We start from the raw sequence: 45767 nt of genomic DNA on the forward strand, positions 1-45767 counted from the left end.
ATTTGTTCTGTTAATAGAAGGCTGGATTGAAAGTATAAAACGTTTGGTTCAGGTTACAAACCTGAACCCGCGCATGTAGTTTCCAGCGCCATTACGTTTCCGAAAAGGAGTTTGGGAGCGAGTTGTGTTCCGGTAGTTTAATAGATTACGCTGAATAGTTACCAATTTACAGCAAATGCTTCACCCCTACACGCGATTATTGGAATTTTTCAAAGAACTAAAGTGTTACCAAAATTCCTGTTTGGAATTCGGAATTTATTTGTCATTTGTTCTGCCAATAGAAGGCGGGATTGAAAGTATAAAACGTTTGGTTCGGGCTTCGTCGTGAGTTCAGCAGAACGGTTACAAACCTGAACCCGCGAATTTAGTTCCTGTACCATTGCCTTCTCAAACAGGAGTTTTGGAGCAAGTTACGGTTCGTTAGTTTAATAGATTACGCTGAATAGTTACAATTTCTTTGCATTTCTTGGCAAAACATTAGATTGTGAAAATCCGAAATGCTAAATCTGAAATCCGAAACAAATTCTAAAATTCAATTTCAAATGTTCAAAACCCGTTTTTTTAATTGGGGTTTTGTATTTGTTTCGGATTTCGTGCTTCGTGCTTCGTATTTTTTATCTCGTACTTGTTTGGTGCTTGCTATGCCAGCTTAGGGTTTGAGATAAAAGAAAAACGATGTTTTTATTGAATTGTCTGGATCAGATTAATGGTCTTATTGCAAAACAGTTGATTGTAAATTTTTATGGAAGAGAGGGGGGTAGGCTATGTCTTTCAAGATTGAAAATCTGACTACGCGGCCAGTGTTATTGCGATTAAACAGCGGCCAGACGTTGCACCTTGCGCCAAGAACAATATCAGCAGAGTTGTTTGATGTGGAAGTAGAGAATAATCCAAAGGTTCATAAACTAAAGGATCTATGCGTTATTGACCTGCATGCATCCGGAGAAAAAAAGGAGCGTTTGCCTGCTGGCGCTGAAAAGGCAAAATATACAAAGGGGAAAAAATAACAGTCTAATCTGAAAGGAGGAGAATAATGGCAACTTTGTCATACCCAGGTGTCTATGTGGAAGAGGTTTCCAGTGGCATTCGGCCTATTGCGGCGGCCAGCACTTCCATTCCCGCGTTCATCGGAGTGGCTGAGAAAGGCTCTTTGAATAAGGCCGTTAAGCTCTTTAACTTCACTGAATACCAGAATCTCTATGGCGGTTTTCTGGACAATTCTTTTCTCAGCCATGCGGTTTTTCAGTTTTTCAATAACGGGGGGAATCAATGCTATATCGTCAGGGTGTCCGGAGCAAATACAAGAACGGCCAACATCGTTTTAAACGATCGGGGAGCAGCCGCACAACAGAGCCTGACGATCTCCGCAATCAGCCCCGGAGTATGGGGCAACAAGCTTGCTGTGGTGATCGCTAATGGCACTAACGATCCTGGAAACGAATTTAACCTGTCTGTCTATTGGCAGGATGAACTGACTCATTTAGAGAAATTTGAGAATCTAAGCATGGTTCCGGGCGCCCCCAACTTTGTGGAGACAGTCGTTGTTTCATCAAAGTTTATCCGGGTCACCGTGAACCAGGCAAATACCAATGTACAGGCCGGCACAAGCCGTGGTGATGCTGCTCCATCATTGCCGTTGCCCGCGGGCAGGACCCGGTTTCGCATCAATATCGATGGCGATGGCTACCAGGAAGTGAACCTACAGGATGCGGTCGGGGCTGGCGCTGGCCAGGTGGCGAATCTTGATACCGACGCCAATGTCGCTGGCGCCATCCAATTCGTGGTAAGGCAACTGACGAAGCTGCGGGCGTCTACGAATCAGAATGCGTTCGATAACTTTCAGTGCACGGTAGATGCGGGGGCGCTGTTGCTTACCTCAGGGGCCGCCGGTTTATCATCTTCTGTCAATGTGGCGCCGGCCTCCAGCAGCAGCCAGGACGCCGCTGGGCTGCTGAATCTTGGAAAGCTTGAGGAGGGACTGGAGATCTTAGGTGCGGCGGTGACACGTCCTGGAAATAATCCCGCCGGCACACCGCCGGCTAATTACTACCTCGTGGGTGACCATGCTGCCCCTACAACTGAAGTGGTGTCTGTTCAGGCGGGATCGGATGGTGATTCGATTACAACGGATCAGCCTTACACTGATGCATTCAGCATCCTGGATGATAAAGAGGATGTCAGTCTGATCGCAGTGCCAGGTATAGGGTCTAAGGATGTTGTAGGAGCAGGGATGAATTACTGTGCCAATCGTTCGTTAAGCGATTGTTTCTTTATTGGCGACATGGCCCAGGACGATGATACTATAGAAGAGGCAAAGACCTTTAGGGATGCGATTACGCCCAAGAATTCTTATGGCGCGGTTTATCTTCCCTGGTTACGTATGCTTGACCCGACTGGAAAGTCCTCTGAGCCTATCCAGGTACCGCCCTCCGGATATGTTGCCGGACTCTATGCGAAAACTGATGCGCAGCGTGGTGTTTGGAAGGCGCCTGCTGGCACGGCGGCAGCTCTGGGTGGCGCGGTTGGCGTAGCTGTAAACTTTACCGACGTTCAGCAGGGCAACCTTAACCCCCTCAATATCAATGTTATCAGGCAATTTGCTGCGTCAGGAATCGTGCTATGGGGCGCACGAACAATCACTTCAGATGCCGAGTGGAACTACATCCCTGTCCGGCGCATGGCAATCTTTTTGCGGGTTAGTATCTACCGTGGCATCCAATGGGCAGTCTTTGAACCTAATGACGAGGATCTATGGGCTGGGCTTCGTTTGAATATCGGATCTTTCATGATGACCTTGTTCCGCCAAGGGGCTTTCCAGGGGTCGACGCCTTCTCAGGCCTTCTTCGTCAAATGTGATAGCGAAACTACGACTCAGGATGACATTAACCTGGGAATCGTCAACGTGTTGGTGGGTTTTGCGCCTTTGAAACCCGCCGAGTTTGTGGTGGTCAAGATCAGCCAGAAGGCAGGGCAGTCTTCGTGAATACCTTGATATATTTGATAAAAAGGAGATAGTGATATGGCAAAGTTTACGGTAAACACCCATCGGTTTGATCCGTATAGGAATTTTAAATTCAAAATTAAAATCGACAATGTCTATGTAGCAGGCCTGAGTAAATGCGGCGCCCTTAAAAAAACAACTGAAATGGCAGAGTGGCGGGAGGGTGGCGATCCAAGCACCGGCCGCAAGCTGCCGGGAAAAACAAAATATGACGCCGTCACCCTTACAGCGGGTGTTACCCATGATGATACGTTTGAAAAATGGGCGAATCTGGTCAACAATTTTCAGGGTGACGCTAACATGTCTCTGAAAAATTTCCGTAAAGATGTCGTAATAGATGTTTTTAATGAGGCGGGTCAGAAGGCGCTATCTTACAAAGTATACCGATGTTGGGTGTCTGAATATCAGGCATTGCCGGAGTTGGATGCAAGCGCTAACGCAGTGATGATCCAGACCATTAAGCTGGAAAATGAGGGATGGGAACGCGACCTCTCTGTGACAGAACCTACGGAAACATAAATAAGTTTTACGGCCTATGGATAAAACAATGTGCCTCTTGCCAGGTGGATATGTAGATAAAGATACCGTAGTTCATCGGGATGTTGAACTAATGCCGTTGAGCGGGCGGGAAGAAGAAATTCTGGCTGACAGAAGAGAGCCAGCCAGTGCGGCTCTTGTAACTGCTATCTTGAATCGCTGTGTTCGGCGTATTGGCACCATCAGCCCGATATCTGAGGAAGATGCAAGGAACCTCCTCGTTGCGGATAGGCAGTATTTACTCCTTAAATTGCGGGAAGTGACTTTTGGGGAGCAGATTTTTGCTACAATTCCCTGCCCCTGGCCGGATTGCGGTAAAAGCGTTGATATCGATTTCTCTGTAAATGATATCCCTGTCAGGGAGTCTGAAGATAAAGGGCCAATATATAAGATGACACTCTCCTCTGAAGCGGCTTTCTTGAGTGATCATGGAGAGGTATATCATGAAATTACCTTCCGGCTTCCCAACGGGGGTGACCAGGAAGTTGTATCACCACTTATTTCCGAAAATGAAGCAAGAGCGTTAACCATGCTTTTTGGACGATGCATTCAGGACATAGGCTCATTGAAAAATCCTGGGTACGAACTTATCAGCAAGCTTTCTCCTGTGGCACGCATGGAAATTGAAAAACGGATGAAGGAGGTTGCGCCAAAGGTGGAATTGACCATGGGAGCGAGTTGTCCCGAATGCGGTCGTGAGTTTTCAGTGCCCTTTGACCTCCAGGAGTTCTTTTTTGGAGAGTTAAGAACCAGTCGCGACCTCCTTTATCGCGAGGTACACTACCTTGCCTATCACTATAAATGGAGCGAGCGGGAGATTATGGAAATGCCAAGAGCAAAGCGGCATAAATATATCGAAGTGCTGGCAGATGAAATAGAGAGATTGAATAATGCAAGCTGATAAACCGTATATTTCTGGCAACTATTTATATAGCATTCTGGCAGATGGCGCCAGGCCATTCCTTTATAGAAGCGGCGTACGCCTCCTGCTGGGTATTCCGGATATGGACAAAAGCAGCCTTGCATTTCCAACATCTATACCTGCTGCCGGCTTTAGATATGCAAATTACCAAGTTATGAGTGAACCATTAAATATAACACAATGTTTACCGCCGATGCTGAACGAGACTGAAAATTCTCTGGATATTATAGAAGAAAGCATTCAGCAAGATATTCCATTGACGGCGGTAACCATAAATAATAGCCTTGAAACTATTCCAGAATCAAAGCAGGAAAAGGTTTCGATTAAACAAGCTGATAAAATGGTGGAATCGGCTGGAGATATTGAAGGGGCAAGAATAGAGATTCCCGGAGTATCAGGAATGAGGCAAAAATTCCCCTTATTATCCCCGTCAAAGAAGAGTGATATCTTATCTAATAAAAATGAAGGGCAATTTCAACAAAAGAGATCTCCGTCAGATTTACAAAGGAATATTTTCAGGACTTCTGTATATGAAACCCGGGAGGGCAAATCTTTAATTAATTCCATAATACAACGGGAAAATTTAATAACCGGTGAGGTGAATGCAGTTAGAAGTGAGATGGCGCCAGGTAGTAAGCACAAATCTTTACCGAAAAGTGGAAATATTTCTGTTGCCACTATAGAAAAATATAAGACTCAACCTAATCAAACTGCCAACGCGCCAGAACATCTTGACTCCGACATCTCTGGCAAAACGAATAAAAATGCATCCGATAGAATCAGGCAACTACGTAAGGCAATACATGAATTATCATCAAAGAAAACTGAACAGCAGGCAAGGACGCACAATGAGACACCGACGTTTAGGGTGGAAGAAACGCCACCTCCGCCTGTTCAGCCTGTTGTTGTCATCAAACGTTATTCCAGTCAGACCAGAACGCCATGTGCATTTTGGGAAAGGAGCTATCTGGGCCGTTTTCGTCTAAGAACTTTACGATGAGGGATAGGAGATATGAGCGCATCAACGGCCATTGGTATGGTAAGCGAATCACTAAGGAATTTGTTAGTAGGGGAAATGACACTAACCCCAGCGGTTAATGTGACGATCCTTGCCCCCGATGAAACAGGAGGTGATCGGCGGATCAACCTTTTTTTGTATAAGGCGCAGGAAAACCCCTCTTTAAAGAATCTGGACTGGCAGGTGAGGCGGGATGAACCTACCCGATTGGTTCCGCCTCCTCTGTCACTGAACCTCTTTTATCTTATGACCTCATATGCACCCAATGATCCACAAACGGGAAACAGTACTGCCCATGAAATTTTAGGGGAGGCCATGCGGGTCTTTTACGAAAATCCCTTTGTTCCTCAGGATTATCTGGTGGATGGATTGAAAGATGCGAGGGAGCGGATCAAGATCATTCAAAATACAGTTAACCTTGATGAACTCAGCCAGGTGTGGAGTACTTTTACACAACCATTTCGCCTCTCTATTTTATATGAAATATCTGTTGTCCAATTAGATATGCTCTCCGAAAGTGAACGGGTCATGGCCACAAGGGTACGCCAAATCGGTATACCAGATGTGCGAGCGCCTTTTAATCCACCTGAAGTTGAAATTATGGACCCTGCAAGTGGTCCGGTAGGGTCAGTCGTTACCTTTCATGGCAAAAATCTTTTAGGCTGGAAGGCCTATGTCACCGTTATGGGGAGGCGGATTTTGGATGGAGGAGATATTACAGGAGATAGTTTTAGCATAACAATTCCAGCATCGGTAATTCCAGGGCAGGCAACTTCCACGGGGTTTCATGAAATAAGGGTAGATATTTCGAACCTGTTTAGAAAGGTATTTTTCTTTGAGGTCACCACATGATGATTCATCAGGATAAAGATAAGGAGTCATCCTTTTATAAAAGCAACTATGATCATCTTGCTGATGAATTAAAAAAGTTGGATCTTTTAATTCAGCAACAGGTCATGGCGTTTCGGCTGAGGACTCAGGTTATGCAGGAAGCAGTTGCCTCACAGAAGATGTACATATCTCATGAAGAAGTGGATTGGATGCTCAACATGAATGGATCTTTTGTGGGTGATCATCCGGAGTTGCAAAAGCTACGAAAGCGACTTGAAACATTGCAGAACCAAATCAGCGCCAGGGTAACAGAAAGCATGAGAAAAGGTGTTTTTCTGGCTTTGCCGCAATTGGCACATTTTTTTGCCCTATCTCCTTTCGAATTACAAACGGTAATTATCTGTCTGGCCCCTGAATTACAACGCAAATACGACAAGCTTTATGCATACGTACAGGACGATATTACCCGCAAGAAGCCAAGTGTTGATTTGGTACTGGATTTGTTATGTGGTGATACGCAAGCGGATCGATGGACGGCCAGAACCATTTTCTCTGACCATGCTCCGCTTTTCCGTGCAGGAATACTACATACGGCCGATGACCTCCAGAGCCCTTCCGGCTCCAGCGACCTGGCACGATTCTTAAAACTCGATCCCCGCATACTAAACTACCTGTTAGGGAATAATAATATTGACGGACGTCTGATTGGCATAGCTCAGGTATATGGCCAACCAACATCAATAGACCACATTTTAGTTGATTCATTGATCAAAACCAGGCTGCTCAATTTAACTAAGCATCATTTTTCCATGCAAAACCCTGGCAAAAAAAGATTGGTGTTGCATTTCCACGGGCCTTGCGGTGTAGGTAAACGTGAGCTTGCCCTGGGAATCTGCGGACAGTTAAACTGCCCACTGTTGTGTCTGGACATGGAGTTGCTCCTGGCGCACGAGTCAGACTTCGAAACATCTTTGCGACTGGCATTCCGTGAAGGTTTACTCCTGCAGGCAGCCCTTTATCTCGACAATACAGATATCTTGTTGAAGGATGATGATAAGATGAAGGCCTTTGTCAAAAAGATGGCTAAGGTGATCGGGGAGTATGGTTGGTTGACCTTCCTTGCCGGAGAAAAGTCGTGGTCGCCCAAAGGGGTATTTGAACGTGTGGTGTTCCATACTGTTAAACTCCCTGTCCCGGATATGCCTTTACGGTTAACAGCGTGGGAAAAAGCGTTAGGAAACCTGTCAGTGGACACTAAAAAAGAATTTGCCGCACAATTAGCAAACCAGTTTCGCCTGACGCCAGGACAGATTGGGGATGCGGCTGAGTTTGCCGAAAATTATCGCGCTTCGAAAAACAGACAAGAAGAAATCAGTTTACCTGACCTATACACAGCTTGCCGCAACCAATCCAATCAAAAACTGAGTGAGATGGCTGTAAAAATAGAATCCCATTATAGCTGGAAGGACATTATCCTGCCTGAAAAAAAGTTATCTCAGCTCAGGGATATCTGTAGCCAGGTAAAGCATCGCTATCGGGTTTTTGGGGAATGGGGATTTGATCAAAAACTTTCATATGGGAAGGGATTGAGTGTGCTTTTTACCGGCCCTCCTGGTACTGGCAAAACCATGGCAGCCGAGGTCATTGCCCATGAACTCCAATTGGATTTATACAAGATCGACCTCTCAGTCGTGGTCAGCAAATATATCGGCGAAACGGAGAAGAATCTCAGTAAGATATTTCAGGAGGCAGAGACCAGCAATGCCATTCTCTTCTTCGACGAGGCCGATGCCCTTTTCGGCAAGCGCACCGAAGTATCCGACGCCCATGACCGGTATGCCAACATAGAGACGAGTTATCTCCTGCAAAAAATGGAGGAGTATGAAGGTATGGTTATTTTAGCCACTAACCTTCGCGAGAACATGGACGAAGCATTTACCCGGAGGATCAGGTTCATCATCGAGTTCCCCTTCCCCGATGAGACGAGCCGTTCGAAGATATGGCAGTCCCATTTTCCGAAAGAGGCGCCTTTGGGCGATGAGATTGATTATGAATTTCTATCAAAGCAGTTCCAGGTTGCCGGGGGAAATATCAAGAACATTGTCCTGAATGCCGCCTTCTTAGCGGCAGAAAACGGCGGTGTGATCGGCATGCAGCATATTCTGGATGGGACCAGGAGGGAGTTCGAGAAAATCGGAAAGCTGTGGGATGAGAAAAATCTATATAAACTTAAGCTGTCATAGCCAGAACCAAACAAGCACGAGATTAAAAATACGAAATCTGAAGCACGAAATTCTAAACAAATCCCAAAAAAATAAAATTTGAAATGACCAAAACCATAAGAGTTGAATTGTTTTGAACATTTAAATTTTGAGTTTCGGTATTGTTTCGAATTTCGATATTCGAATTTCGTATTTAGACGCTTTGACATATCTACAAAATTTTGTCGATGTTGAGCCGCTAAACGCCTAAAAGCATAAGGTGCTGATGGAGAATGGAGGTATGTTATGATAGGGACGAAAGAATGGAAAAAGCAGAATGGAGATACAGCGGTCTCAGTAAAAAACCGCAATAATGATCCCGGGTTTCGTCACAATCCGTGCGGAGGTTGTAACGCTTGCCATACGATGACGAGTATTCACCCTGTCACCGACAACCCGATTTTTGGAGGGAATGGTGATGGAAGCGGAGTCCACTGGCCAAATTTACAAAGGCCCTGCGCAACCAATTTCTTTCAGCGTAATCTGGGAAATAGCGCAATACAAGCAATCGCAGTAAGTCGACAGGCTTCCGGAAAGGAGACTTCCGGGGGTAGCGCCGCCGTAATTCAAAGAAAATGCGCCTGCAGCGGCTCCGGCGCCAGTTGTGCTGACAAAGAAGAGGAACTTGGGGAAATACAGATGAAATTGTCCGTTGGCCCAGCCAATGATGTCTATGAACAGGAAGCTGATAGAGTGGCGGAGCAAATCATGCGAATGCCCGATTCTTTTGGTCAATATGAGGATAATCAATCAAATGTGGGTATCAATATCCAAAGAATAGCAACTGGTGGCGATTCACTGAATACTGATTCAGATATCCAGCTCAACATAAATGATGGACAACCCTTATCGTCCTCAACACGACAGTTTATGGAGCCACGGTTCGGCATGGATTTTAGCCATGTCCGGCTGCACACGGACCATGATGCTCATCAAACAGCCTCACAGATTCAGGCAAAGGCATTTACCTATGGCCACCAAATCTGGCTGGGCAAAGGGGAGAGTGAGCAGGATAAAGGCCTCATGGCTCATGAACTTACACATGTGGTGCAGCAAACCCAAAGAAAGACGCCAGATATTCAACTGCAGGGAGGGGCTGGGAGAGGTGGAGCCGCTGCTGCTCCAGCGTCTCATCGTTTCGCGGCTGAAGGTGTAGACATTGTAGTGCGCCCGTCTTGTGCACCGGCTGTCTTTAGCTTTGCTAACGTGGAGGCAGCGACTCGCACTGCCTTGAATACGATTTTCAATATGGACTGTATTGAGGAGTCGCGTCGTACGAGGATTCAACGTAATTTGAGGTCTCATGGCCTCGACATCCGATGCAGACGTTCTGTGAACTTAAATACTCCAGGAGCTTGCGCAGAATCTACGGGCTTCTCCATTCCGGCAAACATTTTCACGCTTGGTAGCAGATCGTTTCCAGGGCATCCGGATTCTCTTGCAGGCTGCCAACCCTTGGAATCTACCATCCTACATGAGATAGTACATCTTACACGGGGCTTTGTTGAGGAGGCGTTGCCTGCTTCTTGTGAGGCTTCCTGTTTCGGCGCCGGCGGTGGGAATCCCGATTTGTGCAGGAACATTGACGTGTTCGGCCGTCGAATCGGGGGGCCGTAATTTTATGTAATGGAATCTATTCTGCTACGAAAACTAAGATAGCTATTCGATTTGATTTGGAAATTTGAAGGGAGTATGCAATGCCTGGTGGCTTTACGAACAAACCAAAAATCTTGCGCGGTGCATTTGTCGAATACGGTTTAAGTCTTCCACCGTTGGTTGTGGTGTTTCAATTTAATCCGATTCAACTTACCCGTAACCGCAGCCTAACCTTCTCGGTTCCGGGTACCGGGGCATCGGGAGGTGCATCGACCGCGCTCAGGAAGTGCCATGAAAGACAGGACGATCTGACTGATTTGCGGGATGCACAACAAGTACAAGTGCAGGAAGAATCCATCGGCTTAGAAATTCGTTTGGATGCTACTGATAAATTAAATGAAGGAGATGCCATAACGGAACAGTTCGGTATCGCACCTCAGCTTTCAACCCTGGAGTTGATGGTACATCCCAAGGGAGAAAGTCTCATTGGGCAAGCCCTGGGGGCATTACTCGGCTCGCCGGGAGGTTTTAGTTTTACCAAGGGGGAAAATCCCCCCCTGATCCTCTTCATCTGGGGGCGTAAACGGGTGCTGCCGGTGAACATTAACAGCATGAATATTACCGAAACTGAATTTAGTACAGACCTGAATCCCATACGGGCCACGGTTGCAGTAAACCTGACAGTTATTGAAGGTAAAAATATTCCCTATATGTATTCCAAAGCCATGAAGGAAGCTATGTCGGTGCTAAACCTTGCCAACATTACCGATATCGCCGATGTGGTTATACCGGGGTAAAAAACATGTTCTCGAAAATTTCTCGTTATAGAAAATTGCCAGATGTTGTAACTACGGATAATAAGGGCCGGGCCTCGGCATCCAGGGACTTACGGTTGCTTCCTGAGGTATCAGGGGCATTCCTCCACACTGTGGAGGCAGTGGACCGCCTGGACCACCTTGCCTATAAGTACTACAAGCAACCCAGAAAATGGTGGCGTATCTGCGACGCAAACCCTGAGTTCATGTCACCACAGGCCCTGTTGGGAAAGGAACCAATTGTAACTGATCGTTTTCCCCTGACTTTTCAAGGAAATGGAGCCCAGCCGCCATGGGCCGGTCTTTTAAGGGATCTCTCGGAAACTTTGGGCGTTGAGGACGTGAAGGTGGTAGAAAACATTCAGTTGGTACCAGAAGAACAAACCCTTGATGGTCAGCAGGTTACGGTTCACGTGGAGCATTTTGAACGTGCTGTAATTGTCACATACAATCGAATGAATATGTGTGTGGAAGATTTAGCCAGCATCATAACTGATACGGGTTTCGGGGTAAGTCAGCCTGAGAACATCGGTAGGGTAGGAAAGAAGATTATCATTCCACCAGATGTCGTTGGATAAAAAAGTATGGTGATAGCCATTATATTAGAAAGAATTTCAGACAGGATAAACAAGATAATAAAATCCAGTCTATCCTGTTAATCCTGTCAAAAATGTTTAGCTGAATTATTATAAATGTTTTATGGAACACGATAATTTTACTATAGAGATCGAAGGCGAAGATGTGGGCGACCTCTATTGCGACCTGATCAGTCTGGAGGTGGAGTTGGACGACGAGCTGGCAAGTATGTTCAGAATGCGCATTGCCATCTTGCAGCAACCCGATGGGATATGGAGCTATCTGGATGACGACAGGTTAAGGGTCTGGAAGGAGGTGAAAATCTCCGCAGGTTTTGAAAGTGGCGCAGAAGAACTGATTTCGGGCTATATTACCCATGTAAAGCCTTCTTTTGACCCCGATCCTTCACAATGTACGCTGGAAATCTGGGGGATGGACAGGAGTGTATTGATGGACCGTGAAGAGAAATTAAAGGACTGGCCTAATAAGAAGGATAGTGATATCGCCTCAGAGATATTCAGTATTTACGGTTTTACACCAGAGGTAGAAGATACAGAAGTGATTCACGATGAGGCTGTTTCTACGATCATTCAGCGTGAAACAGACATACAATTTCTGAAACGTTTAGCACTGAGAAATGGCTTTGAATGCTATGTTGAGGGTGCAACCGGATACTTCCGAAAGCCGCAGGTTGATGCAACGCCACAGCCGGTGCTGGCCGCACATTTCGGGGACGAGACTAATCTCAACCGGTTTTCTATTGAAGTCAATGCTCTTACCCCGGCAAATACTTCAATGTTTCAGGTGGATCGTACCAATAAAGAGGTACTGGACGCAACTGCAGAGAGCAGTCAACAGACAGCTTTAGGCGATATTGATGCTGCAGGTCTGCTTACCGCCGGCATGGAACCAGGCCAGGTCTATATCGGCATGAACGTAGCCACGGGAAATCCTGAGATGGCTGCCCTTTGCCAGGGACTTTATCATGAAGGAGAATGGTTTGTGACGGGAGAAGGCGAGATCGACGCCAATCAGTATGGACACGTCCTAAAACCCAGGGGAACGGTCACCATCAAGGGAACGGGTGAGACCCATAGCGGCGTTTATTATGTTAAGCATGTCACGCATTCATTTACCGCTGATGGATATACTCAGTCCTTTCGGGTAAAACGAAATGCGATCATGCCCACAGGTGCGGAGGACTTTTCCGCTTCCTCAGGACTTCTGGGCGGGCTGCTGTAGCCTCAAGGGTGGTTTACGGTAGGACAAGCGTCCCCGCTTGTCGTTATGATGTCAACCGAGGACGGTTGACCTACCTTTTAATCCACCCTACGCCTAATTTAATACGTTGAAAAAAAGATCACAATGAATTTAGAAAAAATCGTTGCCAACTTAGTCCAAAAAATTGAATACAGGTTCTACGGGAAATACCGGGGCTTTGTCGTGAATAACGCAGACCCGGAACAGCTTGGCAGGCTTAAGGTCAAAGTCCCTAGTGTCTTGGGCAATGATGTGGTTACCGGCTGGGCAGTGCCCTGTGTGCCTTATGGCGGAGATGCAAATCTTGGATCCCTTTTTATTCCGGAGGTCGATGCCGGGGTGTGGGTGGAGTTTGAGGAAGGAGACCTGGAATTTCCCATATGGGTGGGCACTTTCTGGAGCAAACCAGGTGGTGAAAGCGAATTGCCCAAGCCAAACAAGGCAGATGGGAGCGAAGAAAGCGGCGTTCAAGATCCGCCAACACGGAAGATCATCAAGACCAAAAAGGGGCATACGATCCAATTTGAAGATGCCGATGGGGATGAGATGGTAATTGTTGTAGAAGCTACAAACAGTCACGTCATTAAGATGGATAAAGATGGAATCAAAATCACAGATGGGGCCAAAAACGAAATTAAAATGGATAGCCAGGGTATTGTTTGTAAAGACAAGAACAACAATGTTATTACCATGGATAGTTCCAGCATAACAATTAAGAGCAATAAAATAAAAATCGGTGAGGATGCGGCAGAGCCTTTGGTCCTTGGAACTCAATTGAAGACGGCTCTTAGCAACTGGGTCAATACCGTATTCGCAGTGCATATGCATACTGGGAATCTGGGTGCGCCAACGACGCCGCCTTTACCGGGGGCGCCGCTCCTACTTGATCCGGCGCTATCAAAAAAGCATGCTGTTGAATAGGAGAAAAATGAATGGCTTTACAGATCGGTGATGTGAATGCTACTTCTGGCATGAGCAAAGCTATTTTCGACCACCTCGATAGTATTTTGATGTCACAAGAGGAAAAGAATAAATTGAAACCACAAGATTTAGAAAACATTCGTAAAGGCTGGCGAAAACTCGCTGTAGCCATTGCCGCTGGAGTTATTGAGCACATTACAGCAAACATGGAAGTCTTTGGCGTCCAAACCCAGGGGAATGTGAGTGCTGCCGTTACTGGAAGTACTGCCGTGCAGAATAATGTGATATTCACTCAGAGCAATGACGGCACTGGGCTTGTGCAATAGGAGACATTATGGCAGAAATTACCTCAGTCGGTTTCCCATTCGCTGTTAACGAGGCAGGCCATATCAACGCCACCGGCGGCGATGATGCGATCCGTGGCAAAATTATACAGGTACTTTTTACTGCCCCGGGGGAACGGGTCAACCTGCCCGAGTTTGGGTGTGGCCTCTTTAATCTGGTCTTTGAACCTAACAACACGATTCTGGCGGCAGCAATGGAATTTACAGTGGGACAGGCACTATCCCGTTGGCTGAGGGATGATATCGTGGTAGATGGCGTAAATGTTAAATCTGCGGAGGAAGCCGTTACCGTCGAGATCGCTTATACAAAAAGGCAAGACCTCTCGAAACAGGCAGTCCGAATTCATTTCAGGTAAGTGTAAAGGAGAAACAATGGCTGAGATAAAGGAATTGAATGGGAGCAAGGTTGTCGATTATATGGCCCGCGACTATGGTAGTCTCCTGCAATCTATGAGGGATCTGATCCCTGATAAGCTCCCGGAGTGGAAAGAATTTCAGTCTGAGGCCGATTTTGGGAACGTTCTGTTACAGCTCTTTGCCCACATGGGTGATATCCTGAGTTATTATCAGGATCGCATTGCCAACGAGAGTTTCCTGGGCACAGCCCGGACGCGTCGCAGTATTATTCATCACCTGAGACTGATAGGATACAAACTTGCCACCGCTGCGCCTGCATCTGCCAAACTCAAAATAACCATTACGGCGCCAGACACGAACAATGATATTATCACCATCAACAAAGGAGACGCCTTCGCCACCAAGAGCCAGAAGGATAAACCCAGTGTCCGCTTTGAGTATACAAGTGATCTGCCATTTTCTATAGATTTCAGTACCGTTCCCATAGTCTCAGGCAAAAAAAACTTTGAAGGATTGATTTCTGTCGAAGAAGGACGTCTGGTGAAAAATGAGATTCTTGGCACATCAGATGGCGCACCAAATCAAAAGTTTTCACTGGCGCACCCGGGTCTGATCCTCAGGTCTCTGGGGCAGGGCCAGGCGATTAATAAAGATATTACCCTGATCACCGAACTAGGTGGGACTATCGAAGAGTGGACATTACAGGAAAGCCTTGCCTTCAGTCGTGAGGGACAAAAGGACTATGTTATTGAAATCGACGAAGAAGATCGTGCCACAATCTTTTTTGGGGATGGCGCTTTTGGCGCCATCCCTCCCAGTGGAACTGTCATTAAAGTCACATATCGTGTAGGAGGAGGAAATCATGGAAACGTTGCTGCTAATACCATTCAGACGATTGTAGATGCTTCCCAATTAGCGCTGCTGGGAGCGAAGGTTGCGAATCCAAAACCAGCCACTGGCGGGGCGAATCGGGAGAGCATCGAGCATGCCGTTATGCATGCGCCTGGCGTCTTCCGTTCCCTCAAGCGTGCAGTGACAGCAGATGATTATGAAGCCCTGTCTCTTAACTTCAAAGGAGTTGGTAAGGTACGTGCTGAAAAAACTAACTGGAACACCGTCACGCTGTTTGTGGCGCCGGAAGGCGGAGGACAGGTGAGCGACGTGCTTGAAGCCAACTTGCTGGCCTATTTTGAGGATAAACGGCCGGTTTCAACAATCATCGAAATTAAAGATGTGGATTACGTGAAAATCTATGTTACAGCAACGGTCGGGGTGCAGAGTTTTTACTCCCAGGAGGTTATTAAGGAAAAAGTCAAACAGGCAGCCGGGAAATTACTCGCTTTTGAGAATGTCGATTTTGGGCAGACGATTTATCTCAGTAAATTTTTCGAGGCGATTGAAGCCATCGAAGGCGTGGAGTTTGTGAATATCACCGAATTTCGGCGTGAAGGCAAGCTGCCGAATGAAGGCCAGCCACCTGAAAATTTCGAGAGTTCCGGAAAGCTGTTGTTAGACAGCAACGAAATACCGACTATGCCGGATGAGCCGGCGTATGCTGGCGGGATTAAAATAGAAAAGCTCGAGGGAGGAATCTAACCATGCGGCTGGAAAAAATTACAGCGATACCTCGTCCTGCCGGGAACAGGATAGACCTGACATGGATCAATCCTGAGCTTGTTCAATTTCCTGGTGTGCGCGTTATGCGACGCGAGGATACCCATCCAATATCACCGACAGATGGTATCGTAGTGGCGGAAGGGGTTGGATTGCATTACGCAGTAAATGAAAAAGGTGAAGGGTTGTATCATGCAGTAGACGAAAATCTCAAGGGCGAGACGGTGTATTACTACACCTTGTTTCCCTATCGGGGTGATCCGCCGGAATACCAAATTGATCTTCACAACCGTGCCTCCGCAATGGCTACCGCTCCTTACAATCAGGCCGGGCAAATGATGGAGCTATTACCTGCCATCTATCACCGTTACGATACGGTTTTGCCGAAACCGCCATTCCCCGGTGAGATGCCGGAAGAGGATAAGAAAAGAGGACAGTTGCGCCGTTTTCTGGATCTTCCGGGCAGCCATCTCGATCAGCTTTACAGCTTTGCCAGGGCCATGCTGAACCTGTATAACATTGATCGGGTCGATGGCCGTTTATTGCAACTGCTAGCCCAATGGATAGGATGGGATACCGACTTCAAGCTGGAAATTGCAGGCCAGCGCAATGAGTTGCGCAACGCTCTTGCCTGGTATAAAACGACTGGCATTATTCCCACAGCAGAAGCCACGATAAAGCGCCTCAGCGGCTGGGAAAGCCGCACGAAAGAATTTGTGCACAACGTTTTTCTCTCCAACCAGCCGGAACGGTTGAACCTTTGGGAACAGGAAAGAGATAGCAGCGGAGCATGGTCACAGCCCATTGCACCGCTCTCGCTTAACTTTGCCTACGAGGGCAGGCCAACATCCACCCGGGACGCAGATGGGACCCATTGGCTTTTCTATCATACTCTCCGGAAAGACCGGTGGGATATATGGTATAAAACCTATCGCGAGGATCGGGAACCCAAATGGGCGCCGAGCCAGCCTCTCACCAATCGCGCCCAACTCGATAGGCATCCTGCCGCGGTGGTGCAAGGTGGAAAGCTGTGGGTTTTCTGGGACGTTTATGATGAGGCCGTGCAGAAGACACATATCCATTTCCGCACCCGAACCGGAGAAGCATGGTCTGCGATTGAAACCAATGCACCCTTTACTAACACCACAAATGAATGTAAGACGCCTTGGGCTGTAGTTGACAGTGCGGGCGGCTTGTGGCTGTTTTGGCTGGAGAAAGTGGGGATTCGCTGGCAGTTGCAGTACAACCGGCATGATGGCGCTGCCTGGAGTTTCGCCGTGAGTTTCCCATTGGATGGCGGGAATGATCCAGGAGTTCAAAGCGCCCCGTTTGTGCTTTTTCATCCTACAGATGCCACGCATCGTCTTTGGGTTTTTTGGGCTCGCAGAGAGCCTTCCGGCGTACCTGGTCAAACACGCTGGGATATTGCCTTTCGGGTGAAGCAGGATATTGACCCCACGGTTATAAGTGATTGGAGTACAATCCAACTTTTTCCGAAAACACCGCCGGATGCGAATTATGACGACCGTGAGCCATCTGCACTTGTTAATGCGACAGGGAACATCGAACTCTTCATGAGTTCCACCCGGGATGGGAGCCGGTCAGTATGGCGCAGCACGTTACAGGATTTTGTGGCCAATCTTTGGGAAAGCGCCGGGCAGATCACCAGCAATCCTTACTCTCAACATGATCCCCTGCCGTTCGCGATTAACGATAAGACGGTGCTTATCTACCGCTCCAACGAAAGCTTGACCTATACCAGCAACGTCTATCGCGCCACGGAAACGGTGGATTTTCGTTACGCCGGCAGTACTACCGTGGATACTCACAATATTGCCAGGATCAGCCTGAGAGGCCAGTTCGGGGACTTTCAATCCTATACCTATGATGCCGGGCAGAATGGGCAGCAGACTGATAAAGATTGGTACTCCCGTGATACGGTGGGAATTTACTTAACACCCTTTACCGAAGATAAAGACCTTATTAATCGCAATCAGACGTTGGTTAAAAAGGTCTTAAAGCAATTTTTGCCGATTCAGGTGCGAACCGTCTTTATTATTGAACCCGTAGTATACAAAGAGTTGATTTACACTTATGATTTTCCGAATGCGGAGCAAAAACGCCTTATCGAAGAACAGTTCTTTGATATCATCGCTACCACTGCGCTGGAAGTATATTCAGGATTGGTTGACAGCCATCAGGATACAGTGCCAGACTGGATTTGGTTGCGTTCCTGGAGCGAGGAATATCCTGATCACCAAACGTTAGATTTTTCATCAACACCAATAGACACAAAATTTAGAACCTGGCACATTGGTTTAAAATCAGGAGGGTAATCTATGGAAATAATTGGCGCTGCAATTAAAGGTATCTATCGGGATATACTGAAAGATAAAAATAATGCCATCCTCTTCGATAGTGGCTGGGTCCCGAATACCATTGTAAATACATGTCGAACACTGTTGGCGGGGTTTATGAAAAATGAATCATCGGACGGAATTCAGTACCTGGCCGTTGGGAGGGGGTTGGAAGAGTGGGATACAAATGGAGCGCCCAATCCGGATCCCGCTACAACGACTGATTTGGTTAATCGCCACACCCCGGCAATTCCTGTTTCGAACTTAGCTTTGGTTTATCTGGACGAAAATGATGTTGAAGTACCGGGGCCAACCAACAGATTGCAAATTACTGCTACCTTAGAACCAGGCTATCCTCCACCTCTGGCAGCACCCCTGACTACCTATCCCTTACGGGAATTTGGTCTTTTTGGCGGCGCCGACCAAATGATTAATTGTATCAGGCATCCGGTTATTCATAAAGATGCATCGGCTACACTTATCAGAGTGGTGCGACTGTATTTGTGAGTATTATAAAAACGGTTGACGGCTTGCCAATAAGCGCAGCAACAAAATATATACTATAACTGTGATAGAGTTAAGGAGAAAACCATGGGCAATTTTTCGAGAGACACATTCAAACTAACCAATATAATGCATCAATTGATTACAGGGGAACTAGTTTCGAATCCCGCGCATTATGTTGGCATCAGGCTTCAGCAAGGAGTGCCGGTGTTGGATGCGGATTGGAACGAGTTGGAAGACATACGGCGGACGGAACTTTTGGCCATGATCCGTTACTTTATCGGCAGTGGTGTTCCCGCTGGAAATCAGGGATTTCAAATTTTAACTACGAGTGGACAAAATAACTTTTCAGTTGCGGCAGGAATTGTCATGGTCGATGGCTTACTGGTAATCAACGAGAACATCACTACCTACCAAACCCAATCTGGCGTGGCCGGGCTTCCCACCCTGACAACTCCCGTTGCCGACCGTACCGATATGGTTTATTTAGATACATGGGAAGAGGAAGTCACGGGAAGTGACGGAGGTGATCCCCGCCTTATTGATAATCGCATTGGTATTGAAACGGCGGTTAGAGTTAAGCGCGAATGGGTTGTGCGTGTCAGAGAAAACGCCAACGACCTTTCTTCGATCGTTAGGGAGAATGGACATAGCTACTTGCCTTTGGCCAGACTTAAACGCCGGGCAGCGGTGGCGGGTATTACTTCGGATATGATCATTGACCTGCGAAAAACCGGCATTACACTTGCGGAGCATCTTAAAGTTCCGCTTTTTGTCCAAATGGGCTTAGAGATGCTGGATGTAACCCGTTTCGTTGCGATGCTGACAGGACTTAGAACCTCACTCTTTGCACGACTCCGACAGGCGCAATTACCGCATCAGACCGCATCGGTTCAGGATGAAAATGTTTTACTCATCGCCTTGCAGGAAGTTATGAACCGGGCCCACATAGGCGAAGTGCAAACTGCCTCCCGCAACATGGACAATCAAGATGCCTTACAATTTATGAGCAGACTTTATGATGTACAAAATGATTTTCTTGATGTTTTGGAATCCATAGGTAACGTTGCAAGCGATACCGCTATCCAGGATTTTATCATCCAGTACCGCAACTACCTGGACGGGAGCGCTGCTGATTTTATCAAGGGTCTAAAAATAGCCATGGACAATCAAGATCTGCTGGCAGCGGTTATTGCTCAGGAGGAGCTCAATGGTTTCCTTTCCGCGCCGGTCACCAACTTGCCGGAAGGGACTGTAAACGTATTTTATAATTCGGTTATTCCATTTGAAGCGCTTGCAGCCGGCTCGGCTTATGCCTTTACTTTCGAGGTGGAAAGCCAGGTTACTTCTCCTTTAGGGAGTGAGGAATTTAGTATACAAACAGCTTCTGCTGCTTCGTGGACTTTATCAGTAAGTCAAAATAGCGTGACTTTAACTAATCTTGGCGGCAAGACAAGCATTACTGTTACGGTGACTCCAAACGCAGCCGAAACACAAGCGATCCTCACGGTAACGGCCATTGCAGCTCGTAACCCTCTTGTCCGCTCGCCGCAACCTGGAATCACGCTCCAAATCGGGGTAGAGCCGCCTGTGGGAACTTTCTTTTTCTATGCGGATACACGTCTCAATACTCAGGGTCAACTTGAAATTCGACAGAACCATTTGACCCGAACAACCGGACGTGACATCCTGTTCAAGATTAAAAATGACAACGTCAGTGAAATTCGTACATATGGTATCAGTCATTATATCAGCCCAAGTGTTGCAGATACAACCGGTTGGAGTCCGCTTCAGGCATCTCCCGCTACCCAGAATGTACAGGTGAATCCGAACATGACTACCGACTATTTTGCCAGGGTTGATGGCCCTAAACCTCCGGCATCAGCACCCCCAATAGGAACAACCGGAGAGATTGTTTCAACTGCAACGCTTGTTGAAATCAATGGCAGTCCAGTCGTGGGCGGCGCTGCAGTGGAGATTCGGGTTAATTTTATTGTCATTGCATAACTATCATTTTTGTGGAGGAACGTACATGAAGGCTCAGAGACTAAACTGTATACAACTCGCTTTGTCTCTTCAACGGCCATATTGCTTGATAATTTTTCTGATCTTGTTTTTGACACTGCGAAATGTTCTTGCGGATCAGCCAACGGCAGGATGTCCTTTGACCGCTGTTGGGGGCGCAGGTGCTGCGAATGATTGCTATACTGTAACTCCAATTCCTGGTTCTGTGTCCATTGATGGTATACTTACCGGAATGGAATGGACAGATGCCCCTTCCAAAGACCTCAGCACCGCTGGTTTTCAAGCAAAAGCCCGTTTCAAAAGGAGCGGTAACAACCTGCACTTTCTGATTTCTGTTAACGATACACTTTTAAATGTTTCCGATCGGGTTGAACTTTATTTTGATCCTTTACATAACCATGCCACTACTACGGATGACATAACATTTCGCATTAAACGCGGCAATGCAGATCACCGTAAAATTACCAGTAGTGGAGATGTGCCATGGGCGCCTGGTGCAAACCTGGACATCGAAGATTACTCTACCGGTGGTGCACCACCTGATTTTGCAACAGGCTGGGCTGCAGAAGTAACGATTTCCGCGAGTGATTTGGGGTTATCCGATTTGCCGGCAATTATGGGGTTTTCCTTATTAGTTACAAACCAGGACGCCAGTGATCAGACCTCCTGGCCTGACCCTTTTCCAGCATCGCCGGCAACCTGGGCAAATCTGAAGACACGCTATCCAATCGAGTACATGATAGTGCTGGATCAGTCCGGCAGCATGCTTTCTCAAAGCAAATGGGATAACGCAAAAAAGGCCGCTAATTTTATGGCAAACGCCATGGCGGTTCTTCGCGATGCAACGTATTTTGAGGACAAAATTGGTGTGGTGACATTCTCCTGGAACAATGGTGCTAACACAGATCAAACAACGACTCCAAAGCCACTTGTTCAGATTCCGGCCTTTCCTTTGGGGAACTATACCGATGCTATGCCCGCAGTTTCACCTCCCATGTCGGATTATTATACGCCAATCGGCAAAGGTCTGGATGCGGCTTTTACTGCCCTGGGCACAGGAGTAGAAGAGACACAAAGGGTGGTGCTTTTACTCAGCGATGGCTTACACAACCGGCCCATAACTGATGTGCCACTTCTACCGACTCACTTGAACTATAACCCTTGCGCATTAGGGGCTTGGGGCATCTGTGCAAACTCCCTTGTGCAGGTGAATACAGTTGCCCTGGGTCAAGATTGGGGGGTAGATACTGCGCTTTTGACGAATATCAAAAATGCGTTCACAGGCCAGTTTGGATCGACCTACAACATTACTACAGATGTTGAAGATTTGAAGGAGACCTTTATTTCTTCTTTAGACGAGCTTTACCAAATGAATCTGGCTTCTTCCGATCCTGGTGGCACTCAATTTAGTGTCAATGCAGGTGAGCGTAAACTAGTTGTCATTCTTTCATGGACAAATCCTGCAGGCGCTGTAACTTTTAGTCTGCAGCAGAAAGTTAACCCCGGTGACCCCTGGAACGATGTAGCGTGTGATGTTTCAGCGGTGGAGAATGCCACGGTTGGCTACGCCATTTGCATCGTCAACAACCCGCCAGCGGGGACCTGGCGCACCGTTGACGGAATGGGTAATCCCTTAGCTACAGCAGATCGTCAGTTTGTCATGCTCGATCTTAATCTTCGCGCCAGATTCGCTATTGATCAAAAAGTACATGGAACAGGCATGGACGTCATTTTGACCGCAGATCTGAATGAAGCTGGCGTTCCGGTAATCCATGATCCGGTTAACCACCCGGTAAAGGTAACTGTTACTATTAAGCGACCGGGTGAAGGTTTTGGTACATACGTTTCGGTACACACCCCTGATAGTTGTGAACCGCAGCCACCGTCACTTCCACCCATTCGTTGGGATATAGATTTGATTAAAACAGGTTTAATGACAGGTGTCTTCACAACCGCGGTTACACAGCCACCAAATATAGATGTAAAACCAGACCGTTTTGCGAAAATTGACACACTCTTTAAACTGTGCAATAAAGATAGTCTGGTTTTTATTGAAGATTCTGGCATAGAACTTTACGATGATGGTACGCACGGCGATGTGACACCAAATGATGGCATTTATACCCTGCAATTTTTGAATACCCAGTATGAAGGAAGTTATATCTTTCGGTTTAAAGCGAGCGGGATTTCACCTTCGGGTAGTACGTTCAGCAGGGTTAAGACTCTTGCTGAATATGTGCGGGTTGAGGTTGACCCGAATCAAACGGATTTTGGTTCACGTATCTATCAGCAAAGCGGTAATCTTGTACTAAAAGAGTACTATGTAATACCCCGTGATAAATTTAGCGGGTATCTCGGACCAGGGTATCCCGATCAAATTCAGTTTTACACGACGGGAGGTCAGTGGGCAAGCCCTGTTATCGATTATAACAATGGCATTTATTCCCGCCTGCTTAGCTATGACAAAACTCAAAGACAACCAGATGTGACCCCTGTAATTCAGGGCAAACCAATTAAGCCCGAGGCCATTACCTGTTGGTGGGTCTGCTTAATTATCATAATTATTTTATTAATTATTATTGCGTGGTTGATCATTCGTAGATGTAGGCCCTAAGCTGGCATAGCCAGAACCAAACAAGCACGAGATAAAAAATACGAAGCACGAAATACGAAACAAATTCCAAAATACAAAATCCCAATGAAAAAAACCGGGTTTTGAATATTTGAAAATTGAAATATAGAATTTGTTTGCCCTGCATTTTTGGTTACTCGCTGTCTGACACTAACTGACGCTGCGAAAGGATTTATTGATCATTAACGAATTTACTGAACGAATAGCATTATAAAGGTAAAAAACATGGAACGCCAACAAGTAACCAAAACAAACCAACCAAATAATAAAAGGGAAATGCATCCTACCGCTAAGCCGGTGTTGACGAGCCGGACTCCCGCCCACCCGCTTTTGCAACTCCAACGAGCGATTGGGAACCAGGCTATAGGTCGCTTGATCCAGGCCAAACTCAGGATAGGCCAGCCCAATGATATTTATGAGCAGGAAGCGGACAGGGTGGCGGAGCAAGTGATGCGGATGCCTGAACCACAGCCACAGCGGACTTGCTCCTGCGGTGGGGAGTGCCCCAAATGTCAGGCCGGTCAGCCGGGCCAGGAACATGAGCGCTTGCAGCCCAAGCGCGTCCAGTTAAGCGACCCGGAAGAGACCTTGGTAGTGCCTATTATCAACGAAGTATTGCGCTCACCTGGTAAGCCTCTCAACCCGACGACTCGCGCCTTGATGGAGGCACGCTTCGGGTACGATTTCAGCGGGGTGCGGATGCACACGGATGCAAAGGCGGCGGAGTCGGCGCAGGCCGTTCGTGCCCATGCCTACACGGTGGGCCGCGACGTTGTTTTTGCGGAAGGTCGGTACGATCCAAGTGGTGAGCAGGGCCGAAAGCTCCTGGTCCATGAGCTGGCGCATGTGGTCCAGCAAACAGGAGGAAGTAACAATATTTTAGAAACGGTGACAAAGAGCAGGCAAGAAGGTCTCATTGAAAAGGAGGCGGACGCGACCTCTAATAAGGCAGAAAAGGCGGATGTGGAGATGTTGTACCGAACAAGCACTCCATCCATTCAACTCCAACGCGGGGGAAGCGGTGGCCAGCCACGATGTCGAATACCCCATGCGGAAGCAAAAAGCTGTACTAGCGGGAACACCGGAGTAGCCGATCCGGGTAGCGTCATCGCAGAGGCGCGAAGGCTGGCAGTAAGTTGCGTCAGTAAGGCTATCTCTAAACTAAGAGCCCTACGGTCACAAACCATCCTCCAAGTGGACCGTCATTTCCACTGTCCTTCTAGCTCGCAAATTATAAACATAATAAAGACCTTTGAACAGATACAGAATTATTTACCCAGTGTGTGGGTGCTTTGTTATAACGGCCCTTTATGCAGGGAATGTTATGTGAATTATGTATCATGCCCTACCGGGGCGGATGTTACATTGTGTTCAGGGTCCCAAGCAGGCATGTACGTTTGCCCCGATTTCTTTCTCAACTACTGGCATCTATCCAGAATACGGATGTTCATCGAGGCGGCAGCTTGGCAGACAAATAAAGCAGCCCCAGGCTGCCAGGAAGGAGAAGCTTGCTATGATGATTTTACCAAGCCCACCTCGGAAATGGTAAATAATGCAGCTCCATATGCCAATTTTGCAGTGGAGGCTTCGGGCCTCTTCCCAATTGATAGTTATGAAGTTGCCGTACCATGTCGGCCCATGGAGACAGGTTTTAATGTAGTTGTTCCGCCGGATGCACGGACTAACCCCAGGGCTGTCCGACTGCTGACCGGTTTCGAGCCCATACCAAGGGGTTCTCAAATCGTCTCTGTATTCAAGGACATTGCTGGCAAATATTTCATTTACTACAGCGGACTTCCGGGAGGGCGCGTGTACATGCCCGGAGAAGGAGAGCGCTTCTACCTTCCGGAGGGATTTATGTAGCTTTGTATAGAGGGTACTGCTAATGAGCGCATACACGGCAATCAGGGATGTGGGAGAGACGTTGGTAAAACACTCCTGAGGGTCAATATGAGGGCGGGTAAAGGGGTCGCATCTTAAAAATAAGTATAGATAGGAGACTGTAGATGGCAATGAATATCTGGACAAAAAAAGTATATGTTACGGCCAGTGGCTCATTGCAGGAGCGGGTGCTGAAACAGGCGATAATAAAATGAAAGATATGGCTATGTTGTCAATTGTTACAGCCTCAATCTCTTTTACTGTAACGGAGACGAAGCTGTTTATGCCAGTACGGGAATGGGTAAAAAAGAGAAATGCCTTTCTGGGTGAATTGCTATCCTGCGGCTACTGTTTTAGTCACTGGATAGCATTTGCGTTGGTGGCAATATATCGGACCAGACTCTTTGAATCATGGTGGCTGCTGGATTATTTTCTAACCGCGTTGTCGATGACGAGAAGGACGTGCATACCGTTACCCGATTTGCGTTAGATAACTATGCATATAAGGGAAAAACCCTCGAATTCATCAGCGCTTATTCAGGGAAGGAAGCAAAGAATTTCATACGTGAATATCCCGATATAGCAGTGGTGCTTTTGGATGTGGTAATGGAGGAAGATGACGCCGGCCTAGAGCTTGTGGAATATATACGGAAAGAGATACAGATCAGAATAGAATTATAAAGGTAAAAAACACGGAACGCCGACAAGTAACCAAAACAAACCAACCAAATAATAAAAGGGAATAAGTTCAAATATGTGATAAGAAGTTGCGGCAAGTTCTTATATATATCGAGACAGTCTTTGTTTGCAGTTTTATACGGAGTGTATAGTCATTGTTAGGCAGTAGATTAAGGACATTTAGCAAGTAATTTCAAAACCATTCGGAAAGGAGAAGCCAATGGCACAGGAAAGGAAAGTCAATGGAGTCAACGTCGACCAGTTATTCGACACGATAGAGCAGATTAAGGGAAATCCAGAAATTGCTAAGTTCGAATTTCGTGCTATTAACACATGGGTCGACGGCACACACAATCGTGCGAATGTCAAGGATTTCTATGGTGCTCTAAAGGAAGATACCTCACGGGTGCAATTGGCTTTTGAGATAGATGAACCGCCCGTTCTTTGCGGGCAGAATCTTGGAGCGAATCCCGTGGAGTATCTTCTCGTGGCCCTGTCTGGGTGTCTGACGACGAGCCTTATAGCTCACGCTGCTGCTCGGGGAATCGAAGTAAAGAAAGTGGAATCCAGGTATGAGGGCGACTTGGATCTCCGGGGCTTTCTGGGAATATCAGAGGAGGTTCCCGTCGGCTACAAGAACATCCGGGTGTACTTCAACATCGAGGCAGATGTTTCTGAGGATCAGAAGGAAGACCTCATCAGGATGGCTCAGAAATACTCCCCGGTTTTCAATAGTATCGCAAAGCCGGTACCGGTCTCCGTTCAACTCGACAAGAAATGAACCTTATTCAGGTTAGGTAGACAAAAGCGAAGGGTTGCCCACCGAGACCGCCTAACAAAGGCATGAAATCGGACGGGAAAAGGCTGGTACCTTTTCCCGCAGGTTATTGCCCAGGGTGAGGCTTTGAAGCGAACTAAAGGAGATTAATCATGCGCACTTTCACACAGAAACCGAAGGCCATTCAGCTTAGTTCGGGTAGTGAGTTTCCCGGAACACCGTATTTAATTATTTGAGGATTTAGCGGGTTGCATCCCGGGGGGTGAATTTTGCCTGATGATATAGCCATAAAATTCTTTACCTCATAGTACGCAAAGGGCGCAAATGACGCGGAGAAGATAGAAAAATATTAGGAGCATTCAAATCCCTTTTGAGCAAAAGCTCAGCAACCTTGATGTTGATAATGATATTGCAAAAGTAGGGGAGGATAAAACAAATTCTTTTTCATACTAAAGGTACTTATCTTACGCATGATCTCAAACTGGCAACATACATGATGTTCTTTTAAACTGCGGGAAAAGATAGGCTTTGCTATTCATCAAATAAAGACCAAATATCATATAATTATTTTAAGAAAGGAGTGAATACATGGATGAAATTAAATTAAGAAGGGGACTTCAGGAAGTTACTTTAAAAAAGTTGCCGGGTTATTTTGCGGTGCGTTTGAAACAGGGGAAAGCTGCTAGTGAAAGGGCGCTTGAGGCATGCTGTGGACGCTCAAAAGCAGAAATTGAACATGTAGATTCCGCGGCAACAGAAAATATGGAAATCTTCACAATAAAAGAGACTGCGAAACTCGAAGAGACGATGGACGAGTTACGGGAGGCTCCTGCAAGTGATGTGATAACCCATATGTACGCCCTGGATGATACCCCAGGCGGAGCAGTGATTCCCACAGGCACCATGACTATCCAGTTTAAATCCAATGTCAAGGACGAAGAACGAGAAAAGATTCTGGCCGAATTTGGCCTGGAAGTATTGGAAGAACTTGATTTTCTTCCGCATGGGTACACGGTTAAGCTTACCGACGCCTCTAAAGAAAATCCATTAAAGATTGCTGCCAAACTTCAGCAACGGAAAGACATAGTAACAGCAGAGCCTGATCTGAGTTTCCAGATTTCTTTTAAGCATATACCAATAGATACTCTTTACCGGGAGCAATGGCACCTGAAAAATAGAGGAGACGGGGTAGGATTGGTTGCCGGAGCGGATGTGAAGGCTGAAGAAGCCTGGGATTATACAAGGGGGTCCAGAGACATAATAGTCTGTGTAATGGATGATGGTTTTGATTTGGAACATCCTGATTTTAATGCTCCGGGGAAAATCGTTGCTCCCAGGGATTTTGGACAAGCAGATTTCGATCCCAATCCGGTTTTTGAAGATGACAATCATGGTACTGCCTGCGCAGGTGTGGCCGTTGCCGAAGAGAATGGAACGGGGGTTGTTGGATTGGCCACTGGATGCGCATTTATGCCGGTACGCACATCCGCCTGGCTATCTGATGAATCTATCGTTAGTCTATTTCAATATGCTATTGACAATAATGCTGATGTAATCAGTTGCAGTTGGTCTGCTGCGGCATGGAACTTTCCTCTTTCGACCAAAATGAATGGCATCATACATAAGGCTGCTACCGAGGGGCGCTGGAACAAAAAGGGGTGTGTCATTTTATTTGCAGCCGGGAATGAAGACCGTCCGCTTAATGGACAAAAAGACGGACAAATTTCACATCAGGGTTTCGCTTTGCATCCGGATGTAATTGCAGTTGGAGCCTCCAATAGCATGGATCAACGTTCCTCTTACAGTAACTATGGCGCCGAGCTTACTATATGCGCACCTTCAAGCGGTTCCCCTGGCAGACGCATAGTAACAACGGATAGGCGTGGTACCAAAGGCTATTCTACTGATGACTATACGAATGATTTTGGAGGGACGTCCAGCGCAACTCCTTTAACAGCGGGTCTGGCTGCTCTCATTCTTTCGGTCAACGCAGAACTGGCGTCTGCAGCGGTAAAGCGTATCATTATGGATACGGTGGATAAGATAGATCTGGAAAATGGCCAGTATGTTAATGGTCACTCGCCGCGGTATGGTCACGGACGCATCAATGCTCACAAAGCTGTAGCCCTTGCAGCTGGAGATAGTGAAGAACGATTGCCAGAAGTGCTTTTCATGGAACATCGGGTAAACAAGCCAATTCCGGATCTTGGAGCAACCGAAGACGATATAAAATTTCCTCTGGAAGTTATCAATAAAGAAATCGAAGTCACCCTTGATATTAAACATACCTATCGTGGTGACTTGCGGGTAATCCTCAAACCGCCACAAGGTGATGAAATCATACTTCATGATGGGTCTGGTGGTAGCCAGAAAGACCTTATTCGTAGTTTTCGTTCCAGTGATGAACCAGGACTCTTCGCATCTGTTATAGGAACTTCTGCCAAAGGAAATTGGCATCTCAAAATAATGGATATGGCCAAACAGGATGTAGGGAATCTTAACAAATGGGGGATAGCAATCACGTATACCTAAGCTGGCAAGGAACCAAATAAACGCAAAATACTAAAGGCGGAACCACAGATTACACAGATTGCACAGATTAAAAAATTCATCACAAACTTTCCAATGACCAATGACCAATGACCAATTCAGAACTTGTTTCGGATTTTACCATTAAATATCTTGTCAAAAAAATGCGAATAAATTACCGATAAGATAAGGTACTAAAAAGAGGGTTTAAGACATGGCAAACAAAATTAAATCTGTAAAGGAGTTGGATTTCAAACCGCAGGGCAAAGTCTTTCCTTCACCCCACGATTGGCGGGATGTATTTATTTATTTTATGCTGGTGGACCGGTTCGATAATAATCAGCAAAACCTTCCTGCATATGATCCCGCTTCTGCGGCCAAAGGCCGGGACGCGGAACAGGGCAGGTTATTCCAGGGAGGAAATCTTAAAGGCATCATTCGCCGTCTGGATTATATTCGGGGCCTTGGCGCCAATGCGATATGGCTGAGCCCTGTCTTTAAAAACCGCCGGGAGAAAAATGATACCTATCATGGGTATGGCATTCAGGATTTCCTGGAGGTGGACCCAAGGTTTGGTACAAAGGAGGACCTTCAGGAACTCGTTAGGCAGGCACATAAAAGGAGTATGTATGTAATTCTGGACATCATCATCAACCACACTGGCGATAACTGGGCGTATCCTGGCGATCTTCCCTTTTACTATTGGAAAGAGGCACCATACCCATTTGACTTCGGTTTTTGGCGAGAGGTTAATCCGGCAGCGGGATTTCAGGAAGACGACGCCATCTGGCCAGAAGAACTTCAGAACCTTGAATGTTATAAGAGGAGGGGGCAGATCAGGAATTGGGGTGATCCTGACGAAGCCATCAACGGTGACTTTCTTAGCTTAAAGGAGCTGGATATCAAAAAACCTGATGTATTGGATACCCTGATCAAGGCCTATAAATACTGGATTGCAATTGCAGATATCGATGGATTTCGGGTTGACACGGTAAAACATATGGAATCGAGCGAAACAGCCATCTTTTGTAATGCAGTACGTGAATATGCCAAGCGCATTGGTAAACAGAATCTTTTTATATTTGGCGAGATAGTGGGAGAAGACCAGACTATACAAAGTTATATCGGACGTAACAGCCGTGTAGAAGGGACGAATGAGCGCTTCCCCTCACTTGATGCCGCCCTGGATTTTCCCCTGTATTTTATTCTGGAAGAGACCATTAAAGGCTTTGTCAAGCCTTCTGCCCTGCGAGAGCGGTACGAACAGTTCAGGACGCAGTATGCAGATCACGGAGCGGCCGGCCGTTACTTTGTCACATTCGTGGACAACCATGACCAGATGGCCAGGCCATACCGTCGTCTTATGCATCGTAACCCTTACCCTGCACAGGCCGTCCTTGCTATCGGATATTTACTGACCTGTCAGGGTGTGCCCTGTATTTACTACGGTACGGAGCAGGGCTTTGATGGTGGTGGAGATAATGATAGCTATGTCAGGGAATGTATGTTCGGCGGTCAATGGGGGGCATTTGATAGCACAGGACATCACTTTTTTAATCCGGGAAACCCCATATATCAAAGTATTGCAAAAATAGCTGATATAAGACGAAGAGAACCAGCGCTCCGTTACGGCAGACAATATTTCCGGGAGATTTCGGGGAATGGAATTGATTTTGGTCACCCTTTTGATGGAAAGTGCACGCTGGCATATTCAAGGATACTTGACAACACTGAGGTCATTGTCGCTATGAACCTGGACGCTAATGCCAGGAATGATTTTATTACTGTAGACGCAAAATTAAATCCGTCGGGACTGAAGATGTTCAATCTCATGGGTCCCAAAAAGCAGGTGACTGTGGAGCAGATAGGTTCAAGGCATGCAGTCAGGATTTTGCTCGACGGTCACGAGATGGCTGTCTTAAAACGGCCAGAGTCTTCCTGACGTCTAGCGGGTTCCTTAACAACAGTTCGGTTAAGGTATTTTGAAGATAATAAAATTATACGGGAGGCTGCTGTGTTTATTTGGACAAGAAGACTTACTTGTGTACTGTGCACAAACACCGCTTGTGCCCTGCCGGGGTTTTGATTATCAGGATAATGAAAAATGGAAGGTATGGTCGGGCTATGACAAAAAAATCCTGAATTCCGATTTGAATTGTAGTCAAAATGTACGCATTTAAAATTCAGGGATGGAAAATTTATAAAATGTTTCATTGTTTATGCGAAAGGGCTCTGGTATGGGAAAAAATAGCAAACCGCTCTGGCTGGAAATTTGTGGAGTAATTTTGACACCTATAGTAATTGCGGGGGCAAGTTATTATGTAACAGTCGGAGTCAATGAGCAGTAGCAGGCGAATGCAGAAAGAATTGCGAAAGCTCAAATAAATAATGCAATCGGAATTTCAGAGGGCGAGGTTAAGGTTGCTCAACTCAATCAAATCAAGGATCTGTTTACGCAGATTTTTATTGAAAAACCAGACCCCCTAAAGAAAGAAATCATACTATCGCTCTCTGCATATGGTATGACATCTCTTCCATTTCTTACTCATTCATTGGATTACGCAAAGGAGAAAAAAGATGAAGATTTAATTCAAGCGTCAGAAGAGGCGATAAAGATTGCCTTGGGTTCAACGCAAATCAACCCAAAGGATGTAGACTTAGCCGGGAAATCTTTGCGCAATGCAAATCTAAAGAATCTGGATCTTGAACGTGCCGATTTTCAAAAATCAAACCTCTATAGTGCAAATTTAAGTTATTGTAATTTATTAGGCGCTAAATTTGCTCACGCAGATTTATATCTCAGTGATTTTACGAATACAAATCTTACTGACGCTGATTTCTCTCAGGCTAACCTACGGCGAGCTAATTTTAAAATGGCAAAGCTTGATAAAGCAAATTTTAAATATTCACGTAACGTTGAAGATGCCGAATTTACACCAGCAAGCCTAAAAGATGCTGATTTTAGCAACGACGACATAATAAAATTATTAAAAAAATATAAGGGTGAAATTGAGCAAGATAGATACGGTGAAAATTTATTTGATAAATTAATAGAAAAATACTCTTTAAAACCATTGGTCTGATGCTATCTTTACCTTATCGTTAGTGCTGGGTATGGGTGTGTTGGTAAAATTTTATAATACCATGGCGAGTTTTGTAATAATGTCAATTTTATTATTTTTTGGAGCCTGGCTTGGAATGAGGATAGCAGCACGCATGAGAACCCTTCCTCTGGCGAGTGATTAAAGCGAATATGTTTAATATTGCTATCGTAAATATTTACCGAAAATAACATCCAGTTTCTTTTTTGTTTCTTCCGGGACAAGGTTTTTATTGGTAACAATAGCATCCTTTGCCGCAGTAGCACAAATACATGTCCTACTTTGCTTAATTTTGGGAATAGCTATTTTGAGTATTTTTTTTGCCATTTCCGCATTTTTGTTAAGATTTGAGATGACCATTTCTAATGTAACGGGCTCTTCTTCCTCATGCCAGCAATCATAATCTGTCGCCATTGCAAGTGTACTGTAACATATTTCAGCTTCGCGGGCTAATTTTGCCTCCTGGAGATTAGTCATGCCTATAACGCTTACACCCCATTGGCGATACACATGTGATTCAGCGCGTGTAGAAAAAAGGGGTCCTTCCATGCATAAATACGTGCCGCCTTTATGTACCCGGGCGTTCACGGATTTTGCTGATTCATGTAATAGTGTGGCAAGGTTATTGCAAACAGGATCGGCGAAACTTACATGACCTACAATGCCATTGCCAAAGAAAGTACTTATTCTGCCACGGGTTCTGTCAAAAAACTGGTCAGGGATGACGATATCTAAAGGTTTTATTTCTTCTTTCATACTTCCTACAGCGCTTACTGCAATAATATGCTCAACGCCCAGCCTTTTCATTCCATAGATATTTGCCCTAAAATTGAGTTCAGAAGGCAATATGGTATGTCCCTTTCCATGTCGTGGTAAAAAGGCGACCTTTTTCCCTTCTAAAATTCCTAAAGTAAAATTATCGGAGGGTTTGCCGAATGGAGTATCAATAGACAAAGATTCTACGTCAGTGATGCCTTCGATATCGTAAAGGCCACTCCCACCAATTATTCCAATTGTTTGTTCCTGCATTTAATATTTCTCCTTATACATTACCTGTGTAAAGTAAAAGAGAGATTATGCTAAAATTATGTTGCCGGTGTCAATACATAAAATTTAGGAATAATTGTTCTGCGTCGAATATTTTTGGCATAAATTTGACATAAATAAAGATTCTATTTTCTCTGAAGGCTATTACATCATTGCGTTATTTTTAGGGGACAAATTACTAAAATACTATCAATGCGTTGGAATAACGCTGCATTATTCATTTGCGTTAAATAAAACAATAGAAAACACTTGAAAACTAAATATGAAATCAATTAAACTATGAAAGTTTTTGCGACCGATGGCACTGGCAATCGGTAAAATTGGGTAACTACATCTTATGACATGTTATTTTTTTGAAAAATAGCCCTTGGAGGGGTTAAATATTAATAGCTTACGTATTATTTAATTTGTTGTAATCGTAACATTTTTATTAGTAATGTATTAAGTTAATTCTTTGCTTTAAAAAATAAAATAGAAAATATGGTTAAAGTAACATTACCTGACGGGACGAAAAAGGATTTCGAAGATAATATAACTATTGGTGAAGTCGCAAGTAGCATAAACAGCAAGATGGGAGGGATCGCATTGGCTGCCAGGGCGGACGGAGTTCTGGTAGACCTTAATTATCCTATAAAAGATGATATTTCTCTTTCTGTTATTACGGAAGAAACACAGGATGGCCTGGAAATAATCCGCCACAGCGCAGCGCATATTATGGCGCAGGCGGTTTGCAGACTTTTTCCTGGGGTAAAGCTTGGCATAGGTCCTACTATCGAAAACGGATTTTATTATGACTTTGATTGTCCTCATCATTTTACTACAGAAGATCTGAAAAAGATCGAAGAGGAAATGTTAAAGATCTTAAAGGAAGATATTTGTTTTGAGAGAACAGATGTGCCCCGGGAGTTAGCAGTAAAAGAAATGGAAAAAAACGGGCAACCTTATAAAGTGGAACTTATAAGAGACATTGAAGGCGATACCGTTTCTTTCTACCGCCAAAATGAATTTGTTGACTTATGTCGTGGTCCTCATATTCAGAAGACGGGCAGGGTGAAATCTTTTAAACTACTCAGTGTTGCAGGCGCTTATTGGCGTGGGAAAGAAACGAATCCTATGTTACAGCGTATTTATGGCACAGCGTTCTTTACCAATGAGGATCTTAAAAAATACTTAAAGATGCTGGAGGAGGCTGAAAAGCGTGACCACCGGAAAATTGGCAAAGATTTGGATCTTTTCAGCTTTCATGAAGACGGCGGAGCTGGGCTTGCGTTCTGGCACCCTAAAGGCGCTAGAATGAGAAGCATCATTGAGGATTTTTGGAGACAAGAACATTTCAGGAGAGGATACGATATACTTTACAGTCCTCACATAGCAAAGATTAATCTGTGGAAGACGAGCGGCCATTGGGATTTTTACCGGGAGAGCATGTATTCACCTATCGATGTCGATGGACACGAATACATATTGAAACCAATGAATTGCCCTTTTGCAGTGCTTATATATAAAACAAAGCTGCACAGTTATCGCGATTTACCATTACGATGGGGTGAATTGGGGACGGTATACCGGTATGAAAGATCCGGTGTATTGCATGGTTTATTACGTGTGCGGGGTTTTACCCAGGATGATGCGCACATATTTTGTACCCCTGATCAGTTAGAACAGGAAATTATAGAGGTAATTAAGCTGGCCCAATTTATGCTGTCGAGTTTTGGGTTTAATGAGTATGAGATCGAATTGAGTGTCCGCGGGAAAGGGGAAAAAGAAAAGTATATCGGCAGGGATGATGTATGGGATCATGCAGAAGATGCGTTAAAAATTGCGCTTGAGAAAATAGGGTTACATTACACACGTATGGAAGGAGAGGCGAAATTTTATGGTCCGGCAATTGACATAAAGGTAAAGGATGCTATCGGAAGAGGATGGCAAGGCCCTACGATACAGGTAGACTTTAATCTTCCGGAAAGATTTGACGTCAATTATGTGGGATCCGATGGTTATCATCACAGGGTTGTGATGATCCATCGTACGGTCATGGGTGCGATGGAGCGATTTATTGGCTGCTTAATTGAACATTTTGCAGGAGATTTTCCTCTGTGGATTGCGCCGATACAAATGAGAATATTATCGATAACAGACGCCCAAATAGATTATGCGAAGAAATTGCAAACGGAGTTGCTTTTAAAGAATTTTAGGGTAGAATGCGATATTGGTAACAACAAAATTGGTTATAAAATCAGAGAAGGCACGTTACAAAAAATTCCTTACTTATTGATTGTTGGCAATAAAGAAATGGAAGAAGGATTAGTAGCTGTTCGCAGCAGGAAGAATGGGGATGAAGGGGTGCTTCCTGTTCGAGACTTTATCAGCAAGGTTGAGGAGGAGGTACGGGGGAAAAAGTAATCTTAATTATGGAGGAGAACATATATTTCACAGATATTAAGGATTAACGAGCGCATCCGTGTTCAAAAAGTGAGGCTGATTGACGAAAATAGTGAGCAAGTTGGGATCGTCAGCATAGATGAAGCGCTTGGACGGGCAAAAAGTGTGGAGATGGACTTGGTAGAAGTTGCTCCTGAAGCAGACCCTCCTGTTTGCCGGCTCATGAATTACGGCAAATTTAAATATAAGCAAAAGAAGAAGAAAACGCAAAAACAGCGAGTGGTTCAGTTGAAGGAATTACGAATCAGACCCAAAACAGGTGAACACGATATACAGACAAAAATCCGGCAGGCACGCAAATTTTTAGAAAATAAAGATCGGGTGCTTGTGATGATGCTTTTTAAAGGGCGTGAACGGGCGCACTCCGATATGGGTGATAGTGTTTTAAATCAATTTGCCGTAGAACTGGAAGATATTGCCAAGGTAGAGAAAGACCGCATTTCTGATGATAGAAGGATGGGGATTATTTTATCTCCAAAGTAAAATAAAAAAGGGTATATACTGTGAGGGTTTACAAGTAGAGAGTTCCCGATTCGCATATTTGGCTTAACCTTGACAGGTTGCTACGCGCAGGCAGAGATATATTTTGTACAGGGAAACTTCTTGTCCGTAGCTACAACCGTATTTTTTTGCGATTTTTCAAAAAACTAAAGCGTTAAAAAAACTTTAATAGAGAAGAATGGGATTCTTAGTATTTGATAGGGGAAAGCACACATGCCAAAATTAAAACCACACAAAGGCCTTAAAAAAAGGGTGAAAATTACTGCAAATGGTAAAGTAAAAAGGCCAAAAGCCGGGAAGAGCCACTTAATGTCTGGAAAATCGGGAAGAAGAAAACAGCGGCTAAGAAAGAAGATTGAAGCATCTCCGGGTTTTAGCAAGAATATAAAGAGAGCAATGTTAGAAGAATAAATTACACGTTTTATTGTTTTTTTTGAAAGAGAAGTAATATGAGAGCTACAAATGGAAGTGCAAAAAAAAGATCCAGAAAGAGGCTGTTAAAAAAGACAAAGGGATACTGGGGAGGCAGGGGTAATTTATATAAAAAAGCCATCGAGACGTATATTCGCGCGATGGCATACTCTTTCAGAGATAGAAAAGTAAGGAAGAGGGAGTTTCGGAGTCTTTGGATTACAAGAATTAATGCGGCTGTCCGTGAGCATGGGATTTCATACAGCCGTTTTATCCGAGGGCTAACGGTTGCGAAATTGGATATAAACAGGAAGATGTTGGCGGAGATGGCGGTTAATGATAAATCTGCCTTTGCTAATTTAGTGGAGATGGTAAAAGGAAAAGTAGGGGCGTCTCTATAGTTTCCCAATACATTCACAGTTTAAAACCGCACATTATAACTCCAGGAAACATTTCTTCCACAATACAACAGAAATTAGTGTAAATAAGGCACGCTTATTCCTTGCGAAATACAATGAATGGGCGTGCCTGTGTTTTTTATAAACATTAGGAAATTATTCATTATGCCGGAAAAAATACAAGATGCTCAAAAAATGTTTCATAATGAAGTTGGCAAGATAAAAACACGGCAAGAGGCAGAGCAGCTTAGTGTGAAATATATTGGCAGGACCGGAATAGTCAGTGAATTGATGAAAGTCATACCAAAACTACCTATGGATAAACGTGCCTCTTATGGAAAACAGGTTAATGCTCTAAAAGATGAAATGTGCAGGACGCTTGATGGTTTAATAAACAGCTTGTCTTTGGATAAAAAACCTGCTAACAAAAAAGAGTTTTTTGATGTTACATTGCCGGGAAAGCCGGCGGATGTGGGCAAAAAACACCCTATCACCCAAACTATCGATGATATCAAGGACGTTTTTGCCAGATTGGGGTTTGAGGTCGCTTACGGACCTGAAGTTGAGTTGGAGTATTATAACTTTGATGCACTGAACATTCCTTCCGACCATCCTTCCCGAACGGATTTTGATACGTTCTATATAAAAGAAGATGTATTGTTGCGGAGTCAAACATCCACTGTTCAAATCCGCATTATGGAGAAGCAAAAACCGCCTGTTCGTATCATTGCGCCTGGCGTCGTTTACCGACCGGACACGGTAGATGCGCGTCATTCTTTTATGTTTCACCAGGTGGAAGGCTTGTTGGTGGATGAAAGCGTAAGCTTTGCCGACCTGAAAGGCACGCTGAACCAATTTATAAAATCTTATTTTGGACAGAATGTTCAAATGAGGCTTCGCCCTTCATTCTTTCCTTTTACGGAACCTAGCGCTGAGGTGGATATTTCCTGTTCTCTATGCAATGGCAAAGGATGCAGCGTATGCTCATATAGCGGATGGGTGGAAATCTTAGGGGCAGGAATGGTAGACCCTAATGTGTTTGAAGCCGTTCATTATGATGCAGAAAAATATACGGGTTTTGCGTTTGGATTGGGAGTGGAAAGAGTCGCCATGTTAAAGTATGGCATAAATGATATACGTTTGTTTTATGAAAATGATATGCGTTTTCTTTCTCAATTTTGAATAGGATTTATACCTTTTTTTATAAGATTAAAATGAGAAAAAAGTGTTATGAAGATTAGCTATAGTTGGTTAAAAGAGTACGTTTGCTTTGATTTGTCTCCCAAAATGCTTGCAGATAAATTGACCGGCGCTGGATTGGTGGCGGCAAGCATTGAAGCTTTTGAGGATGACTACTGCATTGACCTGGAAGTTACGGCTAATCGTGCTGATTGCATGGGAATTATCGGCATTGCAAGAGAAGTGGCAGCTATTACAAAAGGAAGCTTGCAATTGCCATGCACGGATATTTCCCGCGAAGGTGATGGTGATATTTCTCAAAATGTTAAAGTAGAAGTTAAAGAGCCGTTGCTGTGTTCACAGTATACAGCTCGTGTGATACGTAATATAACGGTGAAACCGTCTCCGGAGTGGCTGCAGAAAAGACTTAAATGCATTGGGCTTCGTCCTGTTAATAATATTGTGGATATAACAAACTATGTAATGATGGAGTCGGGACAGCCCCTTCACGCATTTGATTTGGATAAGGTGTCAGGCGGACAAATACACGTAAGGAAGGCGAAGAGCGGAGAAGAGATCGTTGCAATCAATGGCGCCAGACGTGTACTATTTCATGACATGCTTATTATTGCGGATGAAAAGAGGCCGATCTCAATAGCCGGCGTAATGGGGGGAAAGGAAACGGAGGTAACAGATGCTACAAGAAATATTCTTATTGAATGCGCCCGATTTGAGCCGCGACAGGTGCGGCGTACTTCCAAAGCGTTGGGAATTGTTTCTGATTCTTCCTGTCGTTTTGAAAGAGGTGTTGACCCATTGGGCTTAGATTTTGCGTCAAAAAGGGCAGCAAAACTAATCATTGAGCATGCAGGCGGTGAAATGTGCAAAGGTATTATAGACGTTAGTGCAAATCGAAATGAAGCGAAAAAGGTAGCGCTTCGTATTGAAAGCATAAAAAAAATTTTGGGAGTGGATATAAACAGAGACGTAATACTGGATATTCTAAGGAGTTTGCAGTTTAAAATTCTTAATTGTGCTGATACCTTTGTTGATGTTGAAATTCCAGGTTTTCGCGGTGACGTGTCACGTGAAATTGATCTTATAGAAGAAGTGAGCAGGATTTATGACTATAATAATATTCCTGCCAAAACAGCAATAGGCATTCGCGGCAGTAAAAAGAGTAAATACGAGATTGTAGAAAATCTTATTCGCAATAATTTAACAGGATTAGGATTTTATGAGACGAAGACATTTAGTATCGTTAATCATGCTTTTTTGAAGGGAGTGAATCTCTGGTCGGGTGAAGATGTTGTTGAAATAGCAAATCCTTTGCGGCAGGAGGAAAGTATCTTACGTACCTCGTTATTGCCCAGCCTGGCAAAGGTCAAGATACATAATGCAAATCATGGGTGCGAGAAGGTAAAACTCTTTGAAATTGCAAAAATTTATCTGAAAGGGGAAAAATTACCACACGAAAAGGTCTGTTTGTCGTTATTAGATTCCGCAGGGTTTTTTGAGGGAAAAGGGATTGTTCAATCGCTTTTAAAAAATCTTGAAATACATGAAAAATGTGAGTGGGTAACGTTCCATGAAAAAACGAGGTTATTTAATAATGAAAAGACAGCGAAAATTTTAATGGACGGCAAAACCCTTGGCTATATTGGTGAGGCAAGTAAGGAATTAGGTTTTAAAACATTGTGTACCCTGATAGAACTGGACGTAGATGCCTTGGTTGAAAAAGCGCATTTTGATAAAAAATATTGCGAACCTTCTCCTTATCCAATGGTTAAGAGGGATTTTGCGATAGTTGTTGATGAAGAAAAAACGTGGGCGTCCATAGAAGATTGCATTAATGGCGCAAATATTTCCATCGTAAAAGAAGTAAATTATTTTGATATATACCGGGGAAAACAAATTCCCGAAGAGAAAAAAAGCATTGCGTTTAATCTCTGTTTCCAATCTTACGAGAGAACTCTAAAGAGCGAAGAGGTTGATGATGCGTCGGCTGTAATACTTGACGCTTTGTATAAAAAATTAGGGGCTGAATTGCGCACACAGTAAAATGTACGCAGGGAAGAACTGCTAAATTGATAAAAAGTCAAGCACAGTAGCTTATACTTTATGTAGACTTTCAAGTTTCGCTTTGCTAAAAGGTAGAAACTGTGTAATAACTTGTTAAGCGTAATAGGATAGATCGTCGTCATGCCTACAATCTCGATGTTCTATGGCATCCTTATCCGGATGTTTTTCTATGATATGGATAAGCACAACGTGCCGCATATTTATGCCGAATATCAGGGACAAGTAGCGGTCTATTCGATTCATGATGGAACTGTCTTGGCTGGTGAGCTTCTGCCAAAGAAGCACAAGTTAGTCGTCGCATGGATTGAAATACATCAGGATGATTTACTTGTTGACGGGCAATTGGTAGTTAATGGTAAAAAGCCGTTTCCAATTCGAGGACTTGGCCAATGAACATTGCAGAAATTGTTCCCAAAGACAATTACACGCTGTACGTCAAAGCAGAAGATGGAAGAGCAGGTTTATTTGACGTAAAACCTTACTTGGAATCAGAGGCCTTCGCGCCACTAAACGACAGAGTTGAATTCGAACGAGTTCACAACAGGGGGTACTTCGTCGAGTGGGACTGCGGAGCGGACCTTTCTGCCGATACGATACAGGCGCGATGGAAAACATCGTTAACAGAAAACGCCCAACAAGGCACTCCAGCCAACGCCAAAAAGCGGTGCGGTTGAGCTCAGTTGTTAAACTGCTGAAAATATGGGAATACGTTGATGCCTCCAAAGGTAAGGGAACTGATTGCTGAATTAGAAAAGGAAGGCTTCGTAAATAGAGGTGGTAAAGGCAGCCATAGGAATTTTGTTCACTCAAACGTGCCTAAACCTATTACAATTTCAGGTAAACATGGTGACGATGCAAAGCAATATCAGGTGCGAGCTGTACGCTTGGCCCTGGAGGAGTTAAAAAAATGAAAGACAGCGCAAAATACGCGAAAATCGTCGAATGGTCCGAAGAAGATCAGTGTTATATAGGGAGTGCACCGGGACTGATTTACGGAGGTTGTCACGGCGATGACGAGCAACGGGTCTTTGAAGAACTTTGTCAGATTGTTGAGGAAGCCATCGAACTGTATCGGAAAGAAGGAATACCTTTGCCTCCTGCTACTTCCAGCCGTGACTTCGCAAACCGTATGCAAAGCATCGCATAACACGGCGCTCCACCGGAAGGCGGCGAAGTAGTTGCTGGTGAGCTTTGACATTAGGGGCTTTTCGTATAATGACGGTGCAACATAACACGGGTTTTTGAGGGGTACATTCCCGATTTTTTGTAAAAAAGCAATTAGGGGGGTAATAGTAACTCAAGCTTCCAGCTTGAGTTACAAATATCACAAGCAGTATGCTTGTGGTACAGTACTAGTGTGCCGAAAGGCAGGTGTAAAGAGTTACAAAAAATCGGGAATGCTCCTGTTTTGAGAATTGCAAAGCAATGAATAAAGCCTGTTTGTCCCGTAATGCACCACATATAAAAACACATATTCTCTGATAAATATCCTTAAATCCCACCCTTCATAGTGGTTCTTTTCAAATGCTTCTAGTAATTTTTCTGAATCTTCAATACCAAGTCCTTCGTCAACCGTGTAATAATAATTTAACGCAAGATCCCATTCCGGATTCTTATAGTAGGTAATGCCAAAGGTATCATTTTCTTTGGTCACTGGCGCATACTTGCAGAGATCAAATGTGCCGAATCCTATCGAATGCACAAATTCTTTATTTTCCTCCAGAAATTGTATTGTTTGTTGTGCGTCTTCATAGGACTCTCCCGGAAAACCGAAAAAGCCCATTACATGGTTCCATATGCCGGCGTTAGAAGAGATTTTAAGCATTTTGCTCATAATATTTGTGGTTGTTGACTTATCCATTCGTTTTAATATCCGTTCGCTTCCTGACTCAAAGCCTAAATGTAAATACTTGCAACCGGCATTTGCCGCAGTTTCCCAGATTTCTTCATTTGTTAAACTATTTTCAAATCTTAAATGGGTCATCCATGCAATGTTCATGTTGTTTTTTATCAATGCATAAGAGAGTTTTTTAAATAAAGCCGGGGGGTATGATTCGTCTGGAAAGTGAAAATTATGCGTGTGATACTTGTTTTGAAGATAATGGATATCATCAATAATCTGACTGATCTTTTTTGCCCTGTAGCCGGCGGTATATCCCTCTCCATGATCACAGAATTTACAACGCCCCCAATAACAGCCCCTCGTGGCAACGTAAGGGAGGATTAATTCAGGGACAAAATATTTCTCTAATGGCAAACCATCGAAATCAGGAACAGGCAGTCTTGTTACATCTTCTGCCATTATTAATGGAGAAGTATGTATGCCTGACGCATCTCTGAATATTACGTTTGGAACGGTTGCAAGATTTCGCGTAGTACCGATTGTTTCAACAAGCTTAAGCAACGCGGTTTCTCCTTCAAAGACTATGGCACTATCGAAAACAGCAAACAGATCAGGCTTTTCCGGCAATATGTCACGAAGCCGCGTTACCGTATTTCCGCCAATGGTGATGTGAATATGTGGAAAATCTTCTTTGATAAGTGAACAAAAAGTCAATGAAGATATAAGCTGTTGCTTAAGAACGATTGAAATTCCAATAATGTCCGGATTTTCTGAGTGTATAGACGGCTGCAAAATCTGCTTATAAACATCCCTGTAAACGTTTACCTGAGCATCTTTTATTGCCTTCATAAGCTCTGTGGAAATAAAAGTGTTATAGGGCAGTGTTGTTTCCATTGGTGGCAGGCGAATAATTGCAGGGGCGTATACAAGTGAGATTACAGAAGTCACTTCGTGGAAAATATTGATAGCCCATTCAAGTTTTTTAACATCAAAAAAGTCATGGGAAGTTACGATCTTTTTTGCTTCTTCAGCATGTTGCGACAATTCATTAATACGGGCTTTTGTACAACCGGTTAATGCCTGTTTAAGTGATCTGTCATTATCATCCAATCCTAACAGCGCCGATTTATTTTTCAATCTTTCTAATTGTTTCGGTGCCTTTTCAAAAATAAGTTGAAGACCGTTACTGCTGAAAAACCAGTCATACATCTCAAGATTTACATCTTTTTGAACGACAAGATGGCCTGCAGACCGCAAAACAGCAGTAAGAGAGGGAAGGCTTAAATATGGTTCAGAAGGAAACCAATCCGGAGGAAACAGCAACATTATTTTCTTTGTGCGATGGCAGGTATTTTTATCGCCCATGGTATATAATGACATTTTATGCAAGAGGTATAGCTAAACGCATCTGTTTTTAGAGAAATCTAATATAACATCTTAATAGCGGTATGATGGGTGGCACAGACAAACTTGTTTGTCCGTGAAATTCCGCAGGAGGCGGAATTCAGGCAATGTACTTATGATACAATGTCTAAGGACAGCCGTTTCTGCGATAGCACTCGTCTTTGAGTACTGCTATATAGGGCAAATTTCTATATTTGTTATTGTAATCGAGGCCATAACCAACAACAAAATCATCTCCCACATTAAAACAACAATAATCAGGTTTAATTTTATTTTGACGTCTTCCGCTACGGCTTAAAAGCACACAGCTTTTCAAGGATGCAGGGGCATATTTTTTAATATCTGCTAAAACTTTTTTCAATGTATTTCCTGTATCAACAATGTCATCTATTACTAAAACATGTTTGCCGTCAATATCAATTTTAAAATTATGTATAATATTGACCTCCCCTTTCGATATAGTCGAATCACCATAACTTGAGGCATCTATGGTATCCAATCTTATTGAAAAAGGAATATGGCGAATCAAATCTGCAAGAAATACGAGACTTCCGTTAAGTATTGCAATAATCGTCCATTCTTTATTTTGATAAGCATTAATCAAAGTATTTGATAATTCGACTAATTTCTCCTTAATTTGTTTCTCGCTGATTACGACCCGTGCAACATCCTTTTCCACGTCATTTATCCTCCACACAATCGTTGAATAAACAGATAATTAAATAAACAGATTATAAATGTAATACTATCGTATTATTCTATAAAAAATCCTTTTTTGTAGGGGTTTTGCATCTCCTCTTTGTGAAGGAGAGAAAAGAGGGGTGGTTCTCTTTCGTTGCGGTTTTGCTGTGCTGTGAGATTAATCTCGATTCCTTCTTTCCTGAGTAAACTGTTGCAAGATAAACCTTTCTCTTGTTGCCTCTTCAACCATTCCAAGTTTATCATAAATTACATGCAGAACACTATGTGCTTTTTCTGCTTTCGGATTCAGCATTATTGTTTTTTTTAATGCAGCAATTGCTTCATCATACATATTTTTTTTGTAATAGCAGACTCCCAGGAAATAGTATCCGTCTTCCAGTTCCGGATTAAGCTCTATTGCTTTTTTACATGCCAAAAGCGCTTCATCATGATTTTCCATCAGGCTGTAGGCAACCGATAAGTAAAGGTGTGCCTCCGCTTCTTTTGTGATGTCTTTTTTAGAGGAAAATAAATCAATAGCCGTTTTATATTCTTGTATTGCCTCCATGGCCATTTGCTTTGCCATATATGCAAACGCAATGTTATAGCGGGCCTTTGGTTCTTCCGGATTAAGTTCAATGGCTCGTTTTAGTTCTGTTAGCGACTCGTCTATCATTCCTTTTGTATAATAGGCTACGCCTAAACCATAATGGGCATCATAGTGATTCGTATTTATTTCCAATGCCTTTTTAAATGCGTCAATTGCTTCATCGTATTTTTTTTGTTCAAAAAAAGAAAGCCCTTTTTTATTAAACGAGTCTGCTTTATTGCCGCAACCGATAATGAAAATACAAAAGAGTAATGATAGATATGATAATTTACGTATAAACATGATGTGTTTTAGGATGCCAGAGAATAGAGGACGTTTTTAAAACCGCGTATAAAAGTTTTTTATAGAAAGAAATATTCTAACCTCAAGACTCCCTATTTTAAAGGATATATTTTTTATTGTGAAAACTAGCGAGAAAAATAAAGCTACGATTGATTGGAGAGAAGAAGAAAACCGGGTTATTTACAAAACAATGCACATGCAATAAACACATTTGGAGAGGTGATTGTACGAAGAAATAAGAAAGGGTGCATTGTCTTACAAATAAGGTATTAACGAGAAGAAGCCATACAAAGAGAGGGGGAAGCAACTGACATATTATCCACAATCAATTTCCTGACTTTAGAGGGTA

At 44.3% G+C, this 45767-nt stretch carries 39 protein-coding genes; 35 read left to right on the forward strand and 4 right to left on the reverse strand.

Annotation, left to right across the window (positions count from 1 at the left end; all coding sequences use genetic code 11):
* Nucleotides 1-764 precede the first annotated feature (764 nt).
* From ABJL82_RS12760 to ABJL82_RS12880, 25 genes are all read left to right on the forward strand, one after another.
* A complete protein-coding gene (locus tag ABJL82_RS12760) occupies nt 765-1007 on the forward strand; it encodes a hypothetical protein (protein WP_347275077.1) in 243 nt (80 codons plus the stop codon).
* Nucleotides 1008-1033: 26 nt separating this feature from the next.
* Nucleotides 1034-2983: a phage tail sheath subtilisin-like domain-containing protein gene (locus tag ABJL82_RS12765; protein WP_347275078.1), complete on the forward strand. Its 1950-nt coding sequence runs from the start codon at nt 1034-1036 to the stop codon at nt 2981-2983.
* A 36-nt stretch (nt 2984-3019) separates the two neighbouring features.
* Nucleotides 3020-3520, forward strand: a complete 501-nt coding sequence (locus ABJL82_RS12770; RefSeq protein WP_347275079.1) for a phage tail protein — start codon at nt 3020-3022, stop codon at nt 3518-3520.
* A gap of 16 nt (nt 3521-3536) precedes the next feature.
* On the forward strand, nt 3537-4439 hold the full coding sequence (locus ABJL82_RS12775; RefSeq protein ID WP_347275080.1) for a DUF6760 family protein: 903 nt from the start codon (nt 3537-3539) through the stop codon (nt 4437-4439).
* On the forward strand, nt 4429-5460 hold the full coding sequence (locus tag ABJL82_RS12780; RefSeq protein WP_347275081.1) for a hypothetical protein: 1032 nt from the start codon (nt 4429-4431) through the stop codon (nt 5458-5460). The genes ABJL82_RS12775 and ABJL82_RS12780 overlap by 11 nt, the downstream gene beginning before the upstream one ends.
* A 12-nt stretch (nt 5461-5472) precedes the next feature.
* Nucleotides 5473-6330 (forward strand): DUF4255 domain-containing protein, encoded by an 858-nt coding sequence (locus ABJL82_RS12785; protein ID WP_347275082.1) that lies wholly within the window; start codon nt 5473-5475, stop codon nt 6328-6330.
* A complete protein-coding gene (locus ABJL82_RS12790; RefSeq protein WP_347275083.1) occupies nt 6327-8552 on the forward strand; it encodes an AAA family ATPase in 2226 nt (741 codons plus the stop codon). The genes ABJL82_RS12785 and ABJL82_RS12790 overlap by 4 nt, the downstream gene beginning before the upstream one ends.
* A 264-nt stretch (nt 8553-8816) precedes the next feature.
* On the forward strand, nt 8817-10187 hold the full coding sequence (locus ABJL82_RS12795; RefSeq protein WP_347275084.1) for a DUF4157 domain-containing protein: 1371 nt from the start codon (nt 8817-8819) through the stop codon (nt 10185-10187).
* Nucleotides 10188-10267: 80 nt separating this feature from the next.
* The gene (locus tag ABJL82_RS12800; RefSeq protein ID WP_347275085.1) at nt 10268-10963 is read left to right on the forward strand and encodes a hypothetical protein; all 696 of its coding nucleotides are present in this window, start codon (nt 10268-10270) and stop codon (nt 10961-10963) included.
* 5 nt (nt 10964-10968) lie between these two features.
* Entirely contained in the window at nt 10969-11559 is a 591-nt protein-coding gene (locus ABJL82_RS12805) for a hypothetical protein (protein ID WP_347275086.1), read from the forward strand.
* 121 nt (nt 11560-11680) lie between these two features.
* Nucleotides 11681-12799: a contractile injection system protein, VgrG/Pvc8 family gene (locus tag ABJL82_RS12810; RefSeq protein WP_347275087.1), complete on the forward strand. Its 1119-nt coding sequence runs from the start codon at nt 11681-11683 to the stop codon at nt 12797-12799.
* A 123-nt stretch (nt 12800-12922) separates the two neighbouring features.
* Nucleotides 12923-13738 carry a phage baseplate assembly protein V gene (locus tag ABJL82_RS12815; RefSeq protein WP_347275088.1) on the forward strand — a complete coding sequence of 272 codons (816 nt, stop codon included), beginning with the start codon at nt 12923-12925 and terminating at the stop codon, nt 13736-13738.
* 11 nt (nt 13739-13749) lie between these two features.
* Nucleotides 13750-14064, forward strand: coding sequence for a hypothetical protein (locus tag ABJL82_RS12820; protein ID WP_347275090.1), 315 nt, complete (start codon nt 13750-13752; stop codon nt 14062-14064).
* 8 nt (nt 14065-14072) lie between these two features.
* Complete coding sequence (locus tag ABJL82_RS12825) at nt 14073-14438, forward strand: GPW/gp25 family protein (protein WP_347275091.1); 366 nt, start codon at nt 14073-14075, stop codon at nt 14436-14438.
* A 16-nt stretch (nt 14439-14454) separates the two neighbouring features.
* On the forward strand, nt 14455-16035 hold the full coding sequence (locus tag ABJL82_RS12830; RefSeq protein ID WP_347275092.1) for a baseplate J/gp47 family protein: 1581 nt from the start codon (nt 14455-14457) through the stop codon (nt 16033-16035).
* A gap of 2 nt (nt 16036-16037) precedes the next feature.
* Nucleotides 16038-18389, forward strand: coding sequence for a hypothetical protein (locus tag ABJL82_RS12835; RefSeq protein WP_347275093.1), 2352 nt, complete (start codon nt 16038-16040; stop codon nt 18387-18389).
* Between the two features lie 3 nt (nt 18390-18392).
* Entirely contained in the window at nt 18393-18917 is a 525-nt protein-coding gene (locus tag ABJL82_RS12840) for a hypothetical protein (RefSeq protein ID WP_347275094.1), read from the forward strand.
* An 84-nt stretch (nt 18918-19001) separates the two neighbouring features.
* Entirely contained in the window at nt 19002-20921 is a 1920-nt protein-coding gene (locus tag ABJL82_RS12845) for a DUF6519 domain-containing protein (protein WP_347275095.1), read from the forward strand.
* A gap of 25 nt (nt 20922-20946) precedes the next feature.
* A complete protein-coding gene (locus ABJL82_RS12850; RefSeq protein ID WP_347275096.1) occupies nt 20947-23553 on the forward strand; it encodes a choice-of-anchor X domain-containing protein in 2607 nt (868 codons plus the stop codon).
* Nucleotides 23554-24027: 474 nt separating this feature from the next.
* Complete coding sequence (locus ABJL82_RS12855) at nt 24028-25434, forward strand: DUF4157 domain-containing protein (RefSeq protein ID WP_347275115.1); 1407 nt, start codon at nt 24028-24030, stop codon at nt 25432-25434.
* 429 nt (nt 25435-25863) lie between these two features.
* A complete protein-coding gene (locus ABJL82_RS12860; RefSeq protein WP_347275097.1) occupies nt 25864-26133 on the forward strand; it encodes a hypothetical protein in 270 nt (89 codons plus the stop codon).
* 217 nt (nt 26134-26350) lie between these two features.
* Entirely contained in the window at nt 26351-26911 is a 561-nt protein-coding gene (locus tag ABJL82_RS12865; RefSeq protein ID WP_347275098.1) for an OsmC family protein, read from the forward strand.
* Nucleotides 26912-27496: 585 nt separating this feature from the next.
* Complete coding sequence (locus ABJL82_RS12870; RefSeq protein WP_347275099.1) at nt 27497-29440, forward strand: S8 family serine peptidase; 1944 nt, start codon at nt 27497-27499, stop codon at nt 29438-29440.
* A gap of 211 nt (nt 29441-29651) precedes the next feature.
* Nucleotides 29652-31379, forward strand: coding sequence for an alpha-amylase family glycosyl hydrolase (locus ABJL82_RS12875; RefSeq protein ID WP_347275100.1), 1728 nt, complete (start codon nt 29652-29654; stop codon nt 31377-31379).
* 580 nt (nt 31380-31959) lie between these two features.
* Nucleotides 31960-32520, forward strand: coding sequence for a pentapeptide repeat-containing protein (locus ABJL82_RS12880; RefSeq protein WP_347275101.1), 561 nt, complete (start codon nt 31960-31962; stop codon nt 32518-32520).
* 183 nt (nt 32521-32703) lie between these two features.
* Here the strand turns inward: ABJL82_RS12880 and mtnP are convergent, their stop codons facing one another.
* Entirely contained in the window at nt 32704-33567 is an 864-nt protein-coding gene (gene mtnP, locus ABJL82_RS12885) for an S-methyl-5'-thioadenosine phosphorylase (RefSeq protein ID WP_347275102.1), read from the reverse strand.
* Nucleotides 33568-34065: 498 nt separating this feature from the next.
* On the opposite strand from mtnP, the gene thrS reads away from it, so the two are divergent.
* From thrS to ABJL82_RS12935, 10 genes are all read left to right on the forward strand, one after another.
* The gene (gene thrS, locus ABJL82_RS12890; RefSeq protein WP_347275103.1) at nt 34066-35988 is read left to right on the forward strand and encodes a threonine--tRNA ligase; all 1923 of its coding nucleotides are present in this window, start codon (nt 34066-34068) and stop codon (nt 35986-35988) included.
* A 42-nt stretch (nt 35989-36030) separates the two neighbouring features.
* Nucleotides 36031-36510, forward strand: a complete 480-nt coding sequence (infC, locus tag ABJL82_RS12895) for a translation initiation factor IF-3 (RefSeq protein WP_261345363.1) — start codon at nt 36031-36033, stop codon at nt 36508-36510.
* Between the two features lie 231 nt (nt 36511-36741).
* Entirely contained in the window at nt 36742-36939 is a 198-nt protein-coding gene (gene rpmI, locus ABJL82_RS12900; protein WP_295103190.1) for a 50S ribosomal protein L35, read from the forward strand.
* Nucleotides 36940-36977: 38 nt separating this feature from the next.
* Entirely contained in the window at nt 36978-37340 is a 363-nt protein-coding gene (gene rplT / locus ABJL82_RS12905) for a 50S ribosomal protein L20 (RefSeq protein ID WP_347275105.1), read from the forward strand.
* A gap of 162 nt (nt 37341-37502) precedes the next feature.
* Nucleotides 37503-38519 (forward strand): phenylalanine--tRNA ligase subunit alpha, encoded by a 1017-nt coding sequence (gene pheS / locus ABJL82_RS12910; RefSeq protein WP_347275106.1) that lies wholly within the window; start codon nt 37503-37505, stop codon nt 38517-38519.
* A gap of 48 nt (nt 38520-38567) precedes the next feature.
* Nucleotides 38568-40577, forward strand: a complete 2010-nt coding sequence (gene pheT / locus ABJL82_RS12915; RefSeq protein WP_347275107.1) for a phenylalanine--tRNA ligase subunit beta — start codon at nt 38568-38570, stop codon at nt 40575-40577.
* A gap of 141 nt (nt 40578-40718) precedes the next feature.
* Nucleotides 40719-40991, forward strand: a complete 273-nt coding sequence (locus ABJL82_RS12920) for a DUF4160 domain-containing protein (RefSeq protein ID WP_347275108.1) — start codon at nt 40719-40721, stop codon at nt 40989-40991.
* Nucleotides 40988-41272, forward strand: a complete 285-nt coding sequence (locus ABJL82_RS12925) for a DUF2442 domain-containing protein (protein ID WP_347275109.1) — start codon at nt 40988-40990, stop codon at nt 41270-41272. The genes ABJL82_RS12920 and ABJL82_RS12925 overlap by 4 nt, the downstream gene beginning before the upstream one ends.
* A gap of 39 nt (nt 41273-41311) precedes the next feature.
* Nucleotides 41312-41509 carry a type II toxin-antitoxin system HicA family toxin gene (locus tag ABJL82_RS12930; protein ID WP_347275110.1) on the forward strand — a complete coding sequence of 66 codons (198 nt, stop codon included), beginning with the start codon at nt 41312-41314 and terminating at the stop codon, nt 41507-41509.
* Nucleotides 41506-41745, forward strand: a complete 240-nt coding sequence (locus ABJL82_RS12935; protein WP_295103438.1) for a hypothetical protein — start codon at nt 41506-41508, stop codon at nt 41743-41745. Before ABJL82_RS12930 ends, ABJL82_RS12935 begins: the two co-directional genes overlap by 4 nt.
* 234 nt (nt 41746-41979) lie before the next feature.
* On the opposite strand, the gene ABJL82_RS12940 is transcribed toward ABJL82_RS12935, so the two are convergent.
* From ABJL82_RS12940 to ABJL82_RS12950, 3 genes are all read right to left on the reverse strand, one after another.
* Nucleotides 41980-43821, reverse strand: coding sequence for a radical SAM protein (locus ABJL82_RS12940; RefSeq protein ID WP_347275111.1), 1842 nt, complete (start codon nt 43819-43821; stop codon nt 41980-41982).
* Nucleotides 43822-43972: 151 nt separating this feature from the next.
* Complete coding sequence (hpt, locus tag ABJL82_RS12945) at nt 43973-44524, reverse strand: hypoxanthine phosphoribosyltransferase (RefSeq protein ID WP_347275112.1); 552 nt, start codon at nt 44522-44524, stop codon at nt 43973-43975.
* A 180-nt stretch (nt 44525-44704) separates the two neighbouring features.
* Nucleotides 44705-45418: a tetratricopeptide repeat protein gene (locus ABJL82_RS12950; protein ID WP_347275114.1), complete on the reverse strand. Its 714-nt coding sequence runs from the start codon at nt 45416-45418 to the stop codon at nt 44705-44707.
* Nucleotides 45419-45767: the final 349 nt, after the last annotated feature.

It is taken from the genome of Candidatus Kuenenia sp. (genome assembly GCF_039794105.1).
GTDB lineage: Bacteria > Planctomycetota > Brocadiia > Brocadiales > Brocadiaceae > Kuenenia.

Bases quoted from the DNA above. Each gene is read 5' to 3' on its own strand.
- ABJL82_RS12760 (WP_347275077.1), top strand. From the start codon at position 765: ATGTCTTTCAAGATTGAAAATCTGACTACGCGGCCAGTGTTATTGCGA.
- ABJL82_RS12765 (WP_347275078.1), top strand. From the start codon at position 1,034: ATGGCAACTTTGTCATACCCAGGTGTCTATGTGGAAGAGGTTTCCAGT.
- ABJL82_RS12770 (WP_347275079.1), top strand. From the start codon at position 3,020: ATGGCAAAGTTTACGGTAAACACCCATCGGTTTGATCCGTATAGGAAT.
- ABJL82_RS12775 (WP_347275080.1), top strand. From the start codon at position 3,537: ATGGATAAAACAATGTGCCTCTTGCCAGGTGGATATGTAGATAAAGAT.
- ABJL82_RS12780 (WP_347275081.1), top strand. From the start codon at position 4,429: ATGCAAGCTGATAAACCGTATATTTCTGGCAACTATTTATATAGCATT.
- ABJL82_RS12785 (WP_347275082.1), top strand. From the start codon at position 5,473: ATGAGCGCATCAACGGCCATTGGTATGGTAAGCGAATCACTAAGGAAT.
- ABJL82_RS12790 (WP_347275083.1), top strand. From the start codon at position 6,327: ATGATGATTCATCAGGATAAAGATAAGGAGTCATCCTTTTATAAAAGC.
- ABJL82_RS12795 (WP_347275084.1), top strand. From the start codon at position 8,817: ATGATAGGGACGAAAGAATGGAAAAAGCAGAATGGAGATACAGCGGTC.
- ABJL82_RS12800 (WP_347275085.1), top strand. From the start codon at position 10,268: ATGCCTGGTGGCTTTACGAACAAACCAAAAATCTTGCGCGGTGCATTT.
- ABJL82_RS12805 (WP_347275086.1), top strand. From the start codon at position 10,969: ATGTTCTCGAAAATTTCTCGTTATAGAAAATTGCCAGATGTTGTAACT.
- ABJL82_RS12810 (WP_347275087.1), top strand. From the start codon at position 11,681: ATGGAACACGATAATTTTACTATAGAGATCGAAGGCGAAGATGTGGGC.
- ABJL82_RS12815 (WP_347275088.1), top strand. From the start codon at position 12,923: ATGAATTTAGAAAAAATCGTTGCCAACTTAGTCCAAAAAATTGAATAC.
- ABJL82_RS12820 (WP_347275090.1), top strand. From the start codon at position 13,750: ATGGCTTTACAGATCGGTGATGTGAATGCTACTTCTGGCATGAGCAAA.
- ABJL82_RS12825 (WP_347275091.1), top strand. From the start codon at position 14,073: ATGGCAGAAATTACCTCAGTCGGTTTCCCATTCGCTGTTAACGAGGCA.
- ABJL82_RS12830 (WP_347275092.1), top strand. From the start codon at position 14,455: ATGGCTGAGATAAAGGAATTGAATGGGAGCAAGGTTGTCGATTATATG.
- ABJL82_RS12835 (WP_347275093.1), top strand. From the start codon at position 16,038: ATGCGGCTGGAAAAAATTACAGCGATACCTCGTCCTGCCGGGAACAGG.
- ABJL82_RS12840 (WP_347275094.1), top strand. From the start codon at position 18,393: ATGGAAATAATTGGCGCTGCAATTAAAGGTATCTATCGGGATATACTG.
- ABJL82_RS12845 (WP_347275095.1), top strand. From the start codon at position 19,002: ATGGGCAATTTTTCGAGAGACACATTCAAACTAACCAATATAATGCAT.
- ABJL82_RS12850 (WP_347275096.1), top strand. From the start codon at position 20,947: ATGAAGGCTCAGAGACTAAACTGTATACAACTCGCTTTGTCTCTTCAA.
- ABJL82_RS12855 (WP_347275115.1), top strand. From the start codon at position 24,028: ATGCCTGAACCACAGCCACAGCGGACTTGCTCCTGCGGTGGGGAGTGC.
- ABJL82_RS12860 (WP_347275097.1), top strand. From the start codon at position 25,864: ATGGTGGCTGCTGGATTATTTTCTAACCGCGTTGTCGATGACGAGAAG.
- ABJL82_RS12865 (WP_347275098.1), top strand. From the start codon at position 26,351: ATGGCACAGGAAAGGAAAGTCAATGGAGTCAACGTCGACCAGTTATTC.
- ABJL82_RS12870 (WP_347275099.1), top strand. From the start codon at position 27,497: ATGGATGAAATTAAATTAAGAAGGGGACTTCAGGAAGTTACTTTAAAA.
- ABJL82_RS12875 (WP_347275100.1), top strand. From the start codon at position 29,652: ATGGCAAACAAAATTAAATCTGTAAAGGAGTTGGATTTCAAACCGCAG.
- ABJL82_RS12880 (WP_347275101.1), top strand. From the start codon at position 31,960: ATGACATCTCTTCCATTTCTTACTCATTCATTGGATTACGCAAAGGAG.
- mtnP (WP_347275102.1), bottom strand. From the start codon at position 33,567: ATGCAGGAACAAACAATTGGAATAATTGGTGGGAGTGGCCTTTACGAT.
- thrS (WP_347275103.1), top strand. From the start codon at position 34,066: ATGGTTAAAGTAACATTACCTGACGGGACGAAAAAGGATTTCGAAGAT.
- rpmI (WP_295103190.1), top strand. From the start codon at position 36,742: ATGCCAAAATTAAAACCACACAAAGGCCTTAAAAAAAGGGTGAAAATT.
- rplT (WP_347275105.1), top strand. From the start codon at position 36,978: ATGAGAGCTACAAATGGAAGTGCAAAAAAAAGATCCAGAAAGAGGCTG.
- pheS (WP_347275106.1), top strand. From the start codon at position 37,503: ATGCCGGAAAAAATACAAGATGCTCAAAAAATGTTTCATAATGAAGTT.
- pheT (WP_347275107.1), top strand. From the start codon at position 38,568: ATGAAGATTAGCTATAGTTGGTTAAAAGAGTACGTTTGCTTTGATTTG.
- ABJL82_RS12920 (WP_347275108.1), top strand. From the start codon at position 40,719: ATGCCTACAATCTCGATGTTCTATGGCATCCTTATCCGGATGTTTTTC.
- ABJL82_RS12925 (WP_347275109.1), top strand. From the start codon at position 40,988: ATGAACATTGCAGAAATTGTTCCCAAAGACAATTACACGCTGTACGTC.
- ABJL82_RS12930 (WP_347275110.1), top strand. From the start codon at position 41,312: ATGCCTCCAAAGGTAAGGGAACTGATTGCTGAATTAGAAAAGGAAGGC.
- ABJL82_RS12935 (WP_295103438.1), top strand. From the start codon at position 41,506: ATGAAAGACAGCGCAAAATACGCGAAAATCGTCGAATGGTCCGAAGAA.
- ABJL82_RS12940 (WP_347275111.1), bottom strand. From the start codon at position 43,821: ATGTCATTATATACCATGGGCGATAAAAATACCTGCCATCGCACAAAG.
- ABJL82_RS12950 (WP_347275114.1), bottom strand. From the start codon at position 45,418: ATGTTTATACGTAAATTATCATATCTATCATTACTCTTTTGTATTTTC.